Origin of the sequence: Parabacteroides sp. AM58-2XD (assembly GCF_003463685.1) — a bacterium.
Classification (GTDB): Bacteria; Bacteroidota; Bacteroidia; order Bacteroidales; family Tannerellaceae; genus Parabacteroides; species Parabacteroides segnis.
The window spans coordinates 1-57,671 of record NZ_QSDP01000013.1 but is presented as its reverse complement, the minus strand read 5'-3'; the positions used below and the strand labels follow the sequence as shown (position 1 = coordinate 57,671).

Genomic DNA, 57,671 nt, shown 5'->3' with positions numbered 1-57,671 from the left:
CAGGTTTACCCATATCTGCGGTTCGGAGAGGAAAATAAAGTTCCCGTGGTCGTTCTTTTCCCGCCACCAGTCGGCAAAGCCACTGAAAGTACACAAGCCGTTCTTGGCAAAATGAAGATACCAGGTGGTTGTCAGCTGGAAATTATTGGGTGTTTTATGCTTCTGGATATATTTGTACATGGCGGTGAAAGTGATTCCCCTGCTGAAATCTTTGCTGTTATAGGTATAGGTGGCACCGCCAGGTAAGCATTGTTGTAGGAGGCTCCCTTCATCAGTCCGCCGTTATACTCTACGTGGATGGAAAAAGGCGGTTGCCAGAAACTCAGTTCGCGGGCAATCTCCCAGTAAGCCGAAGCGACCCCGCTGCTCTTGTAGTCCATATCCACGAAAAAATAGGTGCTTCCCCATTTATCCGGTTTGAACATTTCCACAGTGGAGGTCAGTGCCGGACGCCCGTCCAGGTCCTTGTCGTACAAGGCGCCTCCGAAATCATAATGTAACTGAACGTTTTGCGCTTTCCCACAGAAAACGGCAAGTAATAGGACTGCTAGGGTAAAAAACTTTCTCATTCTGATCGTTTAAAATATGTATGGAAGCCACAAAGGTATAAAAAAAGCAAGACCTTCAAAAAAGCCCTGCTTTTACACGATTAGATCAGATCTCTGAGCAGCCATGCCAGGTAGCATAAATACACAAGTATAAGCGCCCACCCTTCGGCACGTGAAATCTTTTGTCCGCTTTTCACCAGTGGAAGCAGGAGCAGGGTTAATCCCAGCATAACCAGCAGGTCGACGTAATTGACGTTTTTGGCAGCGATCGGACTTACCACAGAACTGGTTCCCGCTATAGCCAGGATATTGAACAGGTTGGAACCGACAATATTTCCGATCGCAATATCGGGATTCTTTTTGAGGGCCGACACGACCGAGGTGGCCAATTCCGGCATGCTTGTTCCGGCGGCAACGATAGTCAGTCCGATGACCGCTTCGCTGACACCCAGTTCCTGGGCGATGGATACGGCATTGTTGACCAGCAGGTTGGAGGCGAAGATCAGGATCACCAGGCCGCCCACGATATACAGGACATCTTTATACCAGGGTTCAGGTTGTTTCTCCAACTCCCCGATCTGTTCTTCCACTTTCTTTTCATGTTTGCGTGAATAGTACAGGCTGAAAACCGTATAAATAATGATGCCCGCTAAAAAGAAACAACCTTCCAGCCTTCCGAGTACCCCGTTCCAGAACAGGAGCGTGAAGACGGCGGTAGCGGCGATCAGTATGGGAATATCCAGGCGGGTAAGCTGGCGTTTGGCCTGTAGCGGTTGGATGGCGGCGGATATACCGAGAATGGCGGCGATATTGAAAATATTGGAACCGATAATGTTCCCCACGGCTATATCGCCCTGCCCGGATAAGGACGCATTCAGGCTGACCACCAATTCCGGGGCACTGGTACCGAATGCAACGATCGTAAGACCGATCACCAGGTTTGATATCTTTGCTTTCAGGGCTATCTCCGTACTACCCTTTACCAGCCAGCCTGCTCCGATGTAGAGAGCAAACAGCGAAAGAACTAATAATGTTACGCTTGTTATCATGGTCGCAAATTTACTAATCTTTTTATTACAATGTCCGGCTTCCTGTTGTCCGGTGGATGTTGCCACCGTAACCAAGTAAACAGCAAGTTATTTTTTAGGCAGAAAAACGCACCTCGGATAACCCCGGATCGCTCCGGAATAACAGCAGGAAGCAACTAGACATTTCAGTTAGGGTTGTTAGGAATATTCGTATTAGTGATTTAATATTCGTATTCTTCCTTAGGCTCTTTGGCTGCCTGTCTCAGTTGTATGCCACGGAGTATGACCATGGCGACTGTTACCAGCCTAATGCTCCCATTGTTACATCTTTTGTGATAGCGTTTTCAAAATCGGTTGTACCGATCAACACCAAAATGATAAACGACACCATCATGACGGCATCTACCAAATCTTTATTTATCTTCATTTTATTAAACTTTTTAATGGTTACTTTTGTTCAAACATGCTTATTCTTTTTCTTCGATAGCAGTTTCTTCAGCAGAGCCGGTATTGCTCAAACCTTTCATGATGCCATATAATCCATATCCCAGAGCACCCATTACCACCAATAACTTCAGGTAATCGTTAGGAATGATAGAACTACAAGCTAGTACGCAACCAACAACAGTTATAATAACAGAAACATAAATACGTGTTTTATTTGATTTTTTAGTAGACATAATATTTCATTTTTAGTAATTAATAATTAATGACCGGATTGTTTCGAAGCCTTACTTATCAATGTGACAGGCAGTGTCGGCAATCTGAAGAGAACGCATGGCGTTCTTGACAAGGCCTCAGCGAAGCCGGTGTAGCCTTGATCTTTTGATTACTTTTGGATCAAGCCAAAAGTAATTATCAATTACTAAATAATGAGTTTCCGCAGAGCAAACACATGTTCCCCCATACGGCAAAGAAGGGTAGACAGATTTATGGTTTGACATTCTGATACATTTTCCAGCACTTTCCGTTGTGCATTCATCTCCTTCAGGCGGATATCCTGAAGTACTTTTTCCGCTATTTTCAGCGTGCGCAAATGAAATGTATTATTAGTCGATTGAACCGTTCTGCGTGCAGTCAGACCTTTGCTTTCTTTCAGGTCGGTACTTAATACGTTCAGGTAATATTGTACATCCGCAGAACCTTTTTCCTTCATGACTGCCTCTTTTTGAGCCACAGCGATGTTGTCGCTTTCAACCTCCTCCTGGGGAGAAAAAAGCAACATGCCGAAAAGCAGAGTCAATATGAACAGAAAATTTTTCATGCTGCAAAGATATACGAATTCCTATTAAAAAAACAAATCATTGTGGTTTTTGTTTATACTTTTGTCCGTTAAAAGTGAACGAGGAAGATGGAAAGAGAGAAGAGCCTTTTTAAATCATGGGTGGAGGCCGCGCGCCCGAAAACGCTGCCGGCATCGTTAAGTCCTGTGCTGCTGGCATGTGTTTTAGCCTGGTGCGAGGGAGTATTCCGGTTCGTACCGGCCCTTTTGTGTTTTGGAGTAGCTTTGCTGGCACAGATAGCCAGTAACTTTGCCAACGATTATTTTGATTTTAAAAAGGGAGCCGACCGGGAAGACCGCTTAGGGCCCGAGCGTGCCGTCGCTCAGGGATGGATCACTCCGAAAGCCATGCTGAAAGCCACTTTTCTCACCTTGGGCCTGTCGTGTTTCTGTGGATGTATGCTGCTGTTTTATGCCGGGTGGGAGTTGATACCTGTCGGTATCGCCATCGCCCTTTGTGTGCTGGCATACTCCGCCGGACCTTTTCCGCTGGCCTATAACGGTCTGGGCGATGTCTGCGTGGTGCTGTTTTACGGGATCATCCCGGTATGCTTCACCTATTATGTACAGGCACTGTCCTTTTCCCTGTTATCATTTCTGCTGTCCGTATCGGTCGGATTGCTTTCCACAAATATCCTTGTCGTGAACAATTATCGTGATTATGTGCAGGACAAGGCATCGCATAAGCGGACCACCATCGTCCTTTTCGGGCGCAGTTTCGGCCGGATATTCTACCTGTTGAACGGGGTCATGGCGCTTTTACTGGCTATGCCTCTGATGCTGGACGCACCTTGGTGGATACAGTTCCTTTTCGCCGCCTTTTTTGCCCTCTTTTATGCGACCTGGCGGCAACTTTACCGTTTTGAAGGACGCGAACTCAATAAGACCCTGGGCCATACCGCCCGCAATGTCTTTCTCTTCACCCTGCTGTTATCGCTTCTGTTAATCTCGTTAACGACAGGATTATAGCGGAAACACACAGTGTCGTATATTTGTTTATTCGAATATTCTTATAAATGAAACAAAGCCCTGCGGAGTCCCCGTAAGGCTTTTTGTATGCTTTTGGAGAGGATGATCATGGTGACGGCGATGATAATAAGGAGGATGCCGATGGCCAGATTGAATGTGAACGGTTCGCCGAAGACGAGTACACCAACGAAGACGGCGGTAACGGGCTCCATAGCTCCCAATACGGCAGTCAGCGTACCACCGATGTTATGGACGGCCAGTACCAGAGTGATATTTGAAATGACTGTCGGGACAATAGCCAGAAGTATCAGGTTGACTAGCGACATCGTGTCGGGGATCGGTTGTATCCCTTCGTTGGTGCTTGCCTTAATGGAAAACAGGATGGTGCTGACAATGAATACATAGAATGTCAGTTTTCTGCCTGTCATCGTATGCACTCTCGATTTGTTGACGGTAGTAATATAAAGCGCATATCCGACAGCAGACAGGAGTACGATAAATACGCCCAGTACACTTAGCTTCATCTCTCCTTCATTGATCGACAGACGAGCAACCCCGCAGATTGCCAGCCCAATAGCCAACAACGTTACCCACGATGTTTTTTCGCGGAAGAACAATAACATGATAAGTGTAACGAATATCGGATAAGTGAAATGTAATGTCGTAGCTATCCCTGCTGACATGAAATTATATCCCCAGAAAAGAAACATGGCCGAAGCCGTGTAAAAGAACCCTGGCAGGACTAACACCGGTATATCTTTTTTGTCGATACGCAGGGATTCCTTTTTACTAGCCATAATACCCACCAGTGCTATCGAGGCAAACAGAAAACGGTAGAAAAGGATCGAATCAAACTGCATCCCCTTTGCCATCAGCGGCAGGGTGAATAACGGGATCAAACCGAAAGTCGCGGAAGTGGCAATGCCGTATACAAATCCTTTTATGTTACTGTTCATCTTTTTACCTTTTGCTAAAACGGCTGCAAACATACAAAAAAGCCGTGATATTATCAGGTTATATCACGGCTCTTAAATATTATTTCAGATGATTAAACAAGCAATCCAGCTGCCACTTCTTCTGCCACCGCTTCATTTTTGATGGCGGCTACCAGGCAAGACCGAAGTTTATGACCAGTCCCGGGCCTTTTCCGGTTATTACGTTGTCGGATACTTCTACTGCTTCGCCGGTAACGTTGGCACCGATCAGTTTCGGTTCGAAGCCGGGATAACAAGTAGCGTTGCGACCTTTCAGCAAGCCTAGTCCGCCTAAGACCATAGGAGCAGCACAGATAGCGGCAACGATTTTACTGTCGCGATATTGTTGCAGTAAGGCTTCCTTTACCGCTTCTGAATCGTTCAGGTTGGATGCACCGGGCATGCCTCCGGGGAGGACCAAAGCATCCGCATCTGCCAGGTTTGCCTTCTCCAGAGTAGTATCGGCAGTAACCGGAACATTATGTGCTCCCGTTACGACAGGGTTGGCTGTGATGGAAACAGTTGTCACTTCAATACCTCCGCGGCGCAGGATATCGACTGTACCCAAGGCTTCCATTTCTTCGAAGCCGTTGGCTAAAAATACAATTGCTTTCTTCATATTACTTCCTTTATTTTAGTTTATACACATAGGTGATCGTACCACTCTGGTTGTTCGCTCCGCTGATGCTGTTGAACTTAGCCCGTTTGGCTGCATCCAGTGCACTTTTACGCATAGAGGCGTTGTCGATATTGGTACCTCTTCCTATTTCTGCAAATATCACATTCCCTTTCGGGTCTACCGTGATATTGATCACGATCTTGCCTTCTTCCTGGATGGTGTAAGCAGGACGGGGCAGGCCTCCGGCTCCGATGGAACGGCCGTTCAGGTTGAACGAACCGTAACCGCCTACGCCTTCGTTGGCTCCGTGGTCGGAGTTGCCGAACGGACTTCCCTGGTTACCTGTTCCGGTTTCTGCATCGCCCTGGCTGTTGCCTTCTGCACCACCGATACCGAATGCTCCGGCAACGCGGTTGCTGATGGCCTGTTCCTTCTTGCGACGCTCTTCTTCCAGACGCTTCTTTTCAGCCTCTTCGCGTTTGCGACGGTCCTCTTCCTCTTTCCGTTTGCGCTCTTCTTCTTTCTTTTTTTGCTCTTCCTTCTTCTTGGCATCAGCCATGGCAACACTTTCTTCGATGTCCTGCGTAATGACTTCCTCCTTCGGTGTCTCTACCGGTGGAGTAGGTGGAGGGGGAGGCGTGGTCGTTTCCTGTGGCAGTTCCTGTCCTGTATATTTGGGTTCGAAGGTACCGGCTGCGGAATTGACGTTTCCGAAATTGACAAGGACACCCCCGTCTTCTTCCGGAATCTCTGTCCGTAGTACCGTGAACAACAGGATCAGAAAGATCGCCAGGTGGAAAGCGACTGAACCGGCTATACTGTATATGTCATCTTTGTTGAATTTCATATCTGTTATTTCTGCGCACGGGTGGCAAGCACCATCTTGAATTTGTTTTCGTTCGCTATGTTCAGGATCTTTACGATTTCTTTATAAGGAACTGTTTCGTCAGCATAAAGGGCGACGAACATTTCGGGCTCTTTTGCATAACTGTCTTGCAGGAACGGGGTGATCTCGTCAAACGTGACCTGCGTTTCCCGCTGGTTACCGAAGGCTACGTAGTAGTTCAGGTTGGCATCGATGGTAACCCGCGTAAGCGGTTTGGCTGCCGTCTGCTTCTTGGCTTGTGGCAATGTTACCTTGATGGCATTCGGAATGACTACCGTAGAGGTGACCATAAAGAAGATCAACAGCAGGAATATGACGTCGGTCATAGAGGCCATGCTGAAGGCTTCGTTTACTTTTGTTCTTCGTTTTAGTGCCATTCGCTTTGTTAATTAGCCGGTTCGTTCAATAAGTCCATAAATTCCATGGTGCGAGCTTCCATTTTGTTCACCACGTTGTCCACCTGCGATACGAGGTAGTTGTAAGCAAACAAAGTGATGATACCGACTACCAGACCGCCTACGGTTGTTACAAGAGCTTCGTAGATACCGCCTGAAAGCAGGGATACGTCTACGTTTGTTCCGGCATTAGCCATATCGAAGAAGGCACGTACCATACCGGTTACTGTTCCGAGGAAACCGAGCATCGGGGCTCCGGCAGCTGTCGTAGCGATCAGCGGGAATCCTTTTTCAAGTTTTGCAATTTCCAGGTTACCTACGTTCTCGATAGCCACAAGCACGTCGTTCATCGGACGGCCCAGGCGGGTGATACCCTTTTCGATCATACGGGCGGAAGGAGTGTTGGTGCTGCGGCACAGGTTGAGGGCCGAGTCTACTTTTCCTTCGTGGATATAGTCTTTGATACGGTTCATGAAATTCTGGTCTTCTTTACCGGCGCGACGGATAACCAGTAAACGCTGGATAAAGATATAACCTGCCATTAGTGATAACAGCAATAGTACAACCATGATCCACCCTCCTTTGAATGCAAGGTCTATCACATTGATCTCTGCTTCAGTGGGGACTGTTACTGCCGTCAGATCCGGCATCTGCTCTGCTGTCTGTGCCCCTACTGCCTGTAGGGAAAGTAAAATACTCATAGGTTTGTATACTTATTCGTTAATATTAATTCGTTATTTCTGTTGTAAACACGCTTTGTATAGGGAGATTGTTTCCTGTAATCCGTGATATAAAGCATCGCAGATCAGGCATGGCCGATGGATACTTCTTCCAGCCAGGGGATATTCTGACTGAACCAGGCCAGGTTTTCCAGGCTCAGGTCGTGACCCGCATTGACACCCATGCCCAGGTTCTTAGCCAGTTGGGCGGCGGCAACGAACGGTGCGACAGCCTCTTCCTTGTTAACCGGATAATTGGTTGCATAGGGTTCTGTGTAAAGTTCGATACGGTCTGTTCCTGTTTTTGCAGCCAGTTCGATATTGGCAAGGTCTGTTCCTACAAAAATAGAGGTACGGATTCCCTGTGCAGTGAAAGTATCCACCAATTCACTCAACTGGTCGAAATGTGTTTTCACATCCCATCCGGCATTCGAAGTGATGGCATCGGGAGCATCCGGCACGAGTGTAACCTGTGTCGGCTTAACCTTCAGAACCAGGTCTATAAAATTGTTACAGGGATATCCTTCAATGTTAAATTCTGTCCTGATCAGAGGTTTCAATCCATACACATCACTGTATTTGATATGTCTTTCATCCGGACGGGGATGAACTGTAATTCCTTGTGCGCCGAAATTTTCGCAATCCTGGGCGACTTTTAAAATGTCAGGCATATTACCACCGCGTGCGTTACGAATGGTTGCTACCTTGTTAATGTTTACACTTAAATTTGTCATCGTATATCGTTATATCTTTTTTCTTTCATTACATTTGCACAAAAGTATCGGCAAATTTAGCAGAATTAAGGGAATTAACAGAATAATGTTGGTGAAAGATTTCATAACGAAGGAACTTCCTGTGTTAAAAAGTTTTGACACAGAGGAATATGCTTTAGCGCTAATGGATGATTTTAAGTAAAACATCTACCGTTATTGAGCGAAGGGATATATCGTTGCCTGATCTCGGAAAAGGATCTTCTGGCTATGCCTGATCCTGCGGCAACGATTGGCGAACCGGTTCTGTTTGCTCCCAGTGTAATGGAAAATACACATATTCACGAGGCGCTGGCATTGATAGCCCGCTATCAGTTGAGCCTGCTTCCGGTTGTTACTCCGGAAGGGGAATACCAGGGGGCGATCACGCGGGATAAGCTGATCGATATCCTTTCGGAATTGTGTAATGCCGAGACTTCGGGCAGCGTGTTCGTCCTGGAGGTGATGCCGCAGGATTATTCGCTGACGGATATAGCCCGGCTGGTCGAGTCGAACAATGCGCATGTCCTGAACCTGCTTTCATACACGGATAAGGATACCGGGCGCTTACATCTTATTATAAAGATAGACCTGGAGGATGCCTCACCGGTGATCCGCAGTTTCGAGCGCTTTAACTATACTGTCCTTTATTATTTCATGGAAAAAGGAATGGTGGACGATCTGTTGCAGCAGCGGATGAACGAATTGTTGCATTATATGAATATCTAATTGATTGAAAGTTATGAGAGTTGGCATATTTGGTAGTAAATATCAGGTAGAAAAACAGAGCCAGATAAAACGTTTGTTTGAAAAACTGATATCCCAGGAAGCGGAGATCTACGTAGATGTACGTTTCTATAATTTTCTTACTGATATACTCAATTATGAACCTCCGGTGGCAGGACTGCTGACCGATGATAATTTTGATCTCGATGTCGTCCTGAGTGTGGGTGGAGACGGAACGTTCCTGCGTACGGCTGCCCGTGTGAACCGGCAGGATATTCCTATTCTCGGAATTAATACCGGGCGTCTTGGCTTTCTGGCCGATGTCGGAGGTAATGATATAGAAGAAACGTTGGAGGAGCTGTTCAAGAACTATTATAAGATAGAAGAGCGTACCCTGTTGCGGCTTCATACGGAAGAACGGGCCTTTCATGGGTATAACTATGCTTTGAATGAGATCGCTATCCTGAAACGCGATACTTCTTCCATGATCACGATTCACACTTCTTTGAATGATGAATACCTGGCTTCTTATCAGGCGGACGGTTTGCTGATCGCAACACCGACAGGTTCTACCGCTTATTCCATGAGCGTAAACGGACCGATCATCATCCCACAAAGTAAGAATATCGTATTAAGTCCGGTTGCACCTCATTCCCTGAATGTACGTCCGCTGATCATACCGGACACCTATACGATCACGTTGGGAGTGGAAAGCCGGAATAAATCCTTTCTGATCTCTCTCGACGGCCGTTCGGAAGTCTTTCCGGCGGGTATCCAGCTGACAGTGACGAAAGCAGACTATACGACGAAAGTAATAAAAAGATATAATCATACCTTTTATCAGACTCTCCGTGAGAAGCTGATGTGGGGAGCCGATGCAAGAATGAAATAGGGATAGGACGTGTAAAACTGCTCTAAAAAGATGTTTTATAGCATGTATTTGTTAAATCATATTAAATAAATGAGATTTCCAAGCGAAATATTATGCTACATAACATAAAGTATCTATATTTGCACTGTGTTTTTCATGGTATTAGATTTAAGGTTAACAATGAAGATTGGCTGTCCGTGATGGATGGCCTTTTTTGCGTTTATAAGGTTCCTGTTTAAAATGCTTCTGCAAATTTAAAGACAAAGCCTCCTGTATTTTTACCGAAACCATAGTCGATGCGGGCATTCACATTGTGTTTGAATTCAATTCGTAATCCCAGTCCGTAATTAGGTAAAATGTCAGACCAATCGAACTTCTTTATTTCCGGGAATACACTGCCGGCTCCTACCCAGGCTACACACCCCAAACGGTTGAATATATGTTGGCGTAATTCCAGTTGTGCCGTTAATTGGTTGCAGTCGATATAACGTCCGCCGTAATAACCCCTCATCCGGAAACCGTTACTGCCAAGTTCTTCCCGTAACGTCCAGGGAGTGTCCTTGCTATTGAACTGCCCGTAAATATCTCCTGCTATTATACCGCCCGACCATATTTTCTGATAGATATCAAAAATGAAATTGGTGCTGAAAAGGGTTTTGTTGAAACTGCCTGAAAACTCCGGATATATCACCTCCTTGAACATGATATAAATACCCTTCTTAGGATTTAGTATAAAGTCGTGGGTATCATATTGAAGGGAGACACCTGCCCCTGTAAAAAAGTAAGCCTGTTTTTGTCCTTCCAGATAAGAGAGGTCTTTTATTTCGGAGAGATCCGTGTAATTGAGGTTAAAGGCAGGATTGATCTGATGCCCTATACGGTTAAAGCGCCTTCCATATCGATAACCCTACCGGGGCAGATTCTGGAATATGAATCCAATACGGCTGATTTTGACGGTGTTTTTATTTTCATGTCTCAACGATTTAATGATAGCCTGCATTTGCCCGATCGTTTTTCCACTTTTCTTTCTGTTCGTAATAATCCGGTTATTCCGTTGGGAGTTGGTCAGTTGGAAGCTATACGGACCTATTATACCATGATCCGGCGGGTGGTCGGCGTGAAAGACAATCCTAATCGTCTGGAGATCGTGAAACATCTCACGATTGCTTTCTTTTATGGCCTGGGATATTATTTCCATAAATATTCGGAAGTCGAGATGAAAACAAGAAATGAAATATTGATGCGTGACTTTCTGAAACAAGTGCAGTTATATCACAAAAAAAGAAAGACGTATAGATTTTTATGCAGATAAGCTGCATCTGAGTTCCAAATATCTTTCCCAGCTGATTAAAAACTATAGTGGAAAGTCGGCCGCTGAATGGATTGATGAATATATTGTGCTGGAAGCAATGGCTCTGCTGAAATCTACCGATATGACGGTTCAGGAAATCAGTGATGAACTAAACTTTCCCTCCCAATCCTTTTTCGGCAAGTTCTTTAAAAGGGTTTCAGGGGTTTCTCCGAAGGCTTACCGGGGGCAATGAATTGTTCGGATATTACCCTTACGGATGAATATAGTGACATTGTGTCTTTTTATAAAAACTTTTCAGGATTAGTAAAAGTGTTCGCTAATTTTGCGAACATAGATATTTAATGCAATATTTGTATCTGTAAAGAGAACCGATAGTAACGACTCTCACTCAATATAAATCGCTGAATTATGAAAAGCTGAAAGGTGATAAAGCGGGATTGTCTTCCGTAAGAGTGAATGACCAGTACCGTATTGAGTTCGAGGAACAAGTTAAGGATGGCGAAATTATCGCTACGATATGTAATATAACAGAGTTGTCGAATCATTATAAATAGAAAGAATTGATATGAGTGCTACTGTAAAAGGGGGTGATCCCCAAATGACTGCCAATAATCTTGTTCCCGCATACCCAACTCACCCGGGTGAGATTTTGAAAGATGAGATTGAGTATAGAGGAATATCGCAACGTAGGCTCGCGAATCAAATGGGATTGGCATATTCCGTTTTGAACGAGATATTGAACGGGCATCGTCCAATAACAGAAAAGACTGCTTTACTTTTTGAGGCGGTTTTGGGAGTGGATGCAGAACCGTTGATGTGTCTTCAACTCAAATACAATATGCAAGCTACCCGCAAAGACAAGACATTTATGGAGCGGCTAGCAGAAGTACGTAAAATTTCTGCGATACTCTGATAGTAAAGAATGTTATCTGTATGGATAATGACATTTTTAGTGTGAATATGCTGTGGAAATGTGTTGTGTAGCATGTTTTTTGTTAAACTGTATTAAATGAATGGTGTTTTTGAGGTGGATATTATGCTGAATAACATAAAACCTCTATATTTGCACTGTGTTTTTCATGGTATTAGATTTAAGGTTAACAATGAAGATTGGCTGTCCGTGATGGATGGCTTTTCTGTTTTATAGACGTATCGGTCTTTATTTCCGTGGAAAAAGACTTATCTTTGTACTTCTTAAAACGTAAATGCTTCAAATAAAGATATGAAAAGAATATTCTGCCCCAAATGTGATAATCAGTTATCATTTGATGAAACAAAGTATCCCGATGGGAAAATCCTGGCTTTTGTATGTCCTCAGTGTGGTTCCCAGTTTAAGATAAAACTGGGTAGAAAGACTGTGCGTACGGAGTCCGGACAGGAAAAAGAAGTGAAAGAACCCGATTTTTCCTGTGGTTATATCACTGTGATCGAGAATACTTTTGGCTTTAAACAGGAATTGCCGCTTGTGATGGGGGATAATATGATAGGACGAAGGAATAAAGACACGGAAGGTGTGGATGTTCCTATTATTACCAGTGACCCGAGTGTGGGGCGTAAACATTGTATTATTAATGTGAAACAGGACAGGAATGGTAAATTCGTTTATACCTTGCGCGATAACCAGAGTATGACCGGCACATTCCTCCGCAGTGTACTGCTGGGAAAAAAAGAACAGGTACGGATCGGTGAAGGGGCTATCGTGACTATGGGGGCTACTACTTTTATTCTACATGTTCCGGGAGGGGAAGAAGAGGAAGATTTTTAAATTAAACTTAGATACTGCTCCGGAGTGAACGATCTCTTACATCAGGGCGATAAGGGAGATAGGGGGAATTGGCGTAGGTTTCGGGAGAGATGGATACAAGATTACCTTTCATCTCCGGCGCAGTTCTAAAGTTTAAATCTCATTATTCATGCTTTTTGTTTAGTTGTTCAACGATAAAACAACTATAAGTCTATTTGGCTCACGGCAATTTACGTAAAGAATCAAAAAGAACTGAAAGAAAAGTTTTGTTAAAGCCTCGTGTTAATGCAGGTGTCGCTTTATGAATCAAAGCGAGTTGTCTGTATATTGCAGTAATTATAAATGTTAATTGAGGAATTTTTATAATTGAACTCTGTCTGTTTTTAACACTTTAGATCATCCGTTTTACCTGATTATAATGAAAGGATGGTTCCTTGTCCGTTATTTTATATGTACTTTTGCAGCTCAATAGGCAATAAGGTTTACAAATGGGACAAAATAAGGTTGAATCGGCAAGTGGGATTACCTTCCGTATTTTAGTGGCATTGAGCATATCACATTGTATAAATGACTCACTGCAATCTGTAATTACAGCTGTTTATCCGTTATTTAAAGATGATCTGGCATTGAATTTTGCGCAGATCGGGTTGATTACACTGGTTTACCAATCGGCGGCATCGGTCTTTCAGCCACTTACCGGATTATATTTTGACAAACATCCGTCCCCGTGGTCGTTACCGATCGGGATGAGTTTTACGTTGATCGGCTTGCTAAGCCTGGCATTTGTCGGTTCTTTATCCTGGGTTTTGTGTTCTGTGGCCTTGATTGGAGTGGGATCGTCGATATTCCATCCGGAGGCTTCGCGGCTGACGTCGTTGGCGTCGGGAGGGAAGAGAGGATTGGCGCAGTCATTATTTCAGGTGGGAGGAAACCTGGGGGGATCGCTGGGACCGCTATTGGTCGCTATCCTGGTGGCACCTTACGGACGGAGCCATATTGCCTTGTTCTCTATTCTGGCTTTCGTCGCTATCCTGATCATGACTTCGGTAGGACGTTGGTACAAGGGATTACTTTTGCGGTTTAAACGTGAAGATGTCGGGACTTCGAAACGTCATATCGAAATGCCGTTGCCGCTGGGGAAAACGATATTCTCCATATCCATCCTGTTGATCCTTATCTTTTCCAAATATATTTATATGGCGAGCCTGAACAGTTACTATACCTTCTATCTGATAGAGAAGTTCGATGTGAGCGTTCAGTCATCGCAGTTGTTCCTGTTTCTCTTTCTGATAGCGACTGCCTTGGGAACTCTGATGGGCGGTCCGATCGGTGATAAGGTAGGACGTAAATATGTTATCTGGGCATCCATTCTCGGTGCGGCTCCTTTTTCTCTGTTAATGCCGCATGTACATAGTTTATATCTGACGGCAGTTCTGAGTTTTTGCGTCGGTCTGACATTATCGTCTGCTTTCCCGGCAATTCTGGTATATGCACAGGAGTTATTGCCTTATAAATTAGGACTGATCTCCGGTTTGTTCTTTGGTTTTGCCTTTGGGGTGGCGGGGATCGCTTCGGCTGTGCTGGGGAATCTGGCCGACCAGTATGGTATCGAGACGGTTTATAATGTGTGTGGTTATATGCCGCTGATCGGACTGGTGACCTGGTTTTTACCGGACTTGAAGAAAGCCTCGGAAAAAGGAAGTTAATTCCCGCTGAACAATCCCCTAGAGGGTGTTGTTATTAATCATAAATTTCGCTCAAACTAAATTTAAACGTATTTATGATTAATAACTTAACGCATTTCAGTATTGGCTTGCTGTTCCTTTTTCCTGCCATTACTTCTGCCCAGACAGAGACGATAGACCTGACTCTGGAACAGTCGATGGAACTGCTTCAGAAAGGAAACCGTAGTATCCGGATGGCAGGGAAGGAGGTTGAACTGGCAAAGAACGAGCATCAGAAACTGAACTCATTCTGGTATCCTTCGGTTGGAGCAGCCGGCGCTTTTGTGCATATGTCGAATCCTATCGAGGTCAAACAGCCGCTTAACCAGTTCACCGACCCGGCAAAAGACTTTGTCCATTCCATCATCCCCGATGATCAGTTTATCTCTTCCATCCTGGATAAGATCGGTCAGAACACGTTGACGCTGCCGCTTATTTCACAGAATATCACTTCTATCGATGCCAATGTAACTTGGCCCCTGTTTACCGGCGGTAAACGTATTTTCGCCAGTAAGATAGGGAAAACAATGGTCGGTATTGCTGAGGTAAACCGTGAACAAGTCAATGCCGACCAGCAATCGAAGTTGATTGAATGTTATTTCGGTTTGCGTCTCGGCCAACGTGTTGTCGCCGTGAAAGAAGCTACGTATAATTCCCTGAAAACCCATTATGACCAGGCTCTCAAACTGGAGCAGAACGGGATGATCAATCGTGCAGAACGTCTTTTTGCCCAGGTGAGCATGGATGAGGCCAAGCGTGAACTGGATTCCGCCCGCAAAGACCTGGAAGTAGCCGGGCAGGCGCTGAAAAGCCTGATTGATCTGGATGCCGATAAGGAGATCAGCACGACAACTTCCCTTTTCATCAATGAGAATATTCCTTCAGCCGATTATTTCAAAGAACTGGTACCGGTCAACAACTATATGGTGAACCAGTTGAAACTACAGCAAAACATAGCCGGCAACGAATTGAAGATAGGCCGTACCGGATACCTTCCCACTATTGCCTTATTCGGAAAACAGACGCTTTATTCAAATGGGGTGGATAAATACCTGATGCCCCGCACGATGATCGGTGTCGGTTTTACCTGGAATATCTTCGACGGTTTGAACCGGGAGAAAAAGATACGTCAGGCTCGTCTGACCAGCCAGACGCTGGCGATAGGAAAGGACAAAGCGGTCACCGAACTGAAAGTCGGTGTAGATAAATATTATACTCAGTTGCAAAATGCCCTCGACAATGTAAAGGCTTTGAATACAACTTTGGAAATGAGTGAGGAACTGGTCCGTATCCGTCAGAAATCCTTTCAGGAAGGAATGGCAACTTCAACCGAGGTGGTCGATGCCGAGGTAATGTTGTCAAAGGTAAAGACCGCTTTCCTGTTGGCTTATTACCAGTATGATGTGGCATTGATCAATTTGCTTTCTATCTGCGGCATTCCGGAAGCATTCCAGCAATATAGGGTGGAAGGGATAACGGAGATAATTTAATCTACTTTTCCCTTGATGGAAAAGTAGCCAAAAGATCAAGGCTGCACCGGCTTCACTGCTCCGGAGGCTGTGCTGTTTGAGCGTAGCGAGTTCACAGACGACAGCGAACGCAGGATGCTATATCAATAATTGAATTAACAATAAACACAAATAATTATGGACAAGACTAAGAAATACCTGACGATCTCTTTTATAGTGGTACTGATCGCCGTTATCATCATATCCGCTGTGGGGATGCTGTTGCTGAAGAAAAAGCCGGTTATCCTTCAGGGGCAGATTGAATCTACCGAAATACGTATCTCCGGAAAGCTCCCTGGGCGTATCGATACTTTCCTTGTGAAAGAGGGACAGCATGTAAAAGCCGGCGATACGCTTGTCGTCATCAACAGTCCGGAAGCGATGGCTAAATACCAGCAGGTGAATGCCCTGGAAGATATTGCCAAGTACCAGCACCAGAAAATCGACGAAGGAACCCGTAAACAAATCGTTGCCTCCGTCCTTCAATTATGGAACAAGTCAAAATCGGATTTACAACTGGCAAAAACGACTTACGACCGTATCCAGGCCCTTTATAAAGACAGCGTAGTCACCTCCCAGCGAAAAGATGAGGTGGAAGCGCTTTATAACGCAGCCGTGGCTAACGAACGCGCTTGCTATGAACAATACCAGATGGCTCGCGACGGTGCCCGGATACAGGATAAGGAAAGCGCCCGTTCACTGGTGGCAGCCGCCCAGGGTACAGTCAACGAGGTAGAAGCCCTCTTGCAGGATGCCCGCCTGGTTGCTCCCGAATCCGGCCAGATATCGACTATTTTCCCGAAACGTGGAGAGTTGGTCGGTGCCGGAATGCCGATCATGAACCTGGTGGTACTGGATGATGCACATGTCGTGCTGAATGTCCGTGAAGACCGTCTGCCGTTATTTAAGATGGGCGGAACATTTCTTGCCGACGTGCCGGCTATTGCCGCAAAAGATATTGAGTTCAAGATCAACTATGTCAGTCCGCTGGGTAGTTTCGCTACCTGGAAATCCACAAAGCAGACCGGAAGTTATGATTTGAGGACGTTCGAGATACATGCCCTTCCGGTAAAGCCGGTCGATGGACTGCGTCCCGGCATGTCGGTCCTGGTTGATCTGGGAAAACAATAATGAGCATGATCTATGAGTAATAATAAACAACATAGTCCTTTTTACAATGTGCTCCGCCGCGAACTGCAACGGATGGTTTCACGCAGGCTCTATTTCGGGGTCTGCATCGTGTTGCCGCTGTTCTGTATCTTCTTTATGTCCACGATCTTCGGTAACGGGCAGATGGAGAATATTCCGGTAGGTATTGTCGATCAGGACCAGACTGCTTTATCCCGCGAATTGACCCGCCAGGTCGAAGCTGTTCCGACTTTCCGTGTCACGCATCATTATGCGGATGCCGAAACCGCACGGAAAGCGACGCAAGCCAAAGAAATATATGGCTATCTGGTTATCCCGAACCGTTTTGAGGAAGACGTGACGGGTGGGAGGCAGGCTACTTTATCCTATTATTATCATTATGCTTTGCTGAGTGTCGGCGGAGAGGTCAGAGGGGCTTTTGAAAGTCTGCTGCGTACCTTTTCGATGGCTCCGATCGTGGTACAGGCTACGGCAATGGGAATCAGCCAGAAAGAAGTGTCGACCTTCCTGGTCCCTATCCGGGCACAGAATCATCCGTTATTCAATCCGGACCTGGATTATTCCGTTTATCTGAGTAATCCGTTCTTCTTTATCTTCTTTCAGGTGTTGATTTTGCTTACGACGGTTTATGCGGTGGGAAGTGAGATAAAGTTCCGTACCGGTGACGATTGGCTGGCAACGGCGAAGATGAATATGGTAACCGCCCTTTTCGGAAAATTATTGCCTTACACCATCATCTTTTCCCTGATGAGCATCCTGGCTAATTATGTTATGTTCGGTCTGATGAATATACCTTTCTCCTGTGGATTCTGGCCGTTGAACCTGACCTCTGTCCTGTTCGTGATCGCATCCCAGGCTCTGGCGGTGTTCCTTTTCTCCCTTTTTCCGGCAATCAGCATCATCATCAGTATCGTGTCGATGGTCGGTTCACTGGGGGCGACCTTGTCGGGTGTTACGTTTCCGGCGCCGGCCATGTATGCACCGGTCTATTATACTTCTTTCCTGTTTCCGGTACGTCATTTCGTGGAGATCAATCAGAACCTGTTGTACGGCGATTATGGGTTTGCCTATACCTGGTGGAACTTCAGCGCGTTGTTCTGTTTTATATTGGTTGCGTTTCTGATGGTACCGCATTTAAAAAGTGCAATATTAAGTCATAAGTATGAAAATATCAAATAACATAAAAGCAGGTCTGAACAATATATCGTCCATTATCTTGAATGAGTTCAAAACCATCTCAGGCAGTTTCGCTATCGTGTTGGTACTGATGGGCGGTATATTTATGTACGGTCTGCTATATAATTATATGTACGCCCCTGATGTGGTCCGTAATGTCCCGGTTGTCGTGGTGGATAATTCGAAAACGGAGTTGAGCCGCGAGTATATCCGTTTGCTGAATGCCACTCCGCAGGTCGACGTGATTGCTACCGGTGAGGATTATCCGCAGGCACAGGAGTTGATGAAAATGGATGAAGCCGCTGGCATTTTATATCTGCCGTACGACTTTACCGACCGGGTTTCCCGTGGCGACGAGTCGGTCTTTATCATGTATGAAACGACCAATGCATTCCTCAACTACCTGGCGATGCAGGAAGCGTCGGCCGGTTCGATGCTGGCGCTGAACGACCGCTACCGGCCTGAAATGGTGGTATTTCTCCCCAGCCAGGCTGCTGCACAATTATCAGTAGCGAAACCGATCAATGTAGCCGGAACCGCCTTGTATAATTATACGGAAGGATATGGGACGTACCTGATCCCGGCTGTGCTGATCGTTATCATGTTTCAGACCTTATTGATGGTGATCGGGATGGTCAGCGGGGAGGAACGGCAGTTCAAACTGTTGCAGGTGTATCGCCCGACCTTCGGACAAGCCGGACGCCTTGTGATCGGAAAGACATTTGTGTATATGATGCTGTATGCCGTCTTTTCGCTTTTCCTGCTGGGATTGATCCCGCTGATATTCGACTTGCCGGATATCGGTAATGTATGGAATATAATCATGTTACTGATTCCTTTCCTGATGGCGACGAGTTTCTTTGGCCTGACAGCTTCCGTTATTTTTACCGATTCGGATGCCCCTTTGCTGATGATCGCTTTCTTTTCAGTCGGGTTGATTTTCCTGTCCGGTGTCTCTTATCCGTTGGAACTGATGCCCTGGTACTGGAAGTTATCGCATTTCCTGATTCCGGCAGCACCGGCAACCCTCGCTTACGTTAAATTAAATTCGATGGGAGCCTCGATGGCAGAGATCCATACGGAATATGTCACCTTATGGGTTCAATGTGCGGTGTATTTCGTATTGGCTTGTTGGGCGTATCGGTATAATATACGGAAGTCATTCCGTTGACACTCTGAAAAAGACAGGTGTTTTGATTATGAAAGTCCCTTATTTCATCGTCAAAACACCTGACTTAACATATTAAAGCACCCTTATTGTTTATTGCATCTCTCTGATGCGTACGTCTATATTGCTGTTTTTACTGCCGGCTTCGTTGGTAATTAACAGCGTTCCCGTTTTTTCAAGCGCACTGATTGCTTTCGGATCCAGATGATCGCCATGTTCATGGGTGATCAGTATAATGTCGGCTTTCGGGAAAGAGTTGTAGTCGGCATATTCCGAAACAGGGTCTATCTGGATGTGACGTCCGTTGAATGTAAGTTGCAAACTACCGTGTTTGATGAACGTAATTACAAGTTCTCCTCCATTCTTGGTTGTGAACTTGTCAGTCTCGAAAGTTTTGCCGGAAACGAGGAAGGCGGCTGATAAACTACACATAAGAAATAACATTTTAAGTTTCATAAGCGGATAATTTTATACTCAGACGATATGTACAAAGATAATAAAGTATTACATTTGTCGGCATATCTGATAACATGAGAAAAGAAATGAAACGAATTCTACTATTTATTTTGATTTGTTGCCACTTATTGCCGGCAACTGCGCAGAAAAACGCCCCTAAATGGATGGACAAAAGTAAAAAAGCGGTTGTTTTAATCACTACATACGGGAAAGACGGAGCTAAGCTGACCTCGGGTACCGGTATTTTTGTCTCTGAAACGGGAGATGTCCTTTCTGCCTACGAGTTATTCAAAGGGGCGGAAAAAGCGACTGTGACGGATACGGATGGAAAAACTTATCCGGTTACAAGAGTGATCGGTGCCGATGAATTGTATGATGTCATCAAGGTAAAAGCAGAAACACCGAAGAAAGTACAGTTTTTGCCGGTTGCGGCCGATCCGTTGGCTGTAGGTACTGTCGCTTATTTATTACCTTATTCGACTGAAAAGAAAGCAGATTTCGAACAGGGTACGATCACGGAAGTCAGCAAACTGAAAGATCCGTATAGTTACTATAAATTATCCGTTCCGCTGGAAGATGGCCGGGTGAATTCGCCGATATTGAATGCCGAAGGTGAAGTGTTCGGACTGGCACAGGCCGATGCTTCCGGAAAGAAGGATGTATCATATGCTGTCTCAGCCTCTTATGTGAACAACCTCGCCGTTTCGTCGACCGATTTCCTGAACTCCGTTTATAATAATATCGGTATCAAGAAAGCCTGGCCGGCAGATGTGGAGCAGGCTCAGGTGGCTCTGTTCCTGAAAGGAAGTACGCAGGATGCAAAAACATATCTGGAGACACTGAATGATTTTATTGCAACTTTCCCGAATTCGGCTGACGGTTATCTGAAACGTGCCAACCATTATGCCGGACGTCGTGCCGAACTGGCAGCTACTCCGGGCGAACAGGCTAATTATCTGAAACTGGCATTGGATGATATTGAAACTGCTTCCAAATACAGTGAAAAGAAAGGGGATGTATATTATAATAAAGCGAAACTGATCTATGGCGTGTCTGCCGGTGATACCACGCTGACTGATCCGGCATGGAGTGTACAGGCTGCACAACAGACTATCCAAAAGGCTATTGAAGAGGATGACGCTCCTGTTTACCATCAGTTGGCGGGTGATATTCATTTCTACCTGAAAGAATTCGACCAGGCTTATAACGAATATATGGTCGTGAATAACAGTGACCTGGCATCGCCTAATTCTTTTTACTGGGCAGCCAAGGCGAAAGAAAATACTCCCGGATTCAATATCGGCGATGTGATTGCTTTGCTGGACGGTGCAGTTGACAAATGCGGCTTGCCTCTTACTTCCGAAGCCGGGCAGTATATTCTGGAACGGATAGACTGGAAACTCCGTCTGTCTCAGTATGCAGAAGCGATTGCCGATTATGATCTGTATTATAAGGCAATGAGCGGCGATGTCGGCAGTAGTTTCTATTTTTACCGTGAACAGGCAAAATTCCGTGCCGGTGATATGGAAGGTGCTTTGGCTGATATCAAGGAAGCGGTTCGTCTGAGTCCTGATGTACCCGATTATCGGGCGGAAGAGGCATCTGTATATGTCCGCATGAAAAATTATACCGACGCATTGGCAAGTATTGAGGAAGCATTGAAAGTGGCTCCCGATTTTGCGGCTTGCTATCGTTTGAAAGGTATCTGTTATGTGCGTATGGAAAAGAAAGCGGAAGCCTGTGAAGCGCTGAACAAAGCGAAAGAATTGGGCGATCCGTTGGCTGAAAGATTGATAAAGGAACATTGTAAATAAGATTCGGATATGAATAGTGTAAAAAGTATTTTCATTGTGGTTGCCTTGGGCTTGTGTCTGATCGGTACAAGTAGTTGTAAAGGTAAGTCAGGACAAAAAGACAGTAAGGAGTCGGAGACTCGTACAACGGTTCAGACAACCCTTTTCGATAAGTCATTGCCCGAAATCAAAGAGCTGGTCGAGGGAAAATGGGAGTTGGTAAGCGGACAGAATACCACTCAGCTCTGTGAGTTTGAAAATACTTTCATCCAGTTCAACGGCGATAAATACGTCTGGACAGAAGAAGGCAAAGACGAACCGGGAGACCTGAACTGGCGGAAAGCCAATACGGGAGCGGGCTACGAAGCCTATCTGATGGATGTGTTTTTAGAAACGAGTCCTTCTTATCCGTTAGCTATCAAAGGCGATACACTATTTATCCAGGATTGTACAGAGACAGCCTATAAATATACGTTGGTGAGGCGTTGAATTAATTGACCTTACTTTTCCCTTGATGGAAAAGTAGGCAAAAGATCAAGGCTTAACCGGCTTCACTGCTTCGGTGAAAGACTCCGCTGTCGCATCTGAACTCGCTTCGCTCAAACAGCAGATGCTCCTATCGCTCCATCTTTCACCTTCGCGGACGTTCACCCGCTTAGGCCTTGGTAAGAACGCAAAGCGTTCTTTTTAGGATGGCCGAAACCGTCTGCTATATAGGTCAGTGTGTTTTATAGGTGTCGGTTTCGCATCCTAAAAGGAAGCTTTGCTTCCTCTGAAAGGCCTCATCTGGTGAGCGTAAAGCGAAGCATCCGCAGTGAGCGTCCAGAGGCTGTGCTGTTTGAGCGAAGCGAGTTCACAGACGACAGCGAACGTAGGATGCTGAGTAGCGAGGCAGATGCAGCCTTGATCTTTTGGTTACTTTTCTATCAAGAGAAAAGTAACATTCAAAACTTGATAATAACTGAACTATAAAGCAATTACATCTATTGTTTTTGAAATCAACTATCATACTATCATAGTCTAATGTAATATGCCTATAATTAGTGTATTAGTCTATGATAGTTGTTATTGTTAACTGTCATTTATCTATCATTCAACTATCATTATTAACATTGTTTTACCAAACTATCGTTCCTGTATCTATTAAAAATCCTCTATCCTAAAGTCTTTTTTACCGGAATATACAGACCTATTTCATTAAAACACCTATTTATTGTTGTCAGGATGCCCGTTTTATCCTGTTTAACACCCGGATGTTGACGATGCTCAGACCCGGGTGTCGGCTACCTTGAGACCCGGGTTTCAAACAACAAAAGTAATTACGTCCTTGAAAATAAGTCATATACTTCAGCAAAATAAGAAGCTTGCATTGGGTTTCCGGATAGGACTATGATAGTTGCATGATAGATAAATGACAGTTAACAATAACAACTATCATAAGGTAATGCTTTTATAATTAGTATGTTACTTTTTTAAATGATAGTATGACAGTAGATTCGATGAAGTTGTTTTTAGGATACATTCAAATCTAGTCAATAATTGAATTTCTAATCCCACAAACTTAACTGTATCCCACCTTTCCCTTTATCCTCTTTCTTTTGCGGCTTTTTAGCATTGCCGAAAACGGTTTTCCCTCCATATTTATAAGACGTATCCCGTTCATGTTGAACCCAGTCGTCGAAATAGTTACTTGGAGTATAACTTTTCTCCATCTCCTGGGATATTTTGGACAGATTCTTTAAGGCATCCGATTTGTCCTTTTCTCCAAGTCGTGCCTGACGGATTGCCTTGTCAAAGACTTCGATAGTCTCATCATAAACACTTGTCGGAACCGGGAACGGATGTCCGTCTTTCCCTCCGTGGGCAAAAGAGAAACGTGCCGGATCGGAGAAGCGGGAAGGGGTTCCGTGTATTACTTCGCTGACCAATGTAAGAGATTGCAATGTGCGTGGTCCGACTCCTTCCAGCAAGAGCAACGATTCCATATCGGATACATTGGTTTCATGTGCCAGGATGAGGGCGGCTCCAAGCCGTTTGAGGTTTACGTCTTCGGCTTTTACTTCGTGATGGTTGGGCAGGATGATGGATACTTCACGCATCAGTTTGTCCGGCGATTCCTTTGTCAATTCCACGATACCTTCTTTGGTCGGAGCCGCAAGTTTATCCGTCAGGTTGAGGATCAGCCCCTGATTTCTTCCACAGACAGAAGTATGCGGTTCCTCCATAAAAGAACGTAAAGAGGAAGAAAGCCAGTGGTAGCGCCGTGCCATGCGTTCATTTGGGTTCATCCCTTGTTGGATGACAGACCAATCACCTTCTTTAGTGACAATAAATGTATGCAGATAAAGTTGAAAACCATCCTGTACAGCTGTGTTATCGACCTTGGCAGCCAGTTTGCTGTGTCTTACCAATTCATTCCCGTTTAGTCCGGTTTTGTTGGCTACCTCCAGCAATTGATTAGGGGTTTCTCTTGAAAAATTACCTCTTCCTCCGCAAATATACACGCCAAGTTCTTCCGAACGGCAATTGATCGCTTTTCTCAGGGCGTTCATAACAGACGTTGTAATACCAGACGAATGCCAGTCCATCCCCAGCGCAGCCTAACGATTGGAACCAGAACGGATCACTCAGGCGTTGCAACAAAGCTGGACGTCCGTATTCAATGATGATGGCTTCTGCAATAGCTCCGCCAAGCAGGCTCATTCGTTCGGCCAACCAGGGTGGAACAGTCCCGTAATGTAATGGTAAATCAGCTGTACCTCTTTTCATAGATGCGAAGATAGCTAAAAAACAGGATCGGTTCAGTTAATGAAATGCTAATATAAACAACAAAAGAAAAGTCTGTGATGTTATTAATTAGAAATCAAATAGTAACAGCTATGTATTTGGAAGTAAATAAGAACGATCACGTTCAAGGTCCGGCCAATGCGCCGATAGAATTAATTGAGTATGCTGATTATCAGTGTCCTTATTGTAAAAAGGCTTATCATATAGTAAAGGATATACAGAAGAAACTCGGGGACAAGGTTAAATTTGTTTTTCGTAATTTCCCGTTGACAGAGTTGCATCCCCACGCTTTGCACGCAGCTATTGCTGCTGAGATCGCTGCTTCTCATGGGAAGTTCTGGGAAATGCACGACCTTCTTTTCGAGAATCAGAATGCTTTGGACGATTATTACCTGTTGGAATATGCCAGGAAGCAGGGAATAAATGCAGCGGAGTTTGAAACGGATTTCGGCAAAGACCGTTTCTATCAGAAAGTAAAAGATGACTACGATTCCGGATTGGAAAATGATGTACAGGGAACCCCGACTTTCTTCGTCAATGGCGAACAGTTTGATGGGAACTGGATGAATTCAGAGTTTCTGGAATATCTGGAGTCTTTAATCGTTAAGTAATTATGAAGAAAATAAGTTTGTTCATACTGGCCTCTTTCTTGTTGGTAGCTTGCGGAGCATATAAATACCTGGATTTGGGAATGTTGACTACAGGCATGACCGTTGCCGAGGTGGAGAACCTGATGGGGCCTCCCAACCGGGTATTGGCTGTAAACAAGAAAGATGGTTATGTGCAGGAGGTTCTGGAATACCGGACAGCCCGTGATGAAGTGTATGCGTTGGAGTTCTGGGATAACTATCTGACAGGATATGAATATTTGTATGACGATGTAACCTATATTCCACCGGTAGCTCCTCCGATGATATTCCCGGATTATGGCCGTCCTATTTATATTTACCCTCCGGATCATCATTACCCGAATCGTCCGAACAAGCCTAATCGTCCCGACTCGAATCGCCCGGAGTCAAACAGACCCGGCTCGAATCGTCCCGAATCGAATAGGCCAAGCCGTCCGGAAACCAATCGTCCGCAGACAAAACCTTCCGAAGTTACCCGTCCGTCGAATAATGGAACCAGTAACCGTACGGAACAGTATAGAAATCCAACAAATAGTGAGTCTAAAACGAATGACAGATCAAATACAAACGGAAGGAATGGGGGACGAAGACAATAAAAAACTCCTGCAACATATGACTGCAGGAGTTTTCATTTATTATATGAAGTTGTAATTACTTCTTCATAGCTTCCTCAATAGCAACAGCTACAGCAACAGTAGCACCTACCATCGGGTTGTTACCCATACCCAGGAATCCCATCATTTCTACGTGAGCAGGAACAGATGAAGAACCAGCGAACTGAGCGTCACCGTGCATACGGCCCATTGTGTCCGTCATGCCGTATGAAGCTGGGCCGGCTGCCATGTTGTCCGGGTGCAGTGTACGACCTGTACCACCACCTGAAGCAACAGAGAAATACTTGTGGCCGTTTTCCATACATTCTTTCTTGTATGTACCAGCTACCGGGTGCTGGAAACGAGTCGGGTTAGTTGAGTTACCTGTGATAGATACGTCAACACCTTCAGCACGCATTACAGCAACACCTTCACGAACGTCGTCGCAACCGTAGCATTTTACTTTTGCACGAAGACCTGTTGAATACGGATATTCTTTGATTACGTTCAAATCGCCTGTCAGGTAATCGAACTGAGTCTGAACATAAGTAAAACCGTTGATACGAGAAATGATCATAGCGGCATCTTTACCCAGACCGTTCAGGATAACGCGAAGCGGTTCTTTACGTACTTTGTTTGCCATTTCAGCGATCTTGATAGCACCTTCAGCAGCAGCAAAAGATTCGTGACCAGCTAAAAAAGCGAAACATTTTGTTTCTTCGCGAAGCAGACGTGCACCCAGATTACCGTGGCCGATACCTACTTTACGGTCGTCAGCAACAGAACCTTTGATACAGAATGCCTGCAGACCGATACCGATAGCTTCGGCAGCGTCAGCAGCGCTTGTGCAACCTTTCTTGATAGCGATGGCAGCACCTACAACGTAAGCCCAACATGCATTTTCGAAACAGATAGGTTGAGTTTCCTTACACATTGTATAAGGATCGATACCTTTAGCGTCGCAGATAGCTTTTGCATCTTCGATACCGTTGATACCATATTCTTTTAAAACCGCGTTGATAGTATCAATACGACGGTCATAACTTTCAAATAAAGCCATATTATTTTTACTTTTTTAAATTCTTATTTACCAGGAATAAAGATATTAGAAAGTTGAAAACAAGCACACCGCCGCAACAGGCCATATAGAATGCCATCCAGGGACGGTCCGGCTTCATGACGAAGTAGGTGATTACCGTCGCGATAACAGTCAGAATGATCAGCCCGGTCAGGACGCGTGTCAGTGTTTTCTTATTCATTACGAGGATCGATATATTTTACAGCTTCTTTGAAACGACCGTAAGAACCTTTAGCTTTTTCCAGAGCTTCGTTAGCATCGATGCCTTTCTTTACCATTTCCATGAATTTACCCAGGTGGATGAATTCATATCCGATTACCTGATCGTCAGCATCCAATGCCATACGAGTACAGTAACCTTCAGCCATTTCCAGGTAACGGGTACCTTTGGCTAATGTACCGAACATGGTACCAACCTGGCTACGCAGACCTTTACCTAAGTCTTCCAGACCGGCTCCGACAGGCAGACCGCCTTCAGAGAAAGCAGACTGTGTACGTCCGTAAACGATCTGCAGGAATAATTCGCGCATAGCTGTGTTGATAGCGTCGCAAACAAGGTCAGTGTTCAATGCTTCCAGAAGTGTTTTGCCCGGAAGGATTTCTGATGCCATCGCAGCAGAGTGAGTCATACCAGAACAACCGATAGTTTCTACCAGCGCTTCCTGAATGATTCCTTCCTTTACGTTCAGTGTCAGTTTACATGCACCTTGCTGAGGAGCACACCAACCCACACCATGAGTCAAACCTGAGATGTCAGTGATCTGAGTAGATCTAACCCATTTCCCTTCTTCAGGAATCGGAGCACAAGGATGGTTGGCTCCCTTCTTTACAACACACATGTGTTGAACTTCATGTGAATAAATCATAATCGCTAATTTATTATATTAAAGTGATAATAAAACTTTTTGCTAATTTCTATGTAATATCGCTTTCTTTAAAGACCGCACAAAGATAAAATTTTTAATTCAGCCATGCAAGACGCTAAGTTCGTTATTTATCGGTTGGCTGAATATTCAGTTCGGAGCCATTCAGCAAGATGCGGTGAGTGACAGGTCCTATCTTTTTCATCATTGCCGAAACACCGCAGTACTCTTGCGACAATCGGATTGCTTTTTCAATCCGGGTACTTTCCTCTGCCTTACCGGTTACGTGGAAAGTGATGAAGAATGCTGAATAAAGCATCGGCACGGTATCGGTTGTTTCTGCTTTGACGTCGATAGATAGTTTTTCAAAACCGATTCGCATCTTCTTGAATAGAGAGATCACATTGACCCCGCTGCATCCGGCCAGGGCGACCAGCATCAAGGCTTTCGGGCGGACACCGGAACCGGTGCCGCCGTCTTCTTTGCTGGTATCGATTGTCACCGTATGACCATCCATCTGGGTTTCAAAGGTCGAATCCTTTTTCCAGTCGAGAGTGATTTGGGCAGACATATCGTTCTCTTTTATTTTTTAAGTGCTTCCTGTAGTTTGGCATCTATCTCTTCACCATGGATATTCTTGGCGATGATCGTGCCGTCTTTATCGACCAGTACGGTATGAGGAATGCTGTTGACACCATATAAAGCAGCACCGGCATTCTGCCATCCTTTCAGGTCGGAAAGCTGTGTCCAGGTAATATTCAGGTCTTTTACGCCTTTTGCCCAGGCTTCGGGTTTGCTGTCCAAAGAGATACCGACGATTTCGAATCCTTTATTCTTATATTGTTTATATAATTCGACCAGATGCGGCATTTCTTTGCGGCAAGGAGGACACCAGGAAGCCCAGAAGTCGATAAGGACAACTTTACCGTTACCGACGAACTCAGACAATTGATGTACTTCGCCTTTCGGATCAGCCATTTCGAAATCAGTAAACTTTTTGCCGACGGTACGTTTTTCAGAACTTCCAGGTGGCTGATCATTTTGTCGATATTCGGCTGTGCCTTAAAGGTAGAGTCGGCTTTCGACAGTATTTCGTTCTGCTGCTCTTCACTCAGGTTGTAACGGTTTTCGTATAAATATTTGGCAGACATTTTCTGGTCCATATGAGCCAGAATATAATTGCATACGGCTTTGGTTATTTTGTCGCTGATTTCATCATATTTCTTTTCAGCCGCAGCCGCAATTGCTTTGTCTTCGGAACGGATCTCATCCCCGAGTTTTCCCATTTCGTCAATGAAAGGCTTGAGACTATCTTTCATTGCTTTTTCTGCATCGTTGGCCGGGGTGCCGGTTACGATTGACAAGGTATCCAGGTTGATAGTGAGTTTGCCGTTTTCAAGTGTAAACGTTGTCTTGAACGGAGTTGCCATACCGCGTTCAGTCTTGACAACGTCGGGCGAAAACTGAATGATCGTAATTTGCGATTCATTCTGGGTACCTTTGAATTTGAATGCATTGTTTTCTACCAGCGCACTGTCGAAAGGTAAAACGTCCGGTTTTCCGTATTCATAAAGATATACGTAGTTTCCGTTCAGATCGGCGTTTGAAACTGTACCGGTTATTTCGTAACCCGGTTTTTCGCTGCAAGCTGCAAGAAGCAGGGCGGAGGCAGCCAATGGAAGATACTTTTTCATATATTATATGTGTTAAAACGATGTCATCACCTTGTGATTCGCGAAGTTATCGCTTTATTAATTATAGTTTATTTCTTTAGGCTTAAAAAGTTCTAATATTACCGAAAAGATGGATTATATTTGTTGCCTGATCGATATACCGGGGTTTACCGGCAGTTATCGGGAGATTATTCTACAAATATTAATACTATGATTCGGACCAATAATAACAAACGGACAATGCTACGGCTTTTATGTATGAAATTGATGATACTCTGCTTGTTTTTGCTTTGTGCTTTACCAGGCGGGGAGGCGGCGGTTTCGCTGCATAAAGCAAATATCGACCTGTCGAATAATGCAATTATCGATATATATCAGGACGATCGCGGTTATATGTGGATCGGAACTTACGATGGCCTGAACCTGTTCAACGGGAGAAATACCTATGTCTATCGTTTTGAACCGGATAATAAGAATACCCTTTGCAGTAACATTATCAATAAAATCTCAGATGGCGGTCCCGGGTATCTCTGGGTGTCTACCTCGATGGGACTGAACCGGTTTTCGCTGAAAGACCGTAAAGTGACCGAGTCATATCCTGAATATCCCGAATGTCTTCTTATAGCAACGGATTCTTTAGAAAATACCCTGGTTGTCAGCCGGAAGAATTTTATATCCTGCCATACTTCCCGTACAGCTTCCTTTCAGGACATTTATACGCGGGACATAACACCGGAAACAGCAAGGTTATTATTTGTAGGCGAGCAAGGCCGTTTTTATCTTCTCTCGTCAGACGGGGTTTTGAAGCAACTCATTCCGGATTATTCGAAACTGCCTTTAACGATAAAAACAAAGGAAAACAAGATACATGATAAACCGATAGAACAGGCTTTTTATGAAGAGGGCGTTCTTTATTATGTCGATGCCGATAATAAACTGTACCGGTACCGGACGGAGGAGAACAAAGAAACATACTTGTCTGATCTTTCCGGATGGATGGAAAAATATGGTAAGGTAGCCCGTGTAGTCTCTTTTCAGTCGAAACTGTATCTGGTGTTCAGGAACGGCCTGTTGCTTGATCCTGATAAACCGGAAGAAGCTATCGATCTGAATATCGGTGTCTTTAGTATGTTTAAAGACAAGAAACAACAAATACTCTGGATTGGTACGGATGGGCAGGGACTCAGAATGTTGTACGATAAATATGAACGTTTTGACGGATTGGCGTTGGAAGATTTACCTTTTGTAATGCTCAATCCGGTTCGTTCCGTTTATACGGATGAAGATAAGACACTATGGTTCGGAACGAAAGGGGATGGCTTTGTTCGTATAAAAGAGTATGATTCCTATGCAAAAGGGGAGATCCCGCTAGACCGGATCGCCCGTTATACAACGGCAGACGGCCTGTCTAACAACCGGGTCTATTGCTTTTTCAAAAGCCTGTATCATCCCCTGGTGTGGATTGGTACAGACGGCCCCGGCCTTTCTTATTATTCTTATGAGGATGAGAAAGTCCATACGCTTCCCAGCAAGATAGATACCCGGATAAGATATGTTCATTCTATCTGTGAGATAAACGATTCGACGCTTTGGATGGCAACGACGGGCGACGGGTTGATCGAGGTTGTTCTGGAACGGGATAAATCTGGTCTGACGGTTAAGTATCTTCAGTCTTACCTGCTGGAAAAGGACGGAAAGATATGTAACGAATTTTATTCCATGTATTATGACGGAAAATCCACCCTGTATCTGGGAAGCCGCGGAGGATATGGGATGGCACGTTTCGACCTGCTCACGAGACAGTATGATTTTATGTCGATGAACAATTCGGCTAACCAGGCGATCGGTGATGTCCTTAGTCTGTGTTATAGCAGCGATTCGACCTTTTATCTGGGAGCCAGTTCCGGCATGACGCGGATGAAATGCGATCAGGCGGGGACGTGTGAATTTTGGCAGTACGACAGGAGTGACGGCATCAGCAACGATATGATTCATGGCATACTGGAGGACAAAGATAAATGTATCTGGTTGAGCTCCAATAAGGGACTAACCAAATATAACCCGCATAATAACTTTTTCCATAATTATGGGAGCCAGGAACTGATGGTTACGGAGTTTTCCGACGACGCTTACTGGAAATGCCCTTATACCGGACGTCTGTTTTTCGGGGGCGTCGATGGGCTGGTATGGATCGACCCGCAAAACGACCGGCAGGAAAGCTATAGTCCCGACCTGCATTTCTTTGAGTTGAAGATGGGAGACGAAACCATCAGTCTTTACGATTATGCGGATGCGAATCCCGGCCCTGTAACAATTCCTCCGGACGTTTCGACTTTTACCATTTCATTTGTTGCCACCGACTATATCCATGGTGACAATTATGAATATTCTTATCTGTTGCAAGATTATAATACGGCCTGGACGGAATTACAAAAGAGCAATGAAATATCGTTTACCAAGCTGCCTTACGGAAACTATACCCTGAAAGTCCGTTATAAAAACGATGTTTACGATTCTAATGCGCGGGAATATCTTTTACCGTTGAAAATACTTCCTCCCTGGTATCTCAGTACCTGGGCGATAGCGGTCTATATTTTTCTGGCCATCCTCTTTGCAGGCGTGCTGGTTTATTGGATCAACCGGCGTATCGCTGAAAAACAACAACAGGTGGCCCGTAAAATCCATGAAGAACAGAAAGAAAAGCTGTACGAAGCCAAACTGAACTTCTTTGCCAATATCACCCACGAACTTTGTACCCCGCTGACTTTAATCAACGGAGTAGGGGACTATATTCAAACCTATGCCGAAAATACTTCCGACAACAAACTGAAAAGGTATATCCGCATATTGAGGGATAACGTAGCGAGCTTGAATGAACTGATTCAGGAAATCCTGGATTTCCGTAAGATAGAAGAGGCTGGGCTGAATTATTTCAGTATCAGGCGCATCTCTGTCCCGGATATTATCCGCAGGCAATACGAGTCATTTACCCCTATTGCCGAGCAGAATGGGATAAAATTCGTGTTGTCTCTTCCGGATCAGCTTTACTGGAATACAGACCCTACCGGATTAAAGAAGATATTGGTCAATCTGATTTCCAACGCTTTTAAATACTCGGATGAAGCCGGAGAAATACGTATTTCGGCTACTACGGAAAATGAGTCCTTGATAATCCGTGTCTATAATTCGGGCAAAGGAATATCCGAAACAGACCTGAAGACTATTTTTGACCGTTACCGTATATTGGGCGACCTGGAGGGAAACAATTATACGCAAACAACGTCGAGGAACGGACTGGGATTGTTTATCTGTCATAGTATCGTACAATCTCTGCATGGCACGATAGAGGTGAAAAGTGAAGAAGGCCGGTTTGCCGAATTTATTGTCCGCTTGCCACACCTGGAAGCCGAGGAGGAGGAAGCCGAGCCGGAAAATGAGGAACCGGAAACGGTGCCTGTCCTTTCGTCTCCCATCGATGAAACCGGATTGCCGGGAATTGTCTCTCCGGAGAATAAACCCTGTGTCCTGGTGGTGGACGATCATAAGGATATTGTCTGGTTGATTAAGGAATCTTTATCTGAGGCTTATACGATAGTGGAGGCTTACGGTGTGGAAGAGGCGATCCGTTTGATGGAAAAACAAACGCCTGCCTGATTATTACGGATATTATGATGCCGGAGATCGACGGGATGGAATTGATCAGCCGTGTGAAATCGGATAAGTTTACCCGCCATATTCCGTTGATAGTCGTTTCTGCCAGAATATCGGAACACGACCAGGCGGAAGGGCTCGACCTGGGGGCAGATGCCTACCTGACCAAGCCGTTTTCTGCGGTGGTGCTCCGCTCCGTAGTCAACCGGCTGATGACGAGCAAAAAAGAACTGAAAGATTATTACTATTCACCGGAGAGCGCCTACGAACAATCCGGCGGACAGCTGATTCATCAGGAAGATAAAGAATTTATGGATGCCGTAACTGCTATTATCCGGGAAAATCTCGATAAGGAAACCCTGCGCCTGGAGCTGATAGCCGAAAAGATGGGCATGAATACCCGGTCGCTTTACCGCCGTTTCAAGAAGATATCTCCGCTCACTCCTTCCGATTTTATCAAGGATTACCGGTTTAATTATGCTGCGCAGTTATTGGTGACGACTAATCTGAGCGTACAAGAAATTATCTATAAAGTCGGCATTTCGAACAGGTCTTATTTCTACCGGGAATTTGCTGCCAAATATAATCAGACGCCTACCGAGTACCGCAATAAGCAAAAAGTAAAACTTCCGGGGAGATAAAAGCGATTCCGACAGGAATATGTAAAACTTCCGGTGGAAAGTACTGATTTCAACCATTATCCCGTGAGTGTCCTGATTTGCCAAAAGAGTGTCATAATGTGCCGGGTGCATATTGTGACACTCTTTTGGTATTCCAGTAGTAATGCGGGAAAAGAACAATCCGGTAATATTGCATTCAGATTTGTGAAACCCGATAATGCTTTTTAATATGAATACAGAATGATTTGAGCAATGAATAGAAACACTTCGCTTGATTGGCATTTGAGGCGGGAGTGTATCAGGGAGTTGTTTTATACTTTGGATAGTGAATACTTTATTGTTTTAATTTTATGAAGTTGTGTTGCATTAATATATTTGTAATTGTAGTTGGTAGTTTTTTGCTTTCAGCATGTCGGGAAAATATTTCGGTGAATGTACCTGAATTGTCGGATGGGGACCCGACAACTTGTTATACAGGAACCCGGAAACTGAATCGGATTGTTTTTGATCCTCAATACAGTATTCCTATCCAAAGTTATAAAATCTATTCATCAGGCGAATCACCTGTACATGACCCGGCAAGCTGGGTACTGAAAGGCTCCTACGACGGAAAGAACTGGGTGGTGGTAGACGAACGGAATGACCAGCGCTTCTGTTCACGTTACCAGGAAATCCTTTGTCCGATAACCAATCCTTCCAATTATAAACAATATATGCTGGAAGCCGAAACGGCAGGCAGCGATACGCTGGTGATCGGTGATGTCTTGTTTTCCGAAAAGAACCTGGTTACAGACTGGGAAGATTTCAGATATCCCGCAGTAGACTTTGAAGTACTGGCTCCGGAAACAAAAGGTGCAGCGATCTATGCAGATCTTGTACAAGATCCGGATACCTACCTGAAATATCATGCCCGCAAAGTGGCGGAAATCCTTTTCTATACGGCAAAAGATACTATGAATGATGTTCAGACCATTCATTATACATTGAAGGATTATGATGGCGTTTCTGCCAAATCCGGGAATCCTCCGGCTATTTATATCGAATACAGTACCCGCCATATCGAGAAGTCGGCGAACGAATCGCTTTACAAGCTCGACTTTGAAACACGCGGTGTCTTATATCATGAGCTGGTCCATGCGTACCAGTTCGAACCGAAAGGGATTGGTTCATACTCGACGAATAAAGAATTTTGGGCCTGTATAGAAGGAATGGCGGATGCCGTGCGGGCAGAGTCCGGGTTTTTCGATATGAGTACCGTAAGCCGGGGGGTAACTGGATGGATGGTTACCGTACGACCGGTTTCTTTATCCAGTGGCTGAAAACAAAAGACCCGGATGCCATACGTAAATTCCATCTGACCGTCCGCGACCTGGATGTATGGAGTTTCGACAAGGCGATCAAGTGTATTTTCGGCGAAGAATCCGGTATTGAAAGCATGTGGAATGAATACCAGGCGTTTCTGACAAAAGAATAAATAAATACTACATACCTATGAAATCTGTAAGATGTTTAGCCTTATTTCTGTCTGCTGCGCTGGCAGGTGGAACGCTGTGGGCACAGGAGAAAGTATCCTTTGTCAATCCGATCATCGGAACAAACGGGATGGGGCATACGTTTCCGGGTGCTTGCGTGCCGTTCGGACTGGTGCAGCTAAGTCCGGATACCGACACGATCCCGCATAATGTCGATGGCAAGTATCAACCCCGTTCCTATGAATATTGTGCCGGATACCAGCATAAGGACAGCAGTATCGTCGGTTTCAGTCATACGCATTTCAGCGGAACCGGTCATTCCGATCTGGGTGACATACTGATCATGCCCGCTACCGGCAGCCTGAAACTGAATCCCGGAACAGCGACCGATCCGGACGGCGGTTACCGTTCCCGTTTCTCGCACGACACGGAGATATCCCGTCCCGGCTATTACGAAGTCATGTTGTCCGATTATGGCGTAAAAGCGCAACTGACGACCACCAAACGGGTGGGAGTTCATAAATATACTTTTTCCGGCGATGGCGGAAACCAGCGTATTATTCTTGATATGATTCATGGTATTTACAATTACGACGGAAAAGTCCTGTGGACGAATATCCGCGTAGAGAATGATACGTTGGTTACCGGTTATCGCATAACAAACGGATGGGCACGGACCAATTACACCTATTTTGCGATGTCTTTCTCCAAACCTGTCATTCATTATGGTTGCGAGGAAAAGGCGAAAGTGAATTACCGTGGTGGTTACGGCAAATTCAATATGAAAGAGAATTTCCCGGATATCGGCGGACGGAAGATCGTAGCCTATTTCGATTTCGATCCGGCAACCTCCAAAGAATTAGAAGTCAAGGTAGCCCTTTCCGGTGTGAGTACCGACGGTGCCCTGAAGAATCTTCGTGCGGAAGCATCCGGTTACAGCTTTGACCAATTGGCGGCAAAGGCTTCGGATACCTGGAACAAGGAACTTTCCTGTATAGAGGCAAAAGGTAACAACGACCAGCTGGCTATGCTTTATACCTCTTTATATCATACCATGATTAATCCGTGTGTCTATACCGATGTCGACGGGCAGTACCGCGGCTTGGACGGAAATATTCACAAGGCCGACGATTTTACAAACTATACGGTCTTCTCTGTCTGGGATACTTACCGTGCTTTGCATCCGTTATTCAATATCATCAACCGCCAGGTAAATACCGATATTGCCCGCTCCATGCTGAAACACTGCGAACAAAGCGTACATAAAGCGTTACCGGTATGGAGCCATATGGCAAATGAAAACTGGTGTATGATCGGTTATCATTCCGTATCCGTACTGGCGGATGCCGTGGCAAAAGGATTACCACTGGATAAGGAGGAAGTCCTGCAAGCGATGGTCAGCAGTTCTACCATTCCTTATTATGACGGAACGAAGGAATATATGGAAAAAGGATATGTTGCACTCGACCATAACGGAAGTGCCGGTTCCTTAACGCTGGAATATGCTTACGATGACTGGACGATTTATAATACCGCCCGCCTGGCAGGAAACGACCGGGTGGCAAACCAATATAAAAAACGGGCGGCCAACTATATCAATGTGTTCGACACAAGTATCGGTTACGCCCGTCCCCGTTATTCGGACGGACGCTGGAAAGAAAACTTCAGTCTGTTGAGTACGCATGGTGAAGGGTTTATCGAAGGAAATGCCCTGAACTATTCTTTCTATGTCCCTCAGGACGTAAACAATATGATTCAATTGATGGGAGGCGACAAGTCTTTCATTTCCAAACTCGACTCGCTGTTCACGATGCATCTGCCGGACGAGTTTTTTGCCGAAACGGAAGATGTTACCAAAGAAGGACTTTTAGGCGGCTATGTGCATGGCAACGAACCGAGCCACCATATCCCGTTCCTGTATGTCTGGACTACCCAACCCTGGAAAACCCAATACTGGCAGCGTGAAATCATGAACAAGATGTACCGAAATAATATCGACGGTCTGTGCGGTAACGACGATTGCGGCCAGATGTCGGCCTGGTATATCCTGTCGGCTATGGGATTCTATCCCGTTTGTCCGGGAACCGACCAATATGTGTTGGGTGCTCCCTACCTGCCTTATATGAAGGTATCGCTTGAAAACGGGAAGACTTTTGAAGTCAGGGCGGATAAGGTCAGCGACAAGAACCGCTATGTCAAATCTGTCCGTCTGAACGGCAAACCGTATACAAAAGCCTATATCACGCAACAAGATATTATGAATGGGGGAGAGCTGACTTTTGAAATGACCTCTTCACCGAATAAGAAGCGTGTATTTACCGGGGACGACAAACCCTATTCGTTATCTGCTAACTAATCATTATTCTATATTCCATGAAGAAGTTATTTATTCTGGCTATTGCCTTTTGCAGCAGTCTTTTCACGATGAAGGCTGCGGATAAGACCGAACTGGTGGATTACGTGAATCCCCTGGTCGGCTCCCAGTCGAAAATATCCTTGTCCACAGGAAATACCTATCCGGCGATTGCAATGCGTGGGGTATGAATTTCTGGATGCCTCAAACCGGAAAGATGGGAGACGGCTGGGCCTATACCTATGATGCCGACAAGATACGGGGTTTCAAGCAGACACACCAGCCCAGTCCCTGGATAAACGATTACGGTCAGTTTGCCATCATGCCGATAACCGGTAAGGTGGTGTTCGATCAGGATAAGCGTGCCAGCTGGTTTTCCCATAAGGCGGAAGTGGCCAAACCGAATTATTACCGTGTTTACCTGGCCGATCATGATGTGGTAACGGAAATCACGCCGACAGAACGTGCCGCCATGTTCCGTTTTACTTTTCCTGAAACGGATAAGTCGTATGTGATTGTCGATGCTTTCGACCGTGGCTCTTATATTAAGATTATTCCCGAAGAAAATAAGATCATCGGTTATACCACCCGTAACAGCGGAGGTGTTCCTGAGAATTTCAAGAACTACTTTGTTGTCGTGTTCGATAAGCCTTTTACTTATAAGGCAACGGTCGGTGACAGCGAAATCCGCAAGGGTGAAACGGAAGCACAGGAAAACCATACCGGTGCCATCATCGGTTTCTCAACTCGTCGCGGGGAAGTTGTGCATGCCCGTGTCGCTTCTTCTTTTATCAGTCCCGAACAGGCTGAGTTGAATCTGAAAGAGTTGGGCGGACGGTCTTTTGATGAAATAGCGGATGCCGGTCGTAAGACGTGGAACGAAGTGTTGGGACGTATCCGGGTGAATGACGATAATGTAGACAAACTGCGTACTTTCTATTCCTGCCTGTATCGTTCCGTCCTTTTCCCGCGTAGCTTCTACGAAGTGGATGCCAATGGGAATATCGTGCACTATAGTCCGTACAACGGGGAAGTATTGCCGGGTTATATGTTTACCGATACCGGTTTCTGGGATACTTTCCGTTGCCTGTTCCCGTTCCTGAACCTGGTGTATCCGTCGATGAATGTGAAGATGCAGGAAGGTTTGGTGAATACGTATAAGGAAAGCGGATTCCTGCCGGAATGGGCGAGCCCCGGCCATCGTGGCTGTATGGTAGGAAATAATTCGGCTTCGGTTGTTGCCGATGCTTATCTGAAAGGTTTGCGCGGTTACGATATAGAAACCCTTTGGGAGGCTGTCGTACACGGAGCGAACAATGTTCATCCGAAGGTGAAATCGACCGGCCGTCTAGGTTACGACTATTATAATAAGTTGGGGTACGTGCCTTATGATGTGAAGATCAACGAAAGTGCCGCCCGTACATTAGAATATGCTTACGATGACTGGGCCATCTATAAACTGGGAAAAGCATTGGGTAAACCGGAATCGGAAATAGCAGTTTTTGCCAAACATGCCATGAATTATAAGAACCTGTTCGATAAGGAAACCAAGCTGATGCGTGGTCGTAATGAAGACGGTACATTCCAGTCTCCGTTCAACCCGCTGAAATGGGGGGATGCCTTTACGGAAGGAAATAGCTGGCATTATACCTGGTCTGTCTTCCATGACCCACAGGGATTGATCGACCTGATGGGAGGGAAGTCCGGTTTCAACGCAATGATGGATTCCGTATTCAATGTGCCGCCTTTGTTCGATGACAGTTATTATGGTGGTGTAATCCATGAGATACGCGAAATGCAGATCATGAATATGGGTAATTATGCTCACGGTAACCAACCGATTCAGCATATGATCTATCTCTATAATTACTCCGGTGAACCCTGGAAAGCGCAGTATTGGGTACGCGAAGTGATGGACAAGCTGTACTTCGCCACTCCCGACGGCTATTGCGGTGACGAGGATAACGGACAGACTTCTGCCTGGTATGTGTTCTCTGCACTCGGCTTCTATCCGGTCTGCCCGGGAACTGACCAGTATATCCTTGGTTCCCCGCTATTCAAAAGCGTGACGCTGAATCTGGAAAACGGCAAGAAGGTAGTGATCAATGCCAACAACAATGATGCCGCGAACCGCTACATCTCGACCATGAAGGTGAACGGCAAGAATTACACCCGCAACTACCTGACACACGAAGACTTGTTGCGTGGCATGACGATCAACTGCACCATGTCCGCCACCCCGAACAAAACCCGTGGCACAGAGGAAAAGGATGCACCTTATTCATTCTCTAAAGAGATAAAAGAATAATAGAAAATGAGCTATTTATAGTGACAGGTTGTACCTGTCTCCCCTCTTGAGAGGGGGTAGGGGGTGTGTTGTAGCCAGTCAATAAAACAGGCTTTGTTACAGGTTCATTTGCCGTCTGCTTCAGCTGACGGATTAGTAAAGAATCTATCTCATTGGACTTTAGTCCCATTTCTTACAGTTTTCTATCTAATAGACATGTGGCTGAAGCCAAAAGAGAGAAACAACTTGTAAACCGTCAGCTGAAGCAGACGGCAAATGAACCTGTAATAGTCAAGCGGCTCTGATTGTGGTGGTTATATAGGTGAGGATATGCACACCCCCTTCCCCCTCTCAAGAGGGGAGCGAGTTACAACCAGTCACTATAATTAGCTCACATCTGATAAAATATGAAACTACGAATATATACATTATTAGCCATGTCTTGTTTTACCTTGACAGGCATGGCCCAAAACGAGAAACTGACCGACTACGTCCGCCCCTTGGTCGGAACAGACGGATACGGGAATGTCTATCCCGGTGCACAAATCCCGTTTGGTGGTATCCAGATCAGTCCGGATACAGACTCCAAATACTACGATGCGGCAGCCGGTTATAAATACAACCATACTTCCATCCTCGGATTCAGTCTGACGCACCTGAGCGGAACAGGCATCCCCGACCTGGGTGATTTCCTGTTTGTCCCCGGCACCGGCGAAATGAAACTCGATCCGGGAACCCGCGAAAATCCCGATGAAGGTTACCGTTCACGCTATACCCATGACCAGGAGTGGACTTCTCCCAATTACTATGCCGTCCTGTTGCAGGATTATGGTGTCAAAGCCGAAATGACGGCCGGACTGCGTAGCGGAATGTTCCGCTTCACCTATCCCAAATCGGATAAGTCTTTCATCATGATCGACCTGAACCATACGCTATGGCAATCCTGTGAATGGTCGAATCTCCGTATGGAGAACGATTCGACCCTGACCGGCTATAAGTTGGTGAAAGGCTGGGGACCGGAGCGCCATGTCTATTTCACCGCCGTCTTCTCCAAAAAGCTGAAAGATTTCCACATCATGCAGGATAAGAAGCCGGTCATTTACAACACTTCCCGTTTCAGAAGCACGAACGAAGCCTGGGGAAAGAACCTGATGGCTTGCCTTTCCTTTGCTACGGAAGAGGGGGAAGAAGTGATTGTAAAAACTTCCGTATCGGCAGTCAGTACAGCCGGGGCACAACTGAATATGCAGGAACTGGACGGCATGACCTCGACGGCCTGAAAGAAAAAGGTATCGACTTATGGGAACAGGAACTCGAAAAGTACCGTGTGACAGCCGACCGGAAGACAAAAGAGACCTTTTATACGTCTGCTTATCATGCGGCTTTGCATCCGTTCATCTTCCAGGATGCCGACGGTCGTTTCAGAGGACTGGACAAGAATATCGAACAGGCCAAAGGCTTTACGAATTATACTACTTTCTCTTTGTGGGACACCTATCGCGCCCTGCATCCCTGGTTTAACCTGGTGCATCAGGACGTGAACGCCGATATCGCCAATTCCATGCTTGCCCATTACGATAAGAGCACGGAGCGAATGCTTCCGATCTGGTCGTTCTATGGTAACGAAACCTGGTGTATGATCGGTTACCATGCCGTATCCGTTCTGGCCGATATGATCGTTAAAGGTGTCAAAGGTTTTGATTACGAACGGGCATACGAAGCATGAAGACAACCGCAATGAATAAACATTACGATTGCCTGCCGGATTACGATCGTAACGGTTACGTTCCTTTCGACAAAGAAGCCGAGTCGGTTTCCAAAACATTGGAGTATGCCTACGACGATTATTGCATTGCCCGCGCGGCCCAGACTTTGGGAAAGACGGACGATTATAAGTATTTCCTGAACCGTTCCCTCTCTTACCAGACTTTGATTGATCCGGAAACCAAATACATGCGTGGCCGTGACAGCCAGGGTAACTGGCGCACCCCGTTTGCCCCGATCGCTTATCAGGGACCGGGTTCGGTAAATGGCTGGGGAGATATCACCGAGGGATTTACGATGCAATACACCTGGACCGTTCCGCACGACGTACAGGGATATATCAACCTGGCGGGAAAGAAACTGTTCGAGAAACGGCTGGATGAACTCTTTACTGTCGAGTTGCCGGACGATATTCCGGGCGCCCACGATATCCAGGGACGTATCGGCGGTTACTGGCACGGCAACGAGCCTTGCCATCATGTCGCTTATCTGTATAATTACCTGGGCAAGCCGTGGAAATGCCAGAAATGGATACGCGAAATAGTAGATCGTTTTTACGGCAACGAACCCGGTTCGTTGAGCGGTAATGACGACTGCGGGCAGATGTCGGCCTGGTACATGTTCAACTGTGCCGGTTTCTATCCTGTCGCTCCTTCCAGTAATATATATAATGTAGGTTCCCCTTGTGTTGAGGCGTTATCTATCACGATGAGCAACGGCAAAGAGATTAAGATGACGACCGAGAACTGGTCGAAGGAGAATGTCTATATAAAAGAAATGTATGTAAACGGCAAGAAATACAACAAATCTTACCTGACATATGATGACGTGAAATCCGGTATATCCCTGCATTTTGTGATGAGTGACAAGCCGGCCTTCAAACGTGCAGTGTCGGCAGATGCCTGTCCGGCCTCCCTGTCATTGCCTGGTAAGACAATGCTTTACCAAAAGCCTGCCGGCAACTAAGCAGATGGTTTTTCAATATACACATATTATTTCAATTAACGATGAGAGAGTTTTTCCCCTTTAGGTGAGGGGCTGGGGCGTGTGATATGGGAATACCACACGCCTCTTTATTATGAACTTCCTTCCCATACGGGAAAGAAATGATAATCAGGCTACTTTTCCTGTAGCCAATTCTCTTTCAAGATACTACATAAGCCGTACTTTGGCTGTAGAGTCCCGTGTTAAGGTTGATAAAGCCGTGCGTATGTTTCATACCAACGCCCCTCCTTTCCTGTGGCAATAGGCCGTAAGGTCTTCTACTACGTCTTCAAACGAAAGCGTATGTTCCACATTGTAGAAACGGTTTACAAAGTCAATGCCTTTAAACCTTTCCAGATAGCGATAAGCCTGCGATGTATTGAGCGAATGGGCTGCGGCAAACTCGCTTATTACGGCGATAATGTATTCTATCTTGTTTTTAAGCTCCGAATCTGTATTTTTCATCTTCCTTGCTGTTTTTAAGTTACATCAAGTACAAAGATATATCTTTTTTTCGGAAGTTTCCCAATGCTCACACGTAGTCTGGATACTCTTATTATTCTTCCTCTTCTTTGGGTGGCAGCGAATACACCCGGTGCGTCCTGTATCCCATCTTACTGACTATGCCGTCTTTTACAAACAGTTTCATGTCCTCAGTTGCCCGGTAACGGCTGCAATGGTTTATTCCTGCATAATCCGTCAGATTGATATACGGATTGTTTTGCAGGAATTTAAGCATCTTATTTTTCCTGTCCGTCAGTTCATTTGAAGTGACATTCTCTCTTTTTATTTTCAGTGGGCGGTCCTTGTCGACCAGTTCCCTCAACCGTTTGGCGCAACGGAAGTTCACCCCGTCTGCCCTGGCAAAGAAGACAGTCCTGCCTTTTTCATCCGTTTTCTGTAACGTCTTGAGAGCAGGGGAGAAGTGTCCTAATCCCTCCAGTTCCACACAATAGCCGTTCGATAAGTTCCGTCCGATATAGGTGGTCAGCGCCTCTATCGCCCCTTTCACATCGGCCGAAGTTAGCGAACACGAATCCGAGAGGTATTCGCAAATGTCTTCCATCCGCATGGTCCCTTTGGATATAAGCCGGGCGCAAGACTGTTGCTCCTTGCCGCTGGTGTTTGGTGCCTTGTATACTCCGAATTTAATTCTTCCCATGGTAGTTTAATTTTAATACTGGTATAATTATTATTACCTCGGATGTATCTTTGACAAGGTGCGTCCGAATCTTACTTTTCTGCCTATGTAAGTTGTTGTCGACGTTGTCGGCAATATTGTTGACACTGTCGAAAACTTTGCCGACACTGTCATTTATTTTACCGACAGCGTCGGCAACAACTTACCTGCCTTCCAAAGGTAATACATGTCCGGGGTAAAAGCAAGTAATATAAGGGATAAATGAAACTATTCCGGTGATAATTTTATCTTTTGCACATGAACATTACCGTTTCTTCCAGGAATCATGTACTTTTGTATTCTTGCAAAACGAACATCATGATAACACTATCGAATTTTGAAAATTATGCGCTTCCTCAGATATGGGAGCGCGGTATATCTTATTATAGGCAGGGAGCAGTGAAAAATCTGGAAGAAGACTCTCCCGAGGAATGGGTTGCAACTGTTCTGGGTACTGAGGATTATACAGTGGAAGTAACCCTTGAAGATGATAAGGTCATGGATTATATCTGTGATTGTCCTTATGAAGGAGATATGTGTAAGCATGTGGTTGCCACATTGTTAACGATCAGAGAAAGGAAAAGACGGAAAAATATTTTATCCAGGCAGAAGAGACGGAGAGTAAGAGCAGGGACTTTTCTTCTGAGACTGTCAAAGCTGAAATCAACGAGATACTTGCTATCGCAGACAAGAAGCAATTAATGTCGTTTTTATCGGAATACGCTGTTCATCATGTTGATTTCAGGAATGCTTTGAAACAACAATTTATTCCTGATCGGAATACAGAGAGCCTTGATACGGATTATTGTCAGGAAGTGGAAAGGTGTTTTCTATCCTCACCGTCCGGCAGTGGATATGGGAGATCCGGAAGACGTTATTCGTACGAAGTCGATTTGAACGAAATATCACGCAAACTGTCCGTTTATGAGAAGAAAGCAGAGTTTCTAATGAAACAGAAGTCGTTTGGGGATGCAGCTTCTATCTTTTTACAAATGCTTCGTTCGATAGGCAAACATTATAAAGAAGATTCGTATTATGCTTCTTACGATAATGATTTTGCTCTTTCAGGTGATTGTTATATGGCCGGAGAAGGTTTGATGTCGTTGGGAAATAACCAGGAAGTTCCTCAATCTCTGAAAGATGATATCCTGAAATCCTTAGACGAAATATGCGATCTATCGGCTTATACGGAATATTGTATCTATGAAATCGAGGAACTCAGGGATGAATTTGAGATGAATGCCCTGCCATTGACTAAGGTGCTGGAACGTGTCGAAAAGGAACTGGCAGGACTGGATGAGTCGGATGCCGGTCTTTCCGCCTTTGTAAGCAAGAAAATAGATCTGCTTTATCTGTTGGATCGTAATGAAGAAGCGGAAGCAACTACCATGCGTTATCTTTTCTTGCCGGAAATAAGAAATTTGCGGGTTGACGATTTGATCGATGCCGAAAAGTATGAAGAAGCCTTGTCGACATTGGAAGAAGGCATTCGCCTGGAGGAGCAGGAAGAACAGTCTTATAATATCCATAAATGGAAGAATAAGAAATTAATAATCTATCAACGGATGCAGGATATTCCCCATGTCATAAGTACCGCTAAAGATTTGTTTATTGAAAAGAAAGGTAATATGGATTATTACCGGTTATTAAAACAATTGATACCGGTCGGGGAATGGGATTCCTTTTTTAGTGAACTGATCGAACAAACTCCTTTTTCGGCAAGTTGCTGGACTTCTTCGGTAGAAGCTGATATTTATGTGGAAGAAGGAGATGTTGCCCGGCTGGAGAACTTTCTGAGACGTAATTCTTCATTGAATGTTCTATTGATTTATTCCCGTTATTTAAAAGATGATTATCCGGAAGATTTGTTGGAGCGTTTTAGTTCACATGTTCAGGTTTATGCCGAAAAGAATACAGACCGATCGCATTATGAATACGTGGCAAAAGCACTGAAAGAAATGCTGAAGCTGAAAGGAGGAGAGCAGGAAGTCCGCCTCCTTGTGGATGTTTTCCGTCAGGCGTATAAACGGAGAACAGCTATGATGGGGATATTGAAAGATTTCTAGGCGGTTTTTCAATAAATCTCAATATCTTTGCATGAGACATTTATCAAGTGGTCTTAAATAGCTAGAGCAGGCAATAATAAGGACTGACTTATATAATCCGACCAATTTATAATTGAAGAAAATAATGAAGAAAATGATTTTGGGAGCACTGGTTTTCCTGTCGATACAAATGACGTCTGCACAGACGTTGGAAAAGATGCAATGGTTCAATGAACCGGCAAAGTGGGAGATAAATGATAAGGCTTTATCCATGTTTGTCACTCCGCAGAGCGATTACTGGCGTATCTCCCATTATGGGTTTACGGTCGATGATGCTCCTTTTTATTATGCCACTTATGGCGGCGAGTTTGAAGTAAAGGTGAAGGTGACAGGCGAGTATAAAGCACGTTTCGACCAGGCCGGACTGATGCTCCGTATCGACCATGAGAATTATATAAAGGCGGGTATCGAGTTTGTCGACGGAAAATTCAATCTGAGCACTGTCGTTACCCATAAAACGAGCGACTGGAGCGTGATCTCGCTGGATAAGCCTGTTCCGTATATCTGGATCAAAGCAGTCAGACGCCTGGATGCGGTAGAAATATTCTATTCGTTCGACGATAAAACGTATACTATGATGCGTAACGCCTGGTTGCAGGATAATATTCCGGTAAAGGTTGGTTTTATGGCTGCCTGTCCCGACGGGAACGGCTTCAATGCGAAGTTTGAACACTTTGAAGTAAAGCATCTGCCGATATGCGCAGACTCGAGTGGCTGAAGAAAAATGCGGAATAAAGATCTAATCGGTTATTCTTATCTTTCATGATTGGAGAAATATTTCTATATTTGCACCGCTTTTAGATAAGAATCAGATAATATCTATATAAATCAGATTAAGAAATGACAAAGAGCGCATTACAAATTGCAAGAGCAGCTTACCAGCCTAAGGTACCCGCTGCATTGAAAGGTGCTGTAAAAGCCGTAGATGGTGAATACACTCAATCAGTAGCCGATCAGGAAGAAATTAAGGAACTGTTCCCTAACACGTACGGAATGCCGATCGTTACTTTTGAAAAGAGCAACGAAAAGAAAGAAATGCCTGCTATCAATGTAGGTGTAATCCTTTCCGGTGGTCAGGCTCCTGGTGGTCATAATGTGATTGCCGGTATCTTTGACGGTGTGAAGGCTACAAACAAGGATTCCCGCCTGTATGGCTTTATCCTGGGTCCCGGTGGTCTGATCGATCACAAATATATGGAACTGACTGCTGATATTATCGACGAATATCGTAATACAGGCGGTTTCGATATGATCGGTTCAGGTCGTACTAAACTGGAAACAAAAGAACAGTTCGACAAGGGTCTGGAAATCCTGAAAGAACTGGACATCAAGGCACTTGTTATTATCGGTGGTGACGACTCTAATACAAATGCTTGCGTACTGGCTGAATATTACAAAGCTATCAACGCTGGTGTACAGGTTATCGGTTGTCCGAAGACTATCGACGGTGACCTGAAGAACGAACAGATTGAAACTTCTTTCGGTTTCGATACTGCTTGTAAAGTTTACTCGGAAGTTATCGGTAACATTCAACGTGACTGTAACTCAGCTCAGAAATACTGGCACTTCATCAAACTGATGGGCCGTTCAGCATCTCACATCGCACTGGAATGTGCTTTGCAGACTCAGCCGAACATTGCTATCGTTTCAGAAGAAGTGGAAGCTAAAAATATGTCTTTGGACGATATCGTGACTTATATTGCAGAGATCGTTGCTAAACGTGCAGAAGCTGGCAACAACTTCGGTACCGTACTGATCCCTGAAGGTCTGATCGAATTCGTTCCGGCTATGAAACGTCTGATCGCCGAACTGAACGACTTCCTGGCTAAACACGATGCTGAATTCAAGATGATCAAGAAGAGCGAACAGCGTGCTTATATCATCAGCAAGCTGACTAAAGAAAACTCTGACCTGTATGCTTCTCTTCCGGAAGGCGTTGCCCGTCAGTTGTCTTTGGACCGCGACCCGCACGGAAACGTTCAGGTTTCTCTGATCGAAACAGAAAAATTGCTGTCTGAAATGGTTGGCAAGAAATTGGACGAATGGAAGAAAGCCGGTAAATATAACGGTAAATTCTCTGCATTGCATCACTTCTTCGGTTATGAAGGACGTTGCGCTGCTCCGTCTAACTACGATGCAGACTATTGCTATTCATTAGGTTACACTGCTTCTTGCCTGATCGCAGCTGGTAAGACCGGTTATATGTCATCTGTACGTAATACGACTGCTCCTGCTGAAAAGTGGATTGCCGGTGGTATCCCTGTAACAATGATGATGAACATGGAAAAACGTCATGGCGAAATGAAGCCGGTTATCCAGAAAGCGTTGGTTAAACTGGATGGTGCTCCTTTCAAGAAATTCGCTGCTAACCGCGACGAATGGGCATTGACTACCAGCTACGTTTATCCGGGTCCGATCCAGTACTTCGGTCCGACAGAAGTTTGCGACGAACCGACTAAGACATTGCAGTTGGAACAGGCAAAATAAGATAGAGAGATCATATCTTATATAATAGAGGTAAGGCTTAGGCTTTACCTCTATTTTTTTGGTAGTGTCTTATATGCTGACATCTATTGTATACTTGCTCAGTGGGGCTTCGCCTGCCTGTTTCAGTATCCTGTTTGCTTTCTTGAGGCAGATGTCGTTGAAGTCTTTTTCCATGCAGACGAAATTGTGACGTACATACATAGAGTCTACTTTGATAGTTTTTTGATTGAGAATATCGAAGTTGATAATCTGTTTTTTTAATTCCTTTTTATTGATATTTCCGGATACATATTTCAGAAATGCAGACAAAGCAATTTCTAAACTCAGGATTACTTCATGAGGCAATTTGCGATAATAAAACAAAAACTGGTAAAACGCTATAACCATGGAGCGCGTATTCTCGTCGTAGTTTGCCAGTAAAGACTGATATTCCTGATAATCGTCAAGCAATTCGTCGGCCAGCTGGTTTTTATCGTGCAGAAATTTTTCAGGAGCAATATCTATACCTGTTATTTCTCCGAACCGGTCAGAGATGAACTCTGCGTCTTTATACGTGATGTTGCATTTCGTATAATTCTTTTTAGTCTGGATAGAGTCGAAAAGCGAGTACCCGGTCAGTAGCGTATATATTAATATTGCTCTGCGGCATATCGAATGGTCCATCATTGATTGAGAAAGCCGGTCTATCGGATCTTGTGTAGTTTCCATATATAATTGTTTTTATTAATATTAATACAGTGGCAATATACAAAATATTAGGTTGACTTATGATAGGAGCGTCATCAACTTATTCATATTATATCGCTTGGTCGCCCCGGTGATCAGGAACCAGTCGACAATATACCATATCCCGAGGCCGCCGCCGGTCAGAAGTTTGCCAAAGCCTTTGCCTATGTTCCCGATCAGGAAGCGGTCCAAACCGGTCACACCGAGGAAAATGGAGATTAGTAGTATTATCCCCGGACTTCTGAAATGGGTGTTTTCTAAAAGAGTTTCTTTCTCCGGGGGGAGATTGAGCAGCTTATGGATGGGAATTTCGTAATCAGGAAATTTACTCTCATTAGCCAGGAGGAATTTATCGACTTTATCAGCTTCCATATTTTTAGTCAGTAGGTTTATAATGTGTAAATATAAGTATTTCCTGGTTCTTTTACAATCCTTTGTGGATATTCCATATCCAGTTCAGTATTGTTAATAGAATAATGAATGTAAGAATATACTTATTTGCCAGCTTGCGCTCCGCTTTTTTCAGCCAATCCCGGAACGTTTGCCTTTTTCGTACGAAGTCAAAAACGATACCTGTAACAAAGAAGACAGCCAGCAAAACAAATAGGAATCCATAAGGATTGATGAGGATTGAATCGCCTATATCTCCGTTCAGTAGGGTAAGAATTGCACGACGCGTTCCGCAGGCCGGACACGGATATCCTGTCATTGTGTGGAAAATGCAAGGAAATGATAATAATGCATATCCCGCTATAATGGTTACAGCAAGATATGCATATTTATTTCTTTTTCCCACAAGTAGCAGGGATTAGAACATTAATATATTCTGCAACTGTTCCTGGTTCTTCTTTTTCGTCGCATCCATGATCAGAAACCAGTCGATAATCATCCAGATCCCGCAACCGCCTAAAGTGACCAGTTTGCCGACACCCAAGGCTACATCGCCGATCAGAAAACGGTCGATACCCAATGAACCGAGGAAAACGGAAATAATAAGTATGATAGTCGGGTCTTTGAAATCGCAGGTTTGTAAATAAATCAGCTTGGATTCGTCCATGTCCAACAGACGATCCCTGATGATAGGTATATGACTGGCAGGTAGTTTGCTACTGTTTGTCATGAGGAACATATCCACTTTTTGTGCGTCCATAATTTTTATAGATTAAGTTACTAACGACAAATATAGTGTTTTTTCGTATCTTTGAACCTGATAATATTAATTTAAACAACACAATACTATGTTCTCAGGAATTGTAGAAGAAGCTGCTCAGGTAGTTGCGTTGAATGCAGATCAGGGAAACCTGCATATCACGATGAAGTGTTCATTTGTAAATGAGCTGAAAATCGATCAGAGTGTGGCACATAACGGCGTTTGTCTGACAGTGGTGAACCTGACCGATGAAACTTATACGGTGACGGCTATCCAGGAAACGCTGGACCGTTCCAATTTGGGACTGCTGAAAGTCGGTGATCTGGTAAATCTTGAACGAAGCATGATGATGAACGGTCGTCTGGACGGACATATCGTTCAGGGGCACGTGGATCAGACGGCTGTTTGTACGAATGTACGCGAAGCGGACGGAAGCTGGTATTATACATTTGAATATACTTTCGACAAGGCGATGGCGCAACAGGGATATATGACCGTGGAAAAGGGATCTGTTTGTGTAAACGGCGTCAGTCTGACTGTCTGCAACTCACAGCAGAATAGTTTCGAGGTGGCTATCATCCCTTACACACACGATAATACAAACTTCTGCCGGATTGAAAAAGGAACTGTAGTAAATCTGGAATTTGATATCGTCGGTAAATACATCAGCAAAATGATGCAGTTCAAATGAAAGATTTCCTCTTTTAGTAAAGAAATAACGGCAGAGTGACCGGGCATTTATCCCGAAACGTTCTGCCGTTTATTTTACAACGCATCTTTTCTTCCAGATATCGGTCTTATAATATATGTACGTAATAACCAATCCTATGCCGATACTGATCCCGATAGCCCACCATATTCCCTGACGGCCGTACCAGGCACTTAGCTGGTAAGCCAGCGGAATGCGGATTAGCCACAAGCAAAGCAGGCTGGTCACCATTGTGAAAATCGTATCTCCGGCTCCCCGAAGTGCACCATTGTAGATATTCAAAGCTCCGTGCACAATGAAGAATCCCCCGATGATCAGTAAATATTCTTTTCCGATCGCAATTACTGCCTGGTCGTTGGTGAAGGCGCGCATCATTTCCTCCCCGAAGAAGTAAATAGCTGTGAAGGTGACCACGCTGAATATGACATTGACCAGCATGGTGAACCGTAGTCCTTTGCGTACACGGTCGAAGCGGCCGGCTCCGATGTTTTGTCCGCAGAATGCAGCCAGTGCGCCGGATAGTGTCAGGACAGCTTGTGTAATGATCGTGTCGATTTTCCCGGCGGCACCGTAAGCGGTCAGGGTATCGGTGCCGAAGCCGTTCACTATTCCGAGAAGTGCAATCAGTCCCAAAGCGATCGCGCATTGTTGTACGCTGGTGGGGAGTCCTATTTTCAATCCTTCTTTGAATAGCTTCATGTCGAACAGTAAATCTTGTTTTTTGATGGATAGGAGCGGGTGGGTGTTGTTTACATAACCTAAAGCCACACACATTCCGATACCCTGTGCTATGACGGTTGCACGTGCCGCTCCTTCGATCCCCCAGCCGAAGCCAACGATAAATAGTAAATCGAGGACGATATTCAATACGGTGGTGATGAAAATAAAGATCATAGGGCGTATGGATTCTCCCACGCCTCTTAATATGGAAATAATACTATTGAATGTGACGAACAGGAATGTTCCTCCTATATAAATCCTGAAATAAGCGACGGCATCGGGTATGACTTCCTCCGGCGTGTTGGTCAGGCGGAAGATAGGTTCGGCGAATATGATTCCGGCAATTGAAAGGGCAATACCTGCTACCAGCATAAAAATGAAAAAGGAGGAGAAAGCACGTTGCACTTTGTCATATTGTTTGGCTCCGAAGAATTGCGAAACGACAACGGAGGTTCCGCTTCCGACACCGATAACGAGTGATATAATAAAGTAATATATAAAGAAAGAGGCGGAAACGGCTGCTAATGCTTCTTTCCCTAAAAATTGTCCGACGATAATACTGTCGGTAATATTATAGAGTTGCTGCAATAAGTTTCCGATAAGTAATGGTAAAGCAAAGCGTACGATCACTTTCCAAACCGGGCCGTGCGTCAGGTCTGAGGTGTTCATAAATCTTTGAGTAAGATATTATCGTTTGCTTTAATCATATCTTCCCGGGTTTTCAGCAGGGCATGCCATTCTTTGGTAAAAAGTTTGGAGGTGTCTATCTTGAAATTTTCAGAACCATATTCATCCATCTTGGCAAACAGATAGCCTACCGTTATTTTGTTTATGTCGATGGCCGGCTGATAATAGGCGACACGTTCATCATCTCCATAATTTACTTCTATAATGATTCCCAGCTCGGTAAGCAGATAAAGTATGTCTGTCGTGAGGCGGATGGGGATACGGTAGGCATCCGACAGTTCGTCTGCCGTATAGGGTTTCTCTCCTTTGACAAACCTTTTTATGATAAGGGAAGATATAAGCAGCGTAAGAAAATCCTTGTATCTGCGGCTGATGTTCTTACTGTCACGTTCAAAGCTGAACTTCTTTACGTTTTGTGAAGCATAAGATAATTCAGCCCCGAAAAGGCAGATCAGCCAGGATAATTGTAACCATAGTAATAATAAAGGTAAGGCGGCAAAACTACCATAGATAGCATTGTATTTACTAACCCAGATCTGTCCGCTGATATAAATAAATTGGAAGAACTGAAAGGCGCAACCGGCAATTATACCTGCCATCAGGCCGTTGATGAACCTGACTTTTGTGTTAGGCAATGATACATAAAGACCAGTAAAAGCCATTATGGTAATAATATAAGGTACAACATTCAGGGCAAGTTCGACCAGTGGCGTGAAAAAAAGGTAATTGCTCAGAAATGAATTTTGCAAGGTGGAGGCGACGATGGAAAGTCCGCTGGAGGCAGTCATCAGTATCGGCAATATAAGGAAGAGCGCCAGATAGTCTGATATTTTCCTGTACCATGGACGTGACTTTTTTATTTGCCATATATCGTTGAAGGTATCTTCGATGGAGGAGATCAGGTTGATGACCGTATAGAACAACAGGACAAGACCGATCCCGATGATGACGCCGCCTTGTGCCTGTGCCAGATAATTCTCTACGTACTGGAATGCTTTATTAAGTTCGTTCTTATGTCCGGGGAAATAATAGAGCAGTTCTTTCCGGACAGTAGCCTGAAAGCCGAAACCTTTGGCGATGCCGACCAATACTGCCAATAAGGGGACAATAGCCAGAAAGATGCTGTAAGTAAGTGCGGATGCCTTTGTTTGCAGATTCTCGCTGTTGAAACCGCGTACGGCAAGTATGACTGTTTTGATCGTGTTGATATAACGTTCTTTCAGGCCGCTTACTTCATTTTCTGTAATTCTCCAGATGTCGTAAGTTACAAAACGAATGGTTCTTGTCAGCAAGGCGTTGATCCGTTCTATCAGCGGCTTTTTATCAGCAGTCTTTTTATCCGTCTTCTTCTTCATGCTGTGATTTGTAGGGGCAAAAGGTGTTTGCCGGATGAATAAAAAAATGCAGCCTGCCTGTAAGCCGGGTCCTGTGCTTCAACCGAAGTTGGAGTGTCTGCCATTTATCTTGTCTTACCGTCACCGGCAAGCTTTAGCGGTCTACCCCCCGGCATCGGACGAGCAATCCTACATACGCCGGTATACATGACCTTACAACCCATAAGGCGTACGGCATCCCGTATTGCTACAGGACCCGGTGAGCTCTTACCTCACCTTTTCACCCTTACCGGACGAGTCCGGCGGTTATTTTCTGTTACACTACTTTGCCCTTGCGGACAACTTCCCGTTAAGAAGTATGGTGCTCTTTGTTGCCCGGACTTTCCTCACATCCGAAGATGAGCGACAGACCGACAGGCTGCAATGCGACAAAGATAACTATTTTAGTTGACAGTTGGCGGTTGATAATTGACAATTTTGAGGAAAGACAGGAACGGGTTGTCTTTCGGGTTGCTTTTGAGTTACTTACTAAGTAGACGCCGGCTTACTTAGTAAGTAGCAGGGTAGGCTACTTATCGAGTAAGCGAAGAGTTACTTAATAAGTAGGTTAAGAACTACTTAATAAGCAAAGGATGCCCCTTTTTTACCTGCCAATTGTCACCTGTCATCTGTCAACTGATATGAACATTCTGCCGTTTCTGCTGTTATATTACTGAAAGCATGACCATTTGACAGGCGGATGATTGTTAAAAAGGTACTTTGCAATACACAGTACTGTTAAGTGCCGTTAACCCCGTATAATTCGTCGTTAAAAGTGATAAAAAATCATAGGCAAATGGAATAATCGCACGTTTTTTGAACTTTCTTTGTCGAAAGAAAAGTGTTAAATTTAAATGTTTGATAAAATAGAAAAAGTATGAAAACAATGTGGAAAAATGTGCTGGGAGTCGTTCTTGTTGCTGCGATTAGTACGGGGGCAGCCGTTGGAACAAGTGCTTATTTAATGAATAAGAAACAGCCGGTTTATGTCACCGATTCTACGAACACATTCAACCAGCCTGTTCGATATGCCGGATTGAATGCAGTGGCAGCGGAAAATACCGATTTTACCCAAGCGGCAGAAAGTACCGTGCATGGGGTAGTGCATATTAAAGCTACAACCAATGCCAAGCAGTATGCTGATGATGGCAGAGGACAGCAGCAATATGTCGATCCTTTTGAGTACTTCTTCGGATTTGGAGGAAGAGGCGGAGGAGGTTTTCAGCGTCCGCAACCGCAGCCTCGTGTCGGATCTGGTTCAGGTGTTATTATTTCCACAGATGGATATATTATCACAAATAACCATGTGATTGACGGGGCGGATGAATTGGAAGTGACATTGAATGATAACCGTAAGTTTTCGGCTAAACTGATCGGAACGGATCCTACGACAGATATTGCATTGATAAAAGTAGATGCAAAAGATCTTCCGACTATTCCGTTCGGTGATTCTGAAAAATTGAAGGTAGGAGAGTGGGTGCTGGCTGTTGGTAACCCGTTCAACCTGACATCGACAGTTACTGCCGGTATCGTTAGTGCCAAAGGCCGTGGAATCTCTATGGGAGGTGACAGAAGTAAAATCGAATCATTTATCCAGACGGATGCTGCCGTAAACCCAGGTAATAGTGGGGGGGCTTTGGTGAATACAAAAGGTGAACTGATTGGTATCAACACGGCTATCTATTCTGAAACAGGAAACTTTGCCGGATATTCATTTGCTGTTCCTATCAGTATTGCAGGTAAGGTGGCAAGCGACTTGAAACAGTATGGTACTGTACAGCGTGCAATCCTTGGAGTCTTGATGATGAGTGTAGGTGATATTGCTGATCAGTTGAGTTATCCGAACCTGGATAGTAAGTTGAAAGAAGAGTTGACTGAACTGAAGTCGAAAATAAAGGTCTCTGAAGGGGCTTGCGTGTCAGATTTCGCAGAAAGAAGTTCAGCTAAAGAAGCCGGTATCGAAAAAGGTGACGTGATTATTGCTGTAAATGGTGCGAAAGTAAAGAATGCTAATGCTTTGCAGGAACAAATCAGCAAATATCGTCCCGGAGATAAAGTGGAAATTACTGTAGATCGTAATGGAAGCAATAAGAAATTTACTGTGGAACTTCGTAATGCACAAGGAAGCACATCTGTTGTGAAGAGCGCAGGTGACAGCAGTGCAGATGTTCTTGGAGCCGCTTTTAAAGCGTTGACGGATAAACAAAAACGCGAACTTGGTGTAAGCTACGGTATTGAAGTAACAGGATTGTTGAAAGGCAAATTGAAAGATGCCGGAATCCAGAAAGGCTTCGTTATCATGATTGTCAATGACCAGAAGATCTCTACACCCGAACAACTCGAAAAGTTGGTAGACAAGGTCTTGAAAGGTAATGCAGATGATCGTTACATCGTTGTAAAAGGTTTTTATCCGAACGGACGTACAAAAGTATATGCTATTGATCTAGCCGAATAATAAAATAAAGTTATATTCGTCTTATTTGGCGGGAAGATTGTTAAAGGTTTATAATTGGTCGGGTGTAGGGTGCACTCGACCAATTTTGTCAATAAAAATAATATTATCTTTGCACCCTGATATTTCTCAATTAAAAACATTGGATGAGACAGTTAAAGATCACAAAGTCCATTACCAATCGCGAAAGTGCTTCGCTTGATAAGTATCTTCAGGAAATAGGCCGTGAAGATCTTATTACAGTAGAAGAGGAAGTAGAATTGGCACAGGCAATTAAAAGAGGCGACCGGAGAGCATTGGAGAAATTAACCAGAGCTAACCTGCGTTTCGTCGTTTCTGTAGCTAAGCAATATCAAAACCAGGGATTAAGTTTACCTGACCTTATTAACGAAGGTAACCTGGGATTGATTAAAGCGGCTGAGAAATTTGATGAAACCAGAGGGTTTAAGTTCATTTCTTATGCTGTATGGTGGATTCGTCAGTCTATTTTGCAGGCTTTGGCAGAGCAGTCTAGAATTGTTCGTCTTCCGTTGAATCAGGTTGGTTCGCTGAATAAGATCAGCAAAGCCTTCTCTAAATTCGAACAGGAAAATGAGCGTAGACCTTCTCCCGAAGAACTGGCAGATGAACTGGATATTCCTGTAGATAAGATTTCAGATACTCTAAAGGTGTCCGGAAGACATATCTCTGTGGATGCACCGTTCGTAGAAGGCGAAGATAACAGTCTTTTGGATGTGCTTGTGAACGACGACGCTCCTATCGCTGACCGATCGTTGATGAACGAGTCATTGGCAAAAGAAATTGATCGAGCACTTGCTACACTAACCGAAAGAGAATGTGAGATAATCAAAATGTTTTTCGGTATAGGCTGTCAGGAAATGACATTGGAAGAGATTGGCGACAAATTTGGCCTCACTAGAGAGCGCGTCCGCCAGATCAAGGAAAAAGCAATCAGAAGATTAAGACAAGGAACACGTAGCAAGCTCCTCAAATCGTATTTAGGTTGACCTCGGGTAAAACCAAAGAGGTAAACAAAGCTCCATATCCAGAAGGATACGGGGCTTTTGTTTTTTTTATACCGACCTGGCTGTTAGGGATTGTATTTCTCGCGTACATTATATAAGTAATAATAATAGATGCGAAACCGTGAAGTGGATTGTTGTAATTTTTTTTATGCCTGTAACGATCAGTCGTTCAGAATTATAGTCTGTCAGTAACGATTTAGTTGAAAAAATAATCTCATAAAAGTTTGGAGTGTATGTTGTAAAGCACTACTTTTGCATCCGCATTCGAGAGAGAACGGCACTGCAAAACATGATGAAAAAAACTTTTAGAAAAACTTCCTAAAACATTTGGAAGTATGAAATAAAAGTTCTTATCTTTGCATCCACGTTCGCTAAAATAAAGCGAGTGTAACAATAAGAGTTCTTTGAAAGATTTACATATCAACAAGTAGTACAAGTATTAGAAATTAATACCGTCAATAACTTGAAATAAATACGAATTCTGAGCATAGAGATATAACAATTTAA

Annotated in this window: 44 protein-coding genes, 1 other RNA gene and 13 pseudogenes (1 of these 58 running past the window's edge); 29 read left to right on the top strand and 29 right to left on the bottom strand. The window is 44.6% G+C overall.

The window, feature by feature from the left end:
- The 5 genes and pseudogenes from DXA15_RS05045 to DXA15_RS05025 all read right to left on the bottom strand — a co-directional run.
- Positions 1-569: pseudogene (locus tag DXA15_RS05045) on the bottom strand (DUF5020 family protein) (it extends 132 nt beyond the left edge of the window).
- 80 nt (positions 570-649) lie between these two features.
- Complete coding sequence (locus DXA15_RS05040; RefSeq protein ID WP_128133322.1) at positions 650-1,597, bottom strand: calcium/sodium antiporter; 948 nt, start codon at positions 1,595-1,597, stop codon at positions 650-652.
- Between the two features lie 277 nt (positions 1,598-1,874).
- The gene (locus DXA15_RS27530) at positions 1,875-2,003 is read right to left on the bottom strand and encodes a hypothetical protein (RefSeq protein ID WP_255419920.1); all 129 of its coding nucleotides are present in this window, start codon (positions 2,001-2,003) and stop codon (positions 1,875-1,877) included.
- Positions 2,004-2,043: 40 nt separating this feature from the next.
- Complete coding sequence (locus DXA15_RS05030; RefSeq protein ID WP_007658790.1) at positions 2,044-2,256, bottom strand: hypothetical protein; 213 nt, start codon at positions 2,254-2,256, stop codon at positions 2,044-2,046.
- A 185-nt stretch (positions 2,257-2,441) separates the two neighbouring features.
- Positions 2,442-2,840, bottom strand: coding sequence for a hypothetical protein (locus tag DXA15_RS05025; protein ID WP_007658789.1), 399 nt, complete (start codon positions 2,838-2,840; stop codon positions 2,442-2,444).
- An 87-nt stretch (positions 2,841-2,927) separates the two neighbouring features.
- On the opposite strand from DXA15_RS05025, the gene DXA15_RS05020 reads away from it, so the two are divergent.
- Complete coding sequence (locus DXA15_RS05020; protein WP_007658783.1) at positions 2,928-3,827, top strand: 1,4-dihydroxy-2-naphthoate polyprenyltransferase; 900 nt, start codon at positions 2,928-2,930, stop codon at positions 3,825-3,827.
- Positions 3,828-3,868: 41 nt separating this feature from the next.
- Here the strand turns inward: DXA15_RS05020 and DXA15_RS05015 are convergent, their stop codons facing one another.
- From DXA15_RS05015 to DXA15_RS04990, 6 genes and pseudogenes are all read right to left on the bottom strand, one after another.
- On the bottom strand, positions 3,869-4,783 hold the full coding sequence (locus tag DXA15_RS05015) for a DMT family transporter (RefSeq protein ID WP_199676218.1): 915 nt from the start codon (positions 4,781-4,783) through the stop codon (positions 3,869-3,871).
- Positions 4,784-4,875: 92 nt separating this feature from the next.
- Positions 4,876-5,420: pseudogene (locus tag DXA15_RS05010) on the bottom strand (DJ-1 family glyoxalase III).
- Positions 5,421-5,430: 10 nt separating this feature from the next.
- On the bottom strand, positions 5,431-6,267 hold the full coding sequence (locus DXA15_RS05005; RefSeq protein WP_007658775.1) for an energy transducer TonB: 837 nt from the start codon (positions 6,265-6,267) through the stop codon (positions 5,431-5,433).
- A gap of 5 nt (positions 6,268-6,272) precedes the next feature.
- Complete coding sequence (locus DXA15_RS05000) at positions 6,273-6,683, bottom strand: biopolymer transporter ExbD (protein ID WP_007658774.1); 411 nt, start codon at positions 6,681-6,683, stop codon at positions 6,273-6,275.
- Positions 6,684-6,691: 8 nt separating this feature from the next.
- The gene (locus DXA15_RS04995) at positions 6,692-7,351 is read right to left on the bottom strand and encodes a MotA/TolQ/ExbB proton channel family protein (RefSeq protein WP_224265841.1); all 660 of its coding nucleotides are present in this window, start codon (positions 7,349-7,351) and stop codon (positions 6,692-6,694) included.
- Positions 7,352-7,435: 84 nt separating this feature from the next.
- Positions 7,436-8,154, bottom strand: a pseudogene (locus DXA15_RS04990) (pyridoxine 5'-phosphate synthase).
- Positions 8,155-8,239: 85 nt separating this feature from the next.
- Between DXA15_RS04990 and DXA15_RS04985 the strand changes: the two are divergent.
- Positions 8,240-8,898, top strand: a pseudogene (locus DXA15_RS04985) (CBS domain-containing protein).
- 13 nt (positions 8,899-8,911) lie between these two features.
- Entirely contained in the window at positions 8,912-9,787 is an 876-nt protein-coding gene (locus tag DXA15_RS04980) for an NAD kinase (protein WP_128133320.1), read from the top strand.
- A 214-nt stretch (positions 9,788-10,001) separates the two neighbouring features.
- On the opposite strand, the gene DXA15_RS04975 is transcribed toward DXA15_RS04980, so the two are convergent.
- Positions 10,002-10,469 carry a hypothetical protein gene (locus DXA15_RS04975; protein ID WP_128133319.1) on the bottom strand — a complete coding sequence of 156 codons (468 nt, stop codon included), beginning with the start codon at positions 10,467-10,469 and terminating at the stop codon, positions 10,002-10,004.
- Between the two features lie 36 nt (positions 10,470-10,505).
- Between DXA15_RS04975 and DXA15_RS04970 the strand changes: the two genes are divergently transcribed.
- The 10 genes and pseudogenes from DXA15_RS04970 (at position 10,506) to DXA15_RS04925 (ending at position 19,550) form a co-directional block, all read left to right on the top strand.
- A complete protein-coding gene (locus tag DXA15_RS04970; RefSeq protein WP_128133318.1) occupies positions 10,506-11,078 on the top strand; it encodes a hypothetical protein in 573 nt (190 codons plus the stop codon).
- Positions 11,038-11,310 (top strand): AraC family transcriptional regulator, encoded by a 273-nt coding sequence (locus DXA15_RS27880; RefSeq protein WP_128133330.1) that lies wholly within the window; start codon positions 11,038-11,040, stop codon positions 11,308-11,310. Before DXA15_RS04970 ends, DXA15_RS27880 begins: the two co-directional genes overlap by 41 nt.
- Before the next feature lie 163 nt (positions 11,311-11,473).
- Positions 11,474-11,632, top strand: a pseudogene (locus DXA15_RS04960) (type II toxin-antitoxin system RelE/ParE family toxin); the annotation flags it as partial.
- A gap of 11 nt (positions 11,633-11,643) precedes the next feature.
- Positions 11,644-11,991 carry a HigA family addiction module antitoxin gene (locus tag DXA15_RS04955; protein ID WP_128133317.1) on the top strand — a complete coding sequence of 116 codons (348 nt, stop codon included), beginning with the start codon at positions 11,644-11,646 and terminating at the stop codon, positions 11,989-11,991.
- Between the two features lie 309 nt (positions 11,992-12,300).
- Complete coding sequence (locus tag DXA15_RS04950) at positions 12,301-12,843, top strand: FHA domain-containing protein (protein WP_128133316.1); 543 nt, start codon at positions 12,301-12,303, stop codon at positions 12,841-12,843.
- 467 nt (positions 12,844-13,310) lie between these two features.
- Complete coding sequence (locus tag DXA15_RS04945) at positions 13,311-14,528, top strand: MFS transporter (protein WP_128133315.1); 1,218 nt, start codon at positions 13,311-13,313, stop codon at positions 14,526-14,528.
- Between the two features lie 74 nt (positions 14,529-14,602).
- Entirely contained in the window at positions 14,603-16,036 is a 1,434-nt protein-coding gene (locus tag DXA15_RS04940) for a TolC family protein (RefSeq protein WP_128133314.1), read from the top strand.
- Positions 16,037-16,192: 156 nt separating this feature from the next.
- Positions 16,193-17,185: an HlyD family secretion protein gene (locus tag DXA15_RS04935; RefSeq protein WP_007658739.1), complete on the top strand. Its 993-nt coding sequence runs from the start codon at positions 16,193-16,195 to the stop codon at positions 17,183-17,185.
- 12 nt (positions 17,186-17,197) lie between these two features.
- On the top strand, positions 17,198-18,382 hold the full coding sequence (locus tag DXA15_RS04930) for an ABC transporter permease (RefSeq protein WP_128133313.1): 1,185 nt from the start codon (positions 17,198-17,200) through the stop codon (positions 18,380-18,382).
- Positions 18,366-19,550: an ABC transporter permease gene (locus tag DXA15_RS04925; RefSeq protein ID WP_128133312.1), complete on the top strand. Its 1,185-nt coding sequence runs from the start codon at positions 18,366-18,368 to the stop codon at positions 19,548-19,550. The genes DXA15_RS04930 and DXA15_RS04925 overlap by 17 nt, the downstream gene beginning before the upstream one ends.
- A 141-nt stretch (positions 19,551-19,691) precedes the next feature.
- Here DXA15_RS04925 and DXA15_RS04920 read toward each other — a convergent pair.
- Positions 19,692-20,003 (bottom strand): annotated as a pseudogene (locus DXA15_RS04920) (MBL fold metallo-hydrolase); the annotation flags it as partial.
- A gap of 86 nt (positions 20,004-20,089) precedes the next feature.
- Between DXA15_RS04920 and DXA15_RS04915 the strand changes: the two are divergent.
- Complete coding sequence (locus DXA15_RS04915) at positions 20,090-21,817, top strand: serine protease (protein WP_128133310.1); 1,728 nt, start codon at positions 20,090-20,092, stop codon at positions 21,815-21,817.
- A gap of 9 nt (positions 21,818-21,826) precedes the next feature.
- A complete protein-coding gene (locus DXA15_RS04910; protein ID WP_128133309.1) occupies positions 21,827-22,285 on the top strand; it encodes a hypothetical protein in 459 nt (152 codons plus the stop codon).
- Positions 22,286-23,343: 1,058 nt separating this feature from the next.
- On the opposite strand, the pseudogene DXA15_RS04900 reads toward DXA15_RS04910, so the two are convergent.
- A pseudogene (locus DXA15_RS04900) lies at positions 23,344-24,499 on the bottom strand (DUF763 domain-containing protein).
- Between the two features lie 143 nt (positions 24,500-24,642).
- Here DXA15_RS04900 and DXA15_RS04895 point away from each other — a divergent pair.
- Both DXA15_RS04895 and DXA15_RS04890 read left to right on the top strand, forming a co-directional pair.
- Positions 24,643-25,194 carry a DsbA family protein gene (locus tag DXA15_RS04895; protein ID WP_128133308.1) on the top strand — a complete coding sequence of 184 codons (552 nt, stop codon included), beginning with the start codon at positions 24,643-24,645 and terminating at the stop codon, positions 25,192-25,194.
- Between the two features lie 2 nt (positions 25,195-25,196).
- A complete protein-coding gene (locus tag DXA15_RS04890; protein ID WP_128133307.1) occupies positions 25,197-25,808 on the top strand; it encodes a hypothetical protein in 612 nt (203 codons plus the stop codon).
- 55 nt (positions 25,809-25,863) lie between these two features.
- On the opposite strand, the gene DXA15_RS04885 is transcribed toward DXA15_RS04890, so the two are convergent.
- The 6 genes and pseudogenes from DXA15_RS04885 to DXA15_RS26005 all read right to left on the bottom strand — a co-directional run.
- Positions 25,864-26,865, bottom strand: a complete 1,002-nt coding sequence (locus tag DXA15_RS04885; RefSeq protein WP_046144962.1) for a GGGtGRT protein — start codon at positions 26,863-26,865, stop codon at positions 25,864-25,866.
- Positions 26,866-26,872: 7 nt separating this feature from the next.
- Positions 26,873-27,064: a hypothetical protein gene (locus DXA15_RS04880; protein WP_007658685.1), complete on the bottom strand. Its 192-nt coding sequence runs from the start codon at positions 27,062-27,064 to the stop codon at positions 26,873-26,875.
- Positions 27,057-27,749: an iron-sulfur cluster assembly scaffold protein gene (locus DXA15_RS04875; RefSeq protein WP_007658684.1), complete on the bottom strand. Its 693-nt coding sequence runs from the start codon at positions 27,747-27,749 to the stop codon at positions 27,057-27,059. Before DXA15_RS04875 ends, DXA15_RS04880 begins: the two co-directional genes overlap by 8 nt.
- Positions 27,750-27,873: 124 nt before the next feature.
- Positions 27,874-28,317 (bottom strand): OsmC family protein, encoded by a 444-nt coding sequence (locus DXA15_RS04870; RefSeq protein ID WP_122327249.1) that lies wholly within the window; start codon positions 28,315-28,317, stop codon positions 27,874-27,876.
- 11 nt (positions 28,318-28,328) lie between these two features.
- On the bottom strand, positions 28,329-28,724 hold the full coding sequence (locus DXA15_RS26010) for a TlpA disulfide reductase family protein (protein ID WP_233566842.1): 396 nt from the start codon (positions 28,722-28,724) through the stop codon (positions 28,329-28,331).
- 410 nt (positions 28,725-29,134) lie between these two features.
- Positions 29,135-29,440: pseudogene (locus DXA15_RS26005) on the bottom strand (DUF4369 domain-containing protein); the annotation flags it as partial.
- A 219-nt stretch (positions 29,441-29,659) separates the two neighbouring features.
- On the opposite strand from DXA15_RS26005, the pseudogene DXA15_RS04860 reads away from it, so the two are divergent.
- From DXA15_RS04860 to DXA15_RS04840, 5 genes and pseudogenes are all read left to right on the top strand, one after another.
- Positions 29,660-33,711, top strand: a pseudogene (locus DXA15_RS04860) (response regulator).
- A gap of 329 nt (positions 33,712-34,040) precedes the next feature.
- Positions 34,041-35,164: pseudogene (locus tag DXA15_RS04855) on the top strand (basic secretory protein-like protein).
- Positions 35,165-35,181: 17 nt separating this feature from the next.
- Positions 35,182-37,518 carry a GH92 family glycosyl hydrolase gene (locus tag DXA15_RS04850; protein WP_128133306.1) on the top strand — a complete coding sequence of 779 codons (2,337 nt, stop codon included), beginning with the start codon at positions 35,182-35,184 and terminating at the stop codon, positions 37,516-37,518.
- A 17-nt stretch (positions 37,519-37,535) separates the two neighbouring features.
- Positions 37,536-39,823 (top strand): annotated as a pseudogene (locus DXA15_RS04845) (GH92 family glycosyl hydrolase).
- A gap of 386 nt (positions 39,824-40,209) precedes the next feature.
- Positions 40,210-42,532, top strand: a pseudogene (locus DXA15_RS04840) (GH92 family glycosyl hydrolase).
- Between the two features lie 249 nt (positions 42,533-42,781).
- Here DXA15_RS04840 and DXA15_RS04835 read toward each other — a convergent pair.
- Positions 42,782-43,015, bottom strand: a complete 234-nt coding sequence (locus tag DXA15_RS04835; RefSeq protein ID WP_007658665.1) for a DUF3791 domain-containing protein — start codon at positions 43,013-43,015, stop codon at positions 42,782-42,784.
- A gap of 91 nt (positions 43,016-43,106) precedes the next feature.
- Positions 43,107-43,712, bottom strand: coding sequence for an HU family DNA-binding protein (locus DXA15_RS04830; protein ID WP_128133305.1), 606 nt, complete (start codon positions 43,710-43,712; stop codon positions 43,107-43,109).
- A 336-nt stretch (positions 43,713-44,048) separates the two neighbouring features.
- Between DXA15_RS04830 and DXA15_RS26000 the strand changes: the two genes are divergently transcribed.
- From DXA15_RS26000 to DXA15_RS04815, 4 genes and pseudogenes are all read left to right on the top strand, one after another.
- Entirely contained in the window at positions 44,049-44,432 is a 384-nt protein-coding gene (locus DXA15_RS26000; RefSeq protein ID WP_233566840.1) for an SWIM zinc finger family protein, read from the top strand.
- 191 nt (positions 44,433-44,623) lie between these two features.
- Entirely contained in the window at positions 44,624-45,796 is a 1,173-nt protein-coding gene (locus DXA15_RS25450) for a hypothetical protein (RefSeq protein ID WP_199676220.1), read from the top strand.
- Positions 45,797-45,920: 124 nt separating this feature from the next.
- Positions 45,921-46,570: pseudogene (locus DXA15_RS04820) on the top strand (DUF1349 domain-containing protein).
- Between the two features lie 105 nt (positions 46,571-46,675).
- Positions 46,676-48,322, top strand: a complete 1,647-nt coding sequence (locus tag DXA15_RS04815; protein ID WP_128133304.1) for a diphosphate--fructose-6-phosphate 1-phosphotransferase — start codon at positions 46,676-46,678, stop codon at positions 48,320-48,322.
- A 69-nt stretch (positions 48,323-48,391) separates the two neighbouring features.
- Here DXA15_RS04815 and DXA15_RS04810 read toward each other — a convergent pair whose 3' ends face one another.
- From DXA15_RS04810 to DXA15_RS04795, 4 genes are read right to left on the bottom strand one after another with little or no spacing between them, the layout of a single operon-like run.
- The gene (locus DXA15_RS04810; RefSeq protein ID WP_128133303.1) at positions 48,392-49,030 is read right to left on the bottom strand and encodes a hypothetical protein; all 639 of its coding nucleotides are present in this window, start codon (positions 49,028-49,030) and stop codon (positions 48,392-48,394) included.
- Between the two features lie 57 nt (positions 49,031-49,087).
- The gene (locus DXA15_RS04805; protein WP_128133302.1) at positions 49,088-49,420 is read right to left on the bottom strand and encodes an NINE protein; all 333 of its coding nucleotides are present in this window, start codon (positions 49,418-49,420) and stop codon (positions 49,088-49,090) included.
- Between the two features lie 52 nt (positions 49,421-49,472).
- Complete coding sequence (locus DXA15_RS04800; protein ID WP_128133301.1) at positions 49,473-49,844, bottom strand: DUF2752 domain-containing protein; 372 nt, start codon at positions 49,842-49,844, stop codon at positions 49,473-49,475.
- A gap of 12 nt (positions 49,845-49,856) precedes the next feature.
- On the bottom strand, positions 49,857-50,198 hold the full coding sequence (locus tag DXA15_RS04795; protein ID WP_128133300.1) for a TM2 domain-containing protein: 342 nt from the start codon (positions 50,196-50,198) through the stop codon (positions 49,857-49,859).
- An 88-nt stretch (positions 50,199-50,286) separates the two neighbouring features.
- Here DXA15_RS04795 and DXA15_RS04790 point away from each other — a divergent pair, with 88 nt between their 5' ends.
- Positions 50,287-50,889, top strand: coding sequence for a riboflavin synthase (locus DXA15_RS04790; RefSeq protein WP_007658648.1), 603 nt, complete (start codon positions 50,287-50,289; stop codon positions 50,887-50,889).
- Between the two features lie 69 nt (positions 50,890-50,958).
- On the opposite strand, the gene DXA15_RS04785 is transcribed toward DXA15_RS04790, so the two are convergent.
- From DXA15_RS04785 to rnpB, 3 genes are all read right to left on the bottom strand, one after another.
- Positions 50,959-52,296 carry an MATE family efflux transporter gene (locus DXA15_RS04785; RefSeq protein ID WP_007658647.1) on the bottom strand — a complete coding sequence of 446 codons (1,338 nt, stop codon included), beginning with the start codon at positions 52,294-52,296 and terminating at the stop codon, positions 50,959-50,961.
- Positions 52,293-53,669 (bottom strand): YihY/virulence factor BrkB family protein, encoded by a 1,377-nt coding sequence (locus DXA15_RS04780; protein WP_128133299.1) that lies wholly within the window; start codon positions 53,667-53,669, stop codon positions 52,293-52,295. Before DXA15_RS04780 ends, DXA15_RS04785 begins: the two co-directional genes overlap by 4 nt.
- Positions 53,670-53,713: 44 nt before the next feature.
- Positions 53,714-54,070: RNase P RNA component class A (gene rnpB / locus DXA15_RS04775), an RNA gene on the bottom strand.
- A 494-nt stretch (positions 54,071-54,564) separates the two neighbouring features.
- Here rnpB and DXA15_RS04770 point away from each other — a divergent pair.
- Both DXA15_RS04770 and DXA15_RS04760 read left to right on the top strand, forming a co-directional pair.
- Positions 54,565-56,142, top strand: coding sequence for a Do family serine endopeptidase (locus tag DXA15_RS04770; RefSeq protein ID WP_128133298.1), 1,578 nt, complete (start codon positions 54,565-54,567; stop codon positions 56,140-56,142).
- A gap of 143 nt (positions 56,143-56,285) precedes the next feature.
- Positions 56,286-57,146 carry an RNA polymerase sigma factor RpoD/SigA gene (locus tag DXA15_RS04760; protein WP_005641668.1) on the top strand — a complete coding sequence of 287 codons (861 nt, stop codon included), beginning with the start codon at positions 56,286-56,288 and terminating at the stop codon, positions 57,144-57,146.
- The last annotated feature ends 525 nt before the right edge of the window (positions 57,147-57,671 follow it).

Bases quoted from the DNA above. Each gene is read 5' to 3' on its own strand.
- DXA15_RS04830 (WP_128133305.1), bottom strand. From the start codon at position 43,712: ATGGGAAGAATTAAATTCGGAGTATACAAGGCACCAAACACCAGCGGC.
- DXA15_RS04785 (WP_007658647.1), bottom strand. From the start codon at position 52,296: ATGAACACCTCAGACCTGACGCACGGCCCGGTTTGGAAAGTGATCGTA.
- DXA15_RS04995 (WP_224265841.1), bottom strand. From the start codon at position 7,351: ATGCCGGATCTGACGGCAGTAACAGTCCCCACTGAAGCAGAGATCAAT.
- DXA15_RS04790 (WP_007658648.1), top strand. From the start codon at position 50,287: ATGTTCTCAGGAATTGTAGAAGAAGCTGCTCAGGTAGTTGCGTTGAAT.
- DXA15_RS04930 (WP_128133313.1), top strand. From the start codon at position 17,198: ATGAGTAATAATAAACAACATAGTCCTTTTTACAATGTGCTCCGCCGC.
- DXA15_RS05030 (WP_007658790.1), bottom strand. From the start codon at position 2,256: ATGTCTACTAAAAAATCAAATAAAACACGTATTTATGTTTCTGTTATT.
- DXA15_RS04795 (WP_128133300.1), bottom strand. From the start codon at position 50,198: ATGGACGCACAAAAAGTGGATATGTTCCTCATGACAAACAGTAGCAAA.
- DXA15_RS04955 (WP_128133317.1), top strand. From the start codon at position 11,644: ATGAGTGCTACTGTAAAAGGGGGTGATCCCCAAATGACTGCCAATAAT.
- DXA15_RS26010 (WP_233566842.1), bottom strand. From the start codon at position 28,724: ATGGCTGATCCGAAAGGCGAAGTACATCAATTGTCTGAGTTCGTCGGT.
- DXA15_RS04935 (WP_007658739.1), top strand. From the start codon at position 16,193: ATGGACAAGACTAAGAAATACCTGACGATCTCTTTTATAGTGGTACTG.
- DXA15_RS04945 (WP_128133315.1), top strand. From the start codon at position 13,311: ATGGGACAAAATAAGGTTGAATCGGCAAGTGGGATTACCTTCCGTATT.
- DXA15_RS27530 (WP_255419920.1), bottom strand. From the start codon at position 2,003: ATGAAGATAAATAAAGATTTGGTAGATGCCGTCATGATGGTGTCGTTT.
- DXA15_RS04950 (WP_128133316.1), top strand. From the start codon at position 12,301: ATGAAAAGAATATTCTGCCCCAAATGTGATAATCAGTTATCATTTGAT.
- DXA15_RS05025 (WP_007658789.1), bottom strand. From the start codon at position 2,840: ATGAAAAATTTTCTGTTCATATTGACTCTGCTTTTCGGCATGTTGCTT.
- DXA15_RS05040 (WP_128133322.1), bottom strand. From the start codon at position 1,597: ATGATAACAAGCGTAACATTATTAGTTCTTTCGCTGTTTGCTCTCTAC.
- DXA15_RS04760 (WP_005641668.1), top strand. From the start codon at position 56,286: ATGAGACAGTTAAAGATCACAAAGTCCATTACCAATCGCGAAAGTGCT.
- DXA15_RS26000 (WP_233566840.1), top strand. From the start codon at position 44,049: ATGATAACACTATCGAATTTTGAAAATTATGCGCTTCCTCAGATATGG.
- DXA15_RS04875 (WP_007658684.1), bottom strand. From the start codon at position 27,749: ATGATTTATTCACATGAAGTTCAACACATGTGTGTTGTAAAGAAGGGA.
- DXA15_RS04805 (WP_128133302.1), bottom strand. From the start codon at position 49,420: ATGGAAGCTGATAAAGTCGATAAATTCCTCCTGGCTAATGAGAGTAAA.
- DXA15_RS05020 (WP_007658783.1), top strand. From the start codon at position 2,928: ATGGAAAGAGAGAAGAGCCTTTTTAAATCATGGGTGGAGGCCGCGCGC.
- DXA15_RS04870 (WP_122327249.1), bottom strand. From the start codon at position 28,317: ATGTCTGCCCAAATCACTCTCGACTGGAAAAAGGATTCGACCTTTGAA.
- DXA15_RS04880 (WP_007658685.1), bottom strand. From the start codon at position 27,064: ATGAATAAGAAAACACTGACACGCGTCCTGACCGGGCTGATCATTCTG.
- DXA15_RS04980 (WP_128133320.1), top strand. From the start codon at position 8,912: ATGAGAGTTGGCATATTTGGTAGTAAATATCAGGTAGAAAAACAGAGC.
- DXA15_RS04890 (WP_128133307.1), top strand. From the start codon at position 25,197: ATGAAGAAAATAAGTTTGTTCATACTGGCCTCTTTCTTGTTGGTAGCT.
- DXA15_RS04770 (WP_128133298.1), top strand. From the start codon at position 54,565: ATGAAAACAATGTGGAAAAATGTGCTGGGAGTCGTTCTTGTTGCTGCG.
- DXA15_RS05005 (WP_007658775.1), bottom strand. From the start codon at position 6,267: ATGAAATTCAACAAAGATGACATATACAGTATAGCCGGTTCAGTCGCT.
- DXA15_RS04975 (WP_128133319.1), bottom strand. From the start codon at position 10,469: ATGTTCAAGGAGGTGATATATCCGGAGTTTTCAGGCAGTTTCAACAAA.
- DXA15_RS05015 (WP_199676218.1), bottom strand. From the start codon at position 4,783: ATGAACAGTAACATAAAAGGATTTGTATACGGCATTGCCACTTCCGCG.
- DXA15_RS04940 (WP_128133314.1), top strand. From the start codon at position 14,603: ATGATTAATAACTTAACGCATTTCAGTATTGGCTTGCTGTTCCTTTTT.
- DXA15_RS04780 (WP_128133299.1), bottom strand. From the start codon at position 53,669: ATGAAGAAGAAGACGGATAAAAAGACTGCTGATAAAAAGCCGCTGATA.
- DXA15_RS04895 (WP_128133308.1), top strand. From the start codon at position 24,643: ATGTTATTAATTAGAAATCAAATAGTAACAGCTATGTATTTGGAAGTA.
- DXA15_RS04850 (WP_128133306.1), top strand. From the start codon at position 35,182: ATGAAATCTGTAAGATGTTTAGCCTTATTTCTGTCTGCTGCGCTGGCA.
- DXA15_RS04925 (WP_128133312.1), top strand. From the start codon at position 18,366: ATGAAAATATCAAATAACATAAAAGCAGGTCTGAACAATATATCGTCC.
- DXA15_RS04885 (WP_046144962.1), bottom strand. From the start codon at position 26,865: ATGGCTTTATTTGAAAGTTATGACCGTCGTATTGATACTATCAACGCG.
- DXA15_RS05000 (WP_007658774.1), bottom strand. From the start codon at position 6,683: ATGGCACTAAAACGAAGAACAAAAGTAAACGAAGCCTTCAGCATGGCC.
- DXA15_RS04810 (WP_128133303.1), bottom strand. From the start codon at position 49,030: ATGGAAACTACACAAGATCCGATAGACCGGCTTTCTCAATCAATGATG.
- DXA15_RS04835 (WP_007658665.1), bottom strand. From the start codon at position 43,015: ATGAAAAATACAGATTCGGAGCTTAAAAACAAGATAGAATACATTATC.
- DXA15_RS04910 (WP_128133309.1), top strand. From the start codon at position 21,827: ATGAATAGTGTAAAAAGTATTTTCATTGTGGTTGCCTTGGGCTTGTGT.
- DXA15_RS04815 (WP_128133304.1), top strand. From the start codon at position 46,676: ATGACAAAGAGCGCATTACAAATTGCAAGAGCAGCTTACCAGCCTAAG.
- DXA15_RS04915 (WP_128133310.1), top strand. From the start codon at position 20,090: ATGAAACGAATTCTACTATTTATTTTGATTTGTTGCCACTTATTGCCG.